The organism is Cellulomonas sp. GbtcB1, assembly GCF_019091725.1.
Lineage (GTDB): Bacteria > Actinomycetota > Actinomycetes > Actinomycetales > Cellulomonadaceae > Cellulomonas.
Genome location: NZ_JAGXJG010000020.1, coordinates 1 through 57,671 on the forward strand (window position 1 = coordinate 1; position 57,671 = coordinate 57,671).

The following is a 57,671-nucleotide window of genomic DNA, read 5'->3' on the forward strand; positions in this document are numbered from 1 at the left end:
TCGCCGGCCGCCGCTCCCCCGGCCGCCGTCCCGGCGCCGGCCCGCGCCCCGGACCTCGAGGTCGCCCCGCTGCCGGCCGCGCCGCGCCCGGGCGGGCCGCTGGTCGTCGTCCAGGGCGACCGCGCCCTCGACGTCGTCCCCGTGTCCGCCACGGCGGTCGTCGTGACGTTCGCCTCGGGCGCCTGCGCCGTGCTGCCCACCCTGCCGGGCCGGGTCACGCTGGCCACCGTCGAGCGCGGCTGCCTCGTCGACTGCGCGCTGCCGCGCGCCCCTGGTGCCGACGGCGGCCCGCCCCCGCCCGGGGTCGACGGCGCGGTCGCCCGCCGGGCGCTGGCCGCCGCGTGGTCCCGGTTCGGGCTGCGCCCGGACGACGAGGACGACGGGGACGACGGCCTCGACCGGGCCCCCGGGCGGGCTGGGCCCGACCCCGTGCCGGACCGGCCCGAGCGCCCCGCGGTCGCGATCGACACCGACCCGCTCGCCGCCCTCTACCGCGCCTGGGAGCTGCACGACCGCGGCCGGCGCGCGGCGATCGCGGACCTGGCGACCCCCGGTTCCCCCGGCGCGCGGCTGTTCGACGTCGTGCTGCTGGCCTCCGGCCCCGACCCGGGCCACGACGACGAGCCCGTGGACTGGTCCGACCTGCTGACCCCCGTCCCGCTGCTGTCCCGCGGCTGGCCGCTGCTCGCTGCCGCACCGCCCGCCGTGCGGGACCACGCCCTGTCGTTCCCGGCGCGGCTGCCGTCGCACTGGACCCTGTTCGCCGCCGAGAACGCCGCGCGCGTCGCGGAGGTCGCCGCCGCGGCCGCCGTACCGGCCCGACCCGAGGAGGAGCCATGAGGACGCTCGTGCTGGTGCACGGCAGGGCCCAGGAGCACAAGGACCCGCTGGCGGTGAAGCGCGAGTGGCTCGCCGCGCTCGACGAGGGCGCGCACCACGCCGGCCGCCCGCTCGACCTGCCCGACGAGCGGGTCCGGCTCCCCTACTACGGGCAGACGCTGTTCGACCTGGTCTCCGGGGACGCCGAGCACGCCGCGGAGGTCGTCGTCCGCGGTGCCGACGCCGGGCCGGACGCCGAGACGCTGTTCGTCCGCGAGGCGCTGCTGGAGATCGCGGAGCAGGCCGGCGTCGCCGAGGACGCCGCACGGGAGGCGGGCGCCGACGGCCCGGTCGAGCGCGGCCCGATGAACTGGCGCTGGGTCCGGGCGACGCTCACCGCGCTCGACCGGCTGCCCAACGTCAGCGCGTGGTCGATCGCGCTGGCCACCCGGGACGTCTACCAGTACCTGCACAACGTGCGGGTCCGGGACACCATCGAGGACGGGGTGCGCCAGGCGCTCGACGGCACCGACGGGGCGGTCGTCGTCTCGCACTCGCTGGGCACCGTCGTCGCGTACAACCTGCTGCGCCGGGAGGCGGCCACCCGCGGCTGGGACGTCCCGCTGCTCGTGAGCGTCGGCTCCCCGCTCGGCGTGACGAACATCAGCCGCACGCTGCGGCCCGTGTCCTGGCCCGCGCCCGTCGGGGCCTGGTTCAACGCCTACGACCCCGACGACCTCGTCGCCCTGCACCCGCTCACGGCGCCCTGGTTCCCGGTCGACGGCATCGACGACTACGGCAAGGTCGACAACCCGACGTCGAACCAGCACGGCATCTCGGGCTACCTGTCGGACGCCCGGGTCGCCGCGACGATCCTCGAGGCGCTTGAAGGATGAGGCGGCACGGAATGCGGTCGGCGGGGCGCCGGGCGCGGGCTAGCATCTCGCCCTTGTGAGCCGACTCGTCGAGACCGTCCTGCCCGCCCGGCTGGGCACCCCGTTCCGGTGGCTCATCGCGTCGTCCTGGACCAGCAACCTCGGCGACGGCATCGCCATGGCGGCGGGCCCGCTGCTGGTCGCGTCGCTCACCGACGACGCGCGCCTGGTGGCGCTCGGGGCGACCGTCCAGTGGCTGCCCCCGCTGCTGTTCGGGCTCCTCGCCGGGGCGCTGGCCGACCGGTGGGACCGCCGCCGGATCGTCCTCGTGGTCAACTGGGTGCGGGTGCTCGTGCTCGGGGTGCTGACCACGACCATCGGCACCGGCCACGCCTCCATCGTCCTGGTCCTGGCCGTGCTCTTCGCGCTGGGCACCGCCGAGGTGTTCGCCGACAACGCGGCGCAGACCTTCCTGCCGATGCTCGTGCGCCGCGACGACCTCGCGCTGGCGAACTCCCGGCTGCAGACCGGCTTCATCACGGTCAACAAGCTCGCGGGTCCGCCGCTCGGCGCCGCCCTGTTCGCGGCCGGCGCGGTCTGGCCGTTCGCCGGGCAGGCGCTCCTCGTGGCGGCCGCGGCCCTGCTCGTCGCGCGCATCGTCCTGCCCGCGGTCCCGCGCGACCCGGAGCGCCGCAGCCACCTCGGGCGGGACATCGCCGAGGGCTTCCGGTGGACGGTCCGGCACCCCGCGGTCCGCACGCTCGTGCTCACCATCTTCATCTTCAACATCACGTTCGGGGCGGCGTGGTCGGTGCTCGTCCTCTACGCCACGCGGCGGCTCGGGCTCGGCGAGATCGGGTTCGGCCTGCTGACCACCGTCAGCGCGGTCGGCGGGCTGGTCGGCGGCGTGATCTACGGCTGGATCACCCGGCGGGTCAGCCTCGGGAACCTCATGCGGATCGGGCTGATCGTCGAGACGCTGACCCACCTCGGGCTGGCGCTGACCCGGCAGGCCTGGGTGGCCATCGGGATCTTCTTCCTGTTCGGCGTGCACGAGCTCGTCTGGGGCACGACGTCGGTGAGCGTCCGGCAGCGCGCCGTTCCGCGGGCGCTGCAGGGCCGGGTGGGCAGCGTGTACACCGTCGGCGTGTTCGGCGGGCTCGTCGTCGGGTCGGCCGTCGGCGGCGTGCTCGCGGAGCACTGGGGTGTGACCGCGCCGTTCTGGTTCGCCTTCGCGGGGTCGGCGCTGTTCGTGGTGCTGATCTGGGGGCAGCTGCGGCACGTCGCGCACACCGACGACGCCCCGGAGCCGCTGCCGGAGGACGAGGCGCCGGCGCAGCGGACGGTCGACGCGCCGGAGCCCGAGGTGCGCGAGCGCTGACGCCCACCGACCCCGGACGCGGGGCGGCGACGCTCCCGCGAGTTCGGTGGTCCTCGCCGGGTTCGGTACTCAGGAGCACCGAACCCGGCGGGAGGCACCGAACTCGGGGGCGAGACCGCCCCGCGGGGCGCGAGCACGTTCACGCCCGCCGGACGACCGCGCCCTCCGGCGGCACCACGTGCCGGCGCGGCGCCCAGGAGCCGTCCGCGGACCGCTCCTCGTAGGCCCCGAACGCGATCGGCAGGCCGCGGGCGCGCGCCGGGTCGGGGCCGTCCATCGCCTGCAGGTGCACGTGCGGCTCTGTGGCGTTCCCGGAGCAGCCGCACGCGCCGACCGGCTCCCCCACCGCGACGACCTGCCCGGCCCGCACCCGCACCGACCTCGCGCGCAGGTGCGCCACCGCCACGCACGCGCCGTCGGCCCGCGTCACCACGACGTGGTTCCCGGCCACCGCCGCGATCCCGCGCCGCAGCCGCCCCGCCTGCCCGAGCGCGTACGGCAGCAGGGTCAGCGGCGAGCGGCGGCCGCCGTGGTCGGGCTCGCCGTCGTGCACGCGGACGACCGTCCCGCCGACCGGGGCCAGCACCGGCCGACCGAACCCGACGAACCGCTCCGGCGGCTCGACGGCCAGCACGGTGCGCCAGTCCACGACCCGCGCCGACCGTCCGTCGGCGTCCGTGCCGACCAGGTCGATCGCGTACCGCAGCGCGAGCAGGTCCGTCCCGTGGCTCGGCACCCGGCGCGCGGGACTGTTCTCGACCCGCCAGCACCCGTCGCCGGGCAGGTCGAGCAGCACCACGGGCCCCGCGCCGTCGCCGCTCACGCGCGCCACCCTCCCACGCCGCACCGCGCCCGCGCCGCCCGCCGTCGACCCCCTCCGGCCCTCGCCCGCCCCCGCTTCCCCCGCCCGCGCCCGCGCTTCCCCCGCCCGCGCCCGCGCTTCCCCCGCCGAGATAGGACCCCCCCCTGTCGAGATAGGACCGTGGGCGGTCCTATCTCGACGGCACGGTCCTATCTCGGCGGGAGGGCGAGAGGGCGAGAGGGCGGGAGGGCGGGAGGGCGAGAGGGCGGCGGGGCGGGAGGCCGAGGGCGCGTCAGGGCTCCCAGCCGGAGGCTGACGCGACCGTGGCCGCCAGTTCCTCGACCGTGCGGCCGTCCGTGGCCACCCGGGTGACCCACGGTCCGGCGGCGCGGTCGAGCAGCTCCGCCGCCGCCGCCGAGCGGTCGAGGTGCTCCCGGAGCGCCGACCCGATCTCCCGTGCCCCGAGCCGGGTGCGGATCGTGCGCGCGGACGCGGTGAGGAGCACCCCGGACACCCGCGCCCGGCCGCCGAGCGCCCGGGTGACCAGCTCGCGCTCGAGGACGCTCACCGTGTTCACGTACACCAGCCGCCGGTAGCCGGCCGCGGCGTACGTGCCCCACACCGCCCGGAGGTTCGCCTCGGTCAGCGCGGTGCCGTGCGGGTCGGACGCGGGCTTCGGATACGCGGCCGACAGGTTGTCGCCGTCGACCAGGCAGTGCGCGAGCCCGGACCGCTGCCAGCGCGCCGACAGCTCGAACGCGACCGACGACTTGCCCGAGCCGGACCGCCCGGCCACCAGCAGCACCTCCGGCTCCATGCCGCCCTCCCTCCGGCTCGCCGCGCCGCGTCAGCCGGCCGCGACGCCCGCGACCGGCTTGGTCCGCGACCGCCCGGCCGTGTCCTTGAGCACCACGTACTTGAGGTCCACGTGCGGCTCCAGCGCGCTGAACTTGTCGTTCGGCGCGCCGATCACCAGCTGGAACCCGAGCCCGCGCCATGCGCCGATCGCCCGGCCGGTGAACCGCGCGTCCGCCTTGATCAGCGCCTCGTCGAGGAACACCGGGGCGTACCGCGGGCGCGGGGCCCCGGCGTCGCCGAGCTGGTACCGCAGGGCCGCGCCGACGATGAACGCCACGAGCTCCTGCGACTCGCCGCCGGACTTCTCGCCGATGTGGTCGTACAGCGCGACGTGGTTCCCGTCGAGGTCGACCTTCTCCGCGCTCAGCCGCACGTGCCGGCGCACGTCGACCAGGTCGGCGAAGTCCGGGGACGTCCGGCGGATCCGGTCGATGACCTTCGCCATCCGGTGGTACCGGCGCTCGCGATCGGCGTCGGACGCCTCGGTGGCCAGCAGCTCCTGGAGGTCCTTCAGCTCCTTGCGGAACCGCGCGACGACCGTCGACTGCGTGTCCCGGGCGTCGATCCGCAGCCGGTGCCCGTCGTCGGCGAACGGCAGGTCCGCGAGGATGTCGTTGACCGGCTGGATGCGCTCCTTGATCTCCCGGACCGACCGGCTCAGGCCGTGGTGCAGGTCCGTGAGGTCGTTGCCGGACAGCCGCAGCAGGCTCTTGCGCCACTCGGCCTCGAGCTCGTGCAGCCCGGACGTCTCCAGCGCCCCGAGGATGCGCGCGAAGTCGGCGTACGAGGCGTCCGGGTCGGTGCCGAGGTTCGGGTCGGGCCAGCGTTCGACGAACGTCTCGAACGTCCGGCGCAGCGCCTCGCGCGCCGCGCCGATCGTCTGCTGCGCGGCGAGCAGGTCGGTGCGCAGGATCTCGTTCGCCCGCGCGACGGTGCTGTCGAACGCGGCGAGCGCGGCGGCGGGTGCCGGGCGCGACCCGCCCGGGCCACCCGCGCCGGTCGGCGTCCCGCCGAGCAGCGCGTCCAGGTACGCCCGCTGGTCCTCGCCGACCGTCACGCCCGCGTCCTGCGCCTCGTCCAGCGCGAGCTGCGCGGCGTCCACCTCGTCCGTGATGGTCGACCAGCGCCCGCCGAGGTCCTCCGCGGAGCCCTTGGTCCGGCCGACCTCCTCGGTCAGGTCGCGGATCGTCCTCTCGAGCTCGACCACGCGCTGCTGCAGCCGGGTGACCTCGGGATTGCCGGACGTGACGTCCTCGATCACCGTCGCCCAGCGGGCGCGCTCGGCCTCGACCGCGGCGACGTCCACCTGGTCCCAGCTCACCGCGTCGAGCTGCTCGTACGCGCGGAGCTCGACGTCGTGCGCGTCGAGGCGGTCCTCGGCGGCGCGCACCTGGCGCTCCGCGTCGTCCAGCCGGGCCTGCGCCGCCGCGATCTGCTCGTCCAGGTGCGCCAGGCGGCGGGTGTTGGTGAACCCCAGGACGTTGGCGCGGCCCTGGCCGCCGTGGGCGCCGCGGCGCCCCTCGGAGACCTGGCCCGAGCGGGTCAGCGCCTTGGGGTGCTGGGACAGCTCGCCCGGGGTGTCGACGCAGACGAACGCGAACCGGCTCGCGAGCTCGCTGCGCAGCCAGCCCGTGAACGGGCCGTTCCGGAAGTCGAGCCGCCCCGGGAGCGTCCGGGGGTCCAGCGCCACGTCCGACCGCAGGTCGGTCGGCACGCCCTCGAACCGGATGCGGCGCGCCGTCGGCACCGCGTCGATCGCGCGGCGGAAGGCCGTCACGTGCGCGGCGTCGATCAGCAGCAGCGTCGCGAACCCGCCGAGCGCCAGGTTGAACGCGTCCCGCCACGGCTCGTGCTCCGTGCGGACCTCGATCAGCTCGGCGACGAACGGCAGCTCCTCGGGCGTCAGCCCGGCGGCCTCGGCCAGCGCCGCCCGCGCCCGGTGCAGGTCGCCCGGGATGTTGTCCTGCCGGCGCGCCACGGCCTCCCGGTCGGAGCGCAGCACGGCCAGGTCGACCCCGGCGGCCTTCTTCTCCGACATCGCGGTGCCGAACTCCGCACGCGCCTCGGACTTCGCGTCGCCGTCGGCCTGGGCCTGCCGGCCGCGCGCCGCCAGCGCGTCGAACTCCTTCTCGCTCGACACCGTGGTGCCGAACGCGGTGCGCAGCACGTCGTCGAGCCGGCCGCGGGCACGGGTCACGCGCTCCAGGCGGTCTTCGGTCGCGACCAGCTCGCGCTGCGCGGTCGCCAGGCGGTCGCCGCCCGACGACCACAGGGTCTCCCGCACGCCCTCCAGCTCGGACCGCGCGGCGGCGATCCGGCCGGTGGTCTCCGCGGCGCGCTTCTCGGCATGCTGGTGCTCGCGGCCCAGCTCCTCCTCGACGGCGCGCAGCAGGCCCAGCCGGCGCTCGTGCCGCCACAGGGTCGCGGTCGACCGGTCGTCGTCGAGCGTGCCCACCCGGTCGATGACCCGCAGCCGCTCGGCGGCCTCGTCCAGCGCCTCGCGGTGCGCGCGGATCGGCTCCAGCGCCTTCACCTGCTGGCGGGCGGTGATCATCTGCTCGCGGGTGCCGGACAGCTTGTCGAACTGCTCGACCACCGCGTCGGCCGTCGCGAACGTGCTCGGCTCCTCGAGCACCATCGCCTTGTACAGGGCGTCGACGGTGGTGATCTGCTGGCCCGCCTGGATCCGGCCGAGCAGGGCGACCGCCTTCGCGCCGTCGCCGGTCGCGCCGATGCCGAGCGTCGAGTGCAGCCGCGCGGTGAACTCGCGGTCGGTGTCGAACGGCGTCAGGCCGGCGGCGGTGAGCACGGGACGCGGGAACCGGTCGGCCGCGGCGGCCTCCAGGTCGCGCAGGTCGAACGGTCCGTCCGCGGTCGCGCGCAGGGCGATGACGTCCTCGAGCGTGCGGGCGGCCGACGGCACGTACCAGGCGCGCACGCCGGTGAGCTCGCGCCCCGCCTGGTCGACCCAGGTCATCGCGATCGCCGACCAGGTGTCCCGGCCGTCGCCGCGGAGCACCCGCTGCTTCGTGCCGTCCGCGGCCCGCGTCTCGTCGAGCTTGCCGCGCGAGTACGACAGGATGTTCCGCTGGTCCTTGCCGCGCGGGCGGCCGACGACGCCGCCGTTCGACGCGCCGTTGAACGGCGTGGTGTGCGGCATGAGGAGCGCGATGTACGCGTCCATGAGCGTCGACTTGCCGGAGCCGGAGCCGCCGGACAGCAGCGTCGCGGTCGGGGCGAACCGGACCCGGTGGTGGCCGTCGTAGCCGCCCCAGTTGACGAGCTGCAGGTCGCGGGCGACCCACTGCTGGCCCGTCGACGCGGCCGGGATCAGGCCGAACAGGGTGTCGACCATCGTCATCGTGCGACCTCCTCGGAGGCGTCGTCGGCGGGGGTGGCGCCGGGCGGGTCGGCGGGGACGTCGTCGTCGGGGGCGGCGGGCGCGGCAGGCTCCGCGGGCTCCTCGGCGGCGGCCTCCTCGAGCGTCGGCCCGAGGTCGACCGGCTCCTCGGCGGGCTCGTCGCCCTCGGCGGTGCCGGCGTCGCCCGCGGGGGCGTCGTCGTCGGCCGTGGCCTCGTCGTCGTCGACCGGGGCCTCGGCGTCGGCAAGCACGCCGTCGGCGGGAACCGCGTCGTCGACCGGAGCCGCGTCCTCGGCCACCGCCCCGCTGGTCCGCACCTGCTCCCGCAGCCACGCGCTCAGCTCGGACAGCCGCTCGTTGCTCAGCACCACCTCGACCAGCGGCGTCACCCGGTAGCGCCCCTCGGACTCCTCCTCGACGACGCCCTCCTTGGCGAGCCGCAGCACCGCGGCGCGGATCTCCCGCTGGCGGGCGGCGACGTTCGTGTCGTCGGGGTCGAAGTACGTCAGCGCCGTCTGCTCGATCTCCTCGACGTCCACGCGGGCCGAGGTCTCCCCCGCGCCGCGCTCACGCTGGAACACCGTGCGCAGGTGCACGAGCACCAGCGTCTCGGCGCGGGTGTACGCCTCGTCGCGGAGCAGCACGGGCACGTCGAGCTCGTCGGAGCGCACCTGCCGCTTGTAGGCGATGCCGCGCTGGTGGTCGACGACGAGGTGCACGAACAGGTCGTGCAGGCGCGACTCGATCACCTGCTGGTTGTCGAGCAGGGTCCGCCACTGCTGGCGGTTCTTCTCCGCGAGCAGGAACCGGCGCTGCAGCAGCCGGACCAGGACGCGGCGGACGTCGGCGTCGAGCGTGCCGGAGTCGCCCGGGAACAGCTCGGCCGGGTCCTCCTCCATCGACACGGTGTCGATGAACGCCTCGACGTCGTCGGCGCCGGGGAAGGTCTCGGCCGTCGTGGTGTCAGTCATCGTCCTCGTCCTTCGTCATCGTCATCACGCCGCCGAACGCGAACCGCCGCCGGGTGCCGTCCGGGCGGACCGCGTCGACGTAGGCGACCTCGTCGGTCTCCGTCATGCCGCGCTGGTGGGCGATCTCCAGCAGGCCGAGCAGGTCGACCGGCCGCCGCAGCGGCTCCGGGGCCGCGTTGAACGCCGCCCCCACGTCGACGGTGCCCGCACCCTCGGCGAACGCCACCAGGTGCGACCCCAGGTCGGCGTAGTGCGGGCCGCCCCAGGCGAGCGCCTCCGCGGCCGACGCGTCGGAGTCGTCGTCGTCCCACGCGGTCAGCGGGCTCGGCGGCTCGGCCGGTCGCACGTCGCCCGCCGTCTGGCGCAGGTGCTCGACCTCGGCGACCGGGAGCCGGCGCAGCGGGTCGACCGCCTGGCCCCGGCGGGCGCCCGGGACCCACGCCTGCAGTCCGGTCATCACGTCGCGCAGCAGCTCGTCCACCTGCCGGTCGCGGAGCGGGTCGTGGTTGCGCACCTGCGCGGTGATGACGAACGACGCCTCGCGCTGCGCGGTGAACACCTGGTCGAGCCCCTGCTCGATCCGGCGGCCGATGTCCCGGAGCTCCGCGCGCTGCTGCGCGGGCAGCCGGCGGGTGAACCGGTGCCGCAGCACGGTCGACAGCTGGGTCGCGAGGTGGTCGAGCCGCTGCGGGTCGCCGATCAGCCGCAGGGCCCCGGCGAAGGCGCGACCCTCGGGCGTCGAGTCCATCACGTGCTCGCCGCGCTCCAGGTACTCGCGCAGGACCTCGCCGGTCGGCCGCTCGTCCTGGCGCAGCGCCTGCACGACGTCGCGCTGCATGACCTTGATCGACTCGGCGACCCGGGCGAAGTCGGCCGGCAGCTCCCGCACCAGGTGCAGGACGTTCTCGGCCTCCTCGAGCAGCGTCTCCTCGTCGGTCTGCTCGACCTCACCGGTCTTCTGGATCCGGTCGAGCTCGCCGCGGAGCCGGGTGATCTCGGCGTCCAGCCGGGCCATCCGCATCAGCGCGTCGGGGTCCGCGTCCTCGGCGAGCCGCTCGACCGCGTCGAGCAGCGTCCGCACCCGCGACTGCGACACCCGGGCCCGGGTCCCGCCCGCGCGGCCCGCGACCTCCAGAGCGCCCACGGCGTGCGCCGACAGGCTGTAGACCTCGACGTCGTCGTCCAGCACCTGCCGCGCGAGCCAGCCGGCGTCGGCCCACTGGCGGCACAGGTCGCGCGCGGAGCCGGTCGGCAGGTCGTCGCCGTGGCCGGCCGTGCGCAGCTGGTCGAGGGCGTCGCCGACCTCGGTGTGCGCGTCCGCGACCGGGACCTGGGGCCGCTCGGCGGTGAACACGAGCGAGAGCAGGGAGACGACGAGGGGGGCGTGCCGCTTGTGGAGCAGGTCCAGCATCGGGTTCTGGAAGGCCCGGACGGCGCCCAGGTACGCCCCTTCGGCACGAGTGATCATCGCCGGACAGCGTAGGTGACCGGCGGGGGTGGTCAGGACGCGGGACCGCGGACCGCGCGGCGCGCGCCCGGGAGGACCGCGAGCGCCAGCACCGCGGCGCCGACCAGCACCGCCACGGCGGCGGCCTGGCCCCCGCCCCCTGCGACGCCCCGGCCGACCGACGCGGCGCCGAGTGTCTCGGTCACGGCGGTGGCCACGGACTCGGCGATCACGACGGCCGCGGCCGCCTGCGGCACCGAGATCCCGTCCGCCTCCCGCGGCTCTTCGACCACCCGGTTGAGCGTCTCCAGGTAGACCAGGCCGATGCCGACGCCCGACGTGGCCCAGCCCGCGAGCGCCATCCCCACGCGGGGCGCGGCCGGGTCGGCGAGCACAGTCGCGGCCACCGCCAGCACGCCCACGGCCAGCAGGAGGCCGCCGGACGTGGACCGACGCACGTACCCGCCCGGGAGGGACGCGGGCCACCGGCTCACCCCGAGCCCGGCGACCGCCCAGCCGAGCGCGCTGGCGCCCAGCACCAGCACCACGTCGCGGGTCGTCCCGCCGAGCAGGTCGTGCACCACGACGGCCACGATCCCCGAGGCCCCGAAGTACGCCGCGCACACCAGCGCGAAGGTGGCCACGGCGGGGGGCCGGCCGGGCCGGGCGCGCAGGGTCCCGGGCGGGAGCAGCCGGCGCGCCGCCACCAGGGCCACCGCGGCGCCCCCGACCCCTGCCGCCACCGCCCACCCCGCGGGCAGCCCGCGCAGCCCGACGACGGACAGCAGCGCGACACCCGCGGCCAGGACCACCGCCGAGCCCAGCCCCAGGGGCTGCCGCTCCCCCTCGGGACGCATCCGCCCGGAGAGCTGTCGCGCCACGACCAGGCGGGCGACGACGAGCAGCGGGAGGTACAGCACGAGCGCCCACCGCCAGCTCAGCGCCGCGGTGACCCACCCGGCGTACAGCGGGCCGACGAGGGAGATCGCCACCCACATGACGTTGTAGCCCGCCAGCACCCCACGCCGCCACGCGGGCGGCAGCACCGTCACGATCGCGGCGAGCGACACCGTGGCGAGCGCGCCGCTCGCCAGCCCCGACGCCGCGCGCCCGAGGACGAACACGCCGATCGACGGTGCCAGCGCCGACGCCACGCCCCCCACCACGGCGAGCGTGGTGAGGTGCAGCAGCACCCGGTCCACCCGGAACCGCTGCAGCAGCGCCGGGCCGAGCGGCATCGTGAGGAACATCGCGACCTGGGCGCTGCCGACGATCACGCCGTAGTACTCGTGCGCGTCGAGGTCCTGGGCCACCACCGGGACGACCGTCGACAGCAGGACCGACTGGACGCCCGCGACGAGCTCCAGGGTCAGCAGGGCGCCGGCGAGCACCCCGTAGCGCACCCGGCGCGCGGGCGGGGCGGCGACCTCGGGCCGGCTCACGGGAGCGAACCTACCGAGCGGGCCGCGATCCCGGGACCGAAGTCGCCCACGCGGGCGCGCCGGTCCGCGCAGACTGGCTCGATGGGCAGCCAGCCGGACCTCGACGCGCACATCCGCCGCTACTACGGCGGGCGGTTCGACGAGTCGTCCCGGCTCACCACCCGGTCCGCCGCCGGCCTGGTCGAGCTCGCCCGCACCCGCCGGCTGCTCGCCGACCACCTGCCCTCGGGGGCCGAGGTGCTCGACGTCGGCGGCGGCACCGGCGTGCACGCGTCCTGGCTCGCCGGGCGCGGGCACCCGGTGACGCTGGTCGACCCGGTGCCGGAGCACGTCGCCGCCGCACGCGCGGCGGGCGGGTTCGCGGCCGAGCCCGGCGACGCCCGCACGCTGCGGTTCCCGGACCGGTCGTTCGACGCGGTGCTGCTGCTCGGTCCGCTGTACCACCTGCGGGACCGCGCGGACCGGCTCGCGGCGCTGGGCGAGGCCCGCCGCGTGCTGCGGCCCGGCGGGGTGCTGCTGGCGGGCGCGATCTCCCGGGTCGTCGCCGCAACGGACCTGGTGACGAGCGCCGGCTTCACCGACCTGCCCGGGACCGGCCTGCTGCGCCTGCTCGAGACGGGCGAGAGCCCGCTCGACCCGGCGGACGGCTTCCCCGCCGGGCACTTCCACACCGCCGCCGAGCTCGCCGGGGAGGTCGAGGACGCCGGGCTGCGCGACGTCGCGGTCGCGGGGGTCGAGGGGCCGGGGTCGTTCGCGCTGGAGCTGGTGCCGCCGGACGACCAGGTGGTCGCCGCGGCGGTCGTCCTCGCGGAGCGGGCGCAGGGGCACCCGGAGTCGGCGGACCTGTCGGGGCACCTGCTGGCGGTGGCGCGGCGCTGACGGCGGGGCGCCGCGACTGCCGAGGCTGCGCGTGCCGCCGGTGAGGTCGCCACACGCCGACGAGGTCGTCACGAACGACGGCCGACCTCACCGCCATGTGACGACCTCACGGGCGCCGGCGGCGCCCGGCGCGCTCAGGCCACCAGCGCCAGCCACTCCGCGAGCTCCCCGCCCACCGGCACGAGCGGCAGCCCCACCGCGCGGGCACCGATGCCGAACCTCGCTGCCACCGGCGCCGCCAGCACCGCCGTCCGGGACACCAGCCCCCGGGTCGAGACCAGCAGGTCGGCCTGGCCCCGGCGCTCCGGGTACAGCTGCGTCCCGGCGACGTACCGCGGGTCGAAGGCGGGGTCGAACGCCGGGGCGTCCGTCGAGCCGAGCACGTACGTCAGCTCCGCCAGCCGGCCGAGGGCACCCGGGCTGAACTTGGCGAACCGCTCCGCGTAGGCGTCGAGGAACCCGAAGTACGTGCCGCCCGAGCGCAGGGCGTAGCTCAGGTACACCGTCTCGCCACCCGCGGTCAGCCGGAGCACCGTCACGTCCCCGTCGCGGCGGAACCCGGCGACCACGTCGCGGAACCACCGGTACGCGACGGGGTCCAGGCCGAGCGCCGCACCGCCGCGCGCGGCGTCGCCCTTCCAGCCCGCCGCCTGGAACGCGGCGAACTCCGCGTCGACCGCCGGGTCGTCGCTCACGTCGTGCAGCTCGAGCGGCCCGCCGGCGTCCCGCGCCAGCCCGCGCACCCGGCGGCGCAGGTCCTTCCGCCGGCCCGCCCCCATGTGATCGGCGGCGAGCGGCGGGTCCACCAGCGGCGCATCGGCCGCGCACGGGACCCGCTCCGGGACCGCCGACCGCCGCGCGTACGCGCTCTCCGTCCGGCGCCGCTCGTGCACGAGCATCCCGCCGCGCGCCGCGACCTGGCGCAGCGCATCGGCGAGCGGCCCGTCGAGCGGGAAGTGCTGCAGCTGGACCAACCCCGGCAGCCCGACCTCCCGCAGGCCGCCGAGCAGCGCGCCGAGCGCCTCGACCTCCCGGCCCGCCCGGACGAGCGGGTGGTGCCGGTCCGAGTGGGTCGTCATGAACGTGCCGCCGGTGGTCACCGCGCGCAGCGGCACGCCGGGGGCCACGGTCGTCGTGGTCAGCGCGAGCAGCGCGAGCCACTCGTCGCCCTCCTCGACGACCAGCAGCCGGACGTCCGCGACGTCGCGGCCGCGGTGCCGCGCGGGCACGAGGAAGCGGGGGTCGAGGTAGACGTTGGGCTCGAGGGCGGCGTCGGCGAGGCGGCGCCAGGCGCGGGCGTCCGCGGCGGTCACCCGGGGCAGCGGGACGAGGCGGGCGTGCACGGTGTCCTCCGGTGCGTCGTTGCCGGTGGGGCATCGGTCGCGGCGAGGCTACTGTCCGGTTTGTACCGATTTCCGGCAGTCACAGGGTGAAGCCGAAACCGACCGCGCGGTCGCCCGAGGCGGTCACAGCAGGGCCGGGAGGGGCTGGCTCGGCGTCGACGCCCCGTCGCTGCAGGTCAGGTCGTCGACTTCGGCGGCGTCCGCGAGCCGCACTCCTCGGCAGCAGGTGCCCGGCGCCCCCTCGGTTCCCTCGAACCAGCGTCCCCCGGACGGCCCAGGGGCCGTGGCGCGGGCGTCCCGGCGGGCCGCGAACCGTCAGGCGTCCAGCAGCCGCGCGCCCGGCACCCGGCACGCCGCCACCGCACGGCCGTCCACCACGAGGGACGTCTCGACCCAACCCGCCGGCGTCAGCCCGGTGAACCCGTCCGGCCCCGCCGCCAGCGAGGCGGCCCCGGCACCGGGCCCCGCCGATCGGGGCTGCTCCGTGATCAGCGTGGGTTCCTCACCAGGGTCGCCCGCACGGGACACACGCGCCTCGACCCGCACGTCGCCGACCCCGAGGCTCCCGGTCCACGACCACGCGACGTCGAACCCCGGGCCCGAGGGTGCGAGGTCGCGCACCACCCACGCGCGACGTTCGGCGCTCTCGACGCCGGTGCGCTGGAGGGTCGCCGCGGCGCCGACGTCGGGGACACCGGCCGGCACCCGCACGTCGCACGCGACCGGGTCCCCCACCGTCGTCACCGAGCCGCTGGTCGCGGTCGGCACCGCGAACACCGCGCCCACCACGCACACCGCGACCGCCGCGGCGGTCACCGCGGCGGACGCGCGGGACGGCCGCGGCGGCACCGGGCACCACCCGGGCAGCCACCGAGGGCCTCGCGTCACCACCGCCACCGTGCCCAGTGCGGAGTCCGCGACGGTCCGGCGCAGCGGGTGCCAGAGCGGGCGGAGGTACCCGATCAGCAGGATGCTGTCGACGACGTTCACGAACGGCCGAGCGAGCGTCCGCAGGAACCCCGCCGGCCCGCCGGTGTCCGCACGCACCACCGCCACCCCCGCCACCCGCTTGCCGGGCGTGGCGCCCGTGTACGCCTGGAGCAGCAGGAGCACGAGCAGCGCGGCGCCGACGGCCGCGGCCGCCCACGGGGCCGGGTCGCCCACCCGGGGCGCTCCGGCGGTGAACCCCGAGGGCGGGTGCAGCGACACCGCAGGGGACCCACCGCCGTACCCGGCCCAGGTCACCGCCGCCAGGACCAGGTCGTCGAGCAGCACGGCTGCCGCCCGGCGCCACCAACCGGCCAGCGCGGGCGTCACCGGCGCCGGTCCGGGCATGGGCGGCACGGGCAGGACGACGGTCACGCGCTCGATCGTGGCACGCGGGTCGTGCCCGGCGCGGGCGTTTCCGGCGACCGGTCCGCCTCAGCCCTCGGTCCCCGCCCAGTGCGGGTTGGTCATCACGCCCAGCACGTTCCCGAACGGGTCCACGACCGCCGCCGTCCGGAAGCCCTCCCCGCGCGCCGTCGACGGCTCGTGGACGGTCGCCCCGTGCTCGACCAGGGCGGCCACCGCGGCGTCCACGTCCTCGACCGCCCAGTAGGTGTACTGCCCGCCCGGCGTGCGGTCCAGGGCACCCGGGGCGTACCGGGCGTCCACGATCCGCAGCTCGTCGCCGTCCCGGCCGAGGCGCCACTCGACGTAGCCGTCGCGGACGAAGTACGGCTCGACGCCGAGCAGTGCGGTGTACCACTCGCGGGCGGCCGCGAGATCCGCCGCCTGGAAGTTCGACGTCGCCAGTCCCTGGAGCATGGTCGGTCCCCCGTCGGTCGCGGGCCGGTCCGCCCGGCCTCAGGACCCAGCGTCACCGAGGAAGCGGTCGGATCCTGGCCGCTTCTCTCGCGGCCACCAGCCCGGCACGACGAAGGCCCCGATCCTGGCGGGGATCGAGGCCTTCGTCGTCGCTGTCTCAACGAGTGTCCGGAGGGGGACTTGAACCCCCACGCCCTATACGGGCACTAGCACCTCAAGCTAGCGCGTCTGCCATTCCGCCACCCGGACAGGGTGTACGCCTGACGTGTACGAGGAGCGCTTTTCCGCGCTTCCCGACCCCTCAGGTGCGGCAGAAAACATAGCACGGAGTGGCGGCCGAGCACGCATCCGCAGGTGGGGGCACACTGGCGAGGGCGTCCGGCGGAGCACCGCGGCGGACGCGTCGCACCAGCAGGGCGGGAGGTGGCGCACGCGATGGCGGACCAGAGCGGCGCGGACCGGTACGGCAGCGCGAAGGCCGGCGGACCGGCCGGATCCGCGTCACGACGGGTCGCCGGGCAGCGCCGACCGCCCACCGGGATCGCCCCGGACGACGGCGTCCCCCGCTGGCTGCGGACCTCCGCGGGGATCACCTGGCGGCTGCTCGTGCTGCTCGCCGGGATCGCGCTCGTGTTCTTCGCCACATCGCAGGTGCAGCTGCTGTTCGTCGCCGTGTTCATCGCGTTCGTGTTCACGGCGGTGCTGCGGCCGGTGGTCGACTTCTACACGCGGGTGATGCCCCGCGGGCTGGCGACGGCCCTGGGGCTGCTCACCGGGTTCCTCGTGCTCGCCGGCATGGTGTTCTACGTCGGCTACTCGGTCGCGAACCAGTGGCAGGCCCTGTCCCGGCAGTTCGGCGACGGCATCGACCAGATCGTCGACTTCCTGGAGAACGGGCCGCTGCCGTTCTCCATCAGCAACGACCAGATCGCCGAGTGGATCGACAACGGCCGGCAGTGGGTGCAGGAGCACGCCGGCGACCTCGCGGGCCAGGTGGCGGCGTCCGCCGGCTCGGTGGTCGAGGTGTTCACGGCGCTGGCCCTGGCGGTCTTCTGCGCCATCTTCTTCCTCGCCCGGGGCAGGGAGATGTGGACCTGGTTCGTCAACCAGCTGCCGTCGTCGGTGCGCGACTCGTGGAAGACCGCGGGCGGGGCCGGCTGGTACACGTTCTCCGGCTACACGCGCGGCACCGTCATCATCGCGGTCACCGACGGCCTGCTCGCGTTCATCCTGCTGTCGATCATCGGCGTCCCGCTGGCGGCCCCGCTGGCCGTGCTCGTCCTCATCGGGGCGTTCATCCCCCTGATCGGCGCGCCGGCGGCCATGGTGATCGCGATGATCGTGGCCCTGGCCGCGAACGGCCCGATCCAGGCGGCGGTCGTCGGCATCGGCATCGCGCTGATCGGCCAGTTCGAGGGGCACGTGCTGCAGCCGCTCGTCATGGGCAAGCAGGTGTCGCTGCACCCCGTCGTGGTGGCGCTGGCCGTCACCGGCGGCACGCTCACCGCGGGCATCCTCGGCGCGGTCATCGCCGTGCCGCTGGTGTCGGTGGTGTGGGCGATCTGGTCGCGGTTCCACCAGCCCGACCCCCCGATGGAGCCGGAGGAGGCGGGCGAGGAGGTCCGCCCGGTCGACGAGGACGGCGAGGGCGCCGAGGCCTAGTCCCGCGTGGACCTGTCGGCCGCCCGCACGGGCGCGTCGCCGAGCAGCTCCACCGCCGCGGCCAGTGCCGCCGTACCGGCGTCGTCCACCGGCCGCAGCGGCGCGGGCAGCTGACCGAGGTCGGTGCCGAGCACCCGGGCGAGCGCGTGCACCGCCCGCGGCCCGCCGAGCGAGACCACCAGCTCCGCGACCGGCGCCAGCCGCGCCATGTGCGCGCGCGCCTCGTCCGCCCGTCCCGCCGCGGCGGCGTCCGCGACCGCGGCGTACCAGGCGGGCAGCACGCTCGCGAGCCCCGAGTGCCAGGTCCGTGCGCCCGCGAGCAGACCCTCGACCCCGAGCACGTCCCCGCTGCAGCCGACCTCCACGGTGTCGGGGACCGCCGACCGGAGCGCCGCCACGCGCTCGCGCAGCTCGGCGACATCGCTCCCCCGGTCCTTCACCCCGCCCACGCCCGGCACCTGCGCGGCGTGGACCAGCGTCTCGACCGAGTACCGGAACGTCGTGCTCACCGGGTTGTGGTAGAGCCACACGGGCACCCGCGCCGCGTCCGCCACGTCCGCGACCAGGTCGAGGACCTCGTCGTCGGTGAGCGGCAGGTAGGCCAGAGTGGGCAGCAGCACCGCGGACGCGCCGGCGCGCTCGGCGACGATCGTGTGCACGATCACCTCGTCCGTCGTGAACGCGCCGACGCCGGCCACGACCGGCACGCGGCCAGCGGCGGCCTCGACCGCAGCCTCCACGACCAGCCGCCGCTCCCCCGCCGTCAGGTAGGGCCAGCCACCCGTGCTGCCGAGCACCGCGACGCCCGAGGCGCCGGCGTCGACGGCGTCGTCGACGAGGCGCTGCAGCGGGTCGACCACCACCTCGCCCTCGTGGCCGCGGGGCGTGGGCAGGTACGGGACGAGCGGGCCGAGGAGGGTCACGCGGGCAGTCTGGCACGCGGGGCGGGCGCGCGGGCTGCTCGCGGACGGCCCGGAAACTGCTCTCGCGCCGGGCTCCGTGCTCTCGCTACGGTCGTCAGGAACCGGTTTCCCGGACCCGACGAAGGAGTCGAGGATGGCGCGAGCAGGACGGACGATCGGCACGGCCCTGGTGGCCCTGGCGTTGGCGGTGCCGGCGGGGGCGGCCTGGGCGGCGGCCCCCGGCGACGGGTCCGGCGACCCCCCCGCGGGCGTGGACCCCGGGTGGCTGGCGCTCGCCCGGCAGACGCTCCCGGAGGGCGACGGGTGGGGCTCGACCGGGTCCGGCACCACCGGCGGGTCGGCGGCGGCGCCCGGGGACGTGCACGTGGTGCGGACCTGGGACGAGCTCCGAGCAGCTCTCGGGGGCACCTCGGCCCACCTGCGGGACGAGCCGACGATCGTGCTCGTCGAGGGCGAGATCCGGGCCTTCGGGTTCGACGACCCCGCGTCCGGCCTCCCGACCTGCGACGACTTCGCGGCGCAGGTGCAGGTCGAGGACGACGACCCTCGCCCGTTCTCGATGGCGGAGCACGTCGCGGCGTACGACCCGGAGGTGTGGGGGTGGCACGATCCCGCCGGGCCCCTCGAGGAGGCGCGGGCGCGCGCGGCCGCCGTGCAGACGGCCCAGGTCCGGCAGCGCGTCGGGTCGCACGTGACGGTCCTCGGCCTCGGCGACGACGCCCGGCTGGTGGGCGCGCACCTGCTCGTGCAGGGCGTGCGCGACGTCATCATCCGGAACCTGCACGTGTCCGACGCCTACGACTGCTTCCCCGAGTGGGACCCGGGCGACACCAGCGTGGGGAACTGGAACTCGCTCTACGACAACATCAGCGTGCACACCAGCGAGAACGTCTGGGTCGACCACGTGACGCTCGACGACGGCGACCACCCGCCGGCCTCGCTGCCGACCGTGCACGGGCGCCCGTTCGAGGTCCACGACGGGCTGCTGGACATCACGCACGAGTCCGACCTCGTCACCGTGTCGTACTCGGTGTTCCGCGACCACGACAAGACGAACCTCGTCGGGTCGGGTGACGGCCGCCAGGCGCTCGACGGCGGGAGGCTGCGGGTCAGCTGGCACCACAACCTGTGGGACGACGCGGGCCAGCGGCTCCCCCGGGTGCGGTTCGGCGACGTGGACGTCTACAACAACTACGTCCGCGTCGGGGCGGGCGGCGCCGCCCTGTTCGACTACGCCTGGGGCGTGGGCGTCGAGTCGAGCATCTGGGCCGAGCGGAACGCGTTCGACCTGCCCGAGGACGTGCCCGTGGCGTCGGTGGTCAAGCGGTGGGGCGGGACCCGGCTGCACGCCGAGCACACGCTCGTGAACGGCGTCGAGGTGGACGTGCTCGGTGCGTACAACGCGGCCGCCGCGGAGGCCGACCGCCTCGTCGCCGGTGCGCGCTGGGACCCGGTCGCGGCCGGGGTGCGGGGCGCCGTCGTGCACGAGGTGACCGAGGTGCGGGAGGTGGTGCTCGCGCAGGCCGGGGCCGGGGTGCTGGCGCCGGCGAGCGAAGGCCCGGACGTGCCGGACCCGGCGCCGAGCACGCCGGTGGTACCTCCGGGCGGCGGCTCGGGCAGCGGCTCGAGCGAGGGTGGCGCCGCGGACGGCGGCCCCGGCTCGGACGGGACCGGGGCGGGCGGCGGTGCGGGTGGCGTTTCGGCGACGACCGAGGGTGCACGCCGCGGCGGCCTCGCCGCGACCGGGGTCGGGGCCCTGGGCGTGCTCGCGGGCATCGGCGCGCTCGTCGGGGTCGGCGTCGGGCTCGTGCGGGCGCGGCGCTCGCTCCGGGGCTGACGACGAGCCGCCGGGCGCCGGCCCGGGCACCGCCTCGACGGCGGCCCCGGCCCGGGTGCGGGTCACTGGAAGTCCCGGGAGGTCGTCGCGATGCCCAGCGACAGCGGCGTCAGGTGCTCGGCGATGAGGTTGGTGGCCCCGTCCGCCCGCTCCAGCCGCCCGCGCACGACGAGCGCCCGGGACGTGCGGGCGACCTTCCGGAACCGCTGCCACAGCCCGGTGCTGCACACGATGTTGAGCAGCCCGGTCTCGTCCTCCAGCGACAGGAAGGTGACGCCCCCGGCGGTGCCGGGTCGCTGCCGGTGGGTGACGACCCCCGCGACGGCGACCCGGCGCCCGGCCTCGTGCCGGAACGCCTGCTCGACGCGCAGCACGCCCTGGGAGTCCAGGCCGTCGCGCACGTACTGGGTCGGGTACGAGTCGACGGTCACGCCGGTGGCCCAGACGTCGGCGACGGCGAGCTCGACCGGGCTCATCCCGGGCAGGGTCGGCGCCTGGACGCCCACCGAGACGCCGGGCAGCGTGTCCGGCCCCTCCTGCGCCAGCGCGCCCGCCGCCCACAGCGCCTCGCGCCGGGTGACGCCGAGCGACTCCAGGGCGCCGCCGGTGGCCAGCGCCTCGAGCTGCGCGGTGCTGAGCTCGACGCGCCGGACGAGGTCCCGCAGGTCGGCGAACGGACCGTGCGCGTCCCGCTCGGCGACGACCCGCTCGGCGACCTTCTCCCCCACGTTCCGCACCGAGGCGAGGCCCACGCGCACCGCGAGGGAGCGCTCGGGCTCGGCGGCCGCCCCCACGCCGCCCGACGCGGTCGTCGACGACGGCGCCTCCGACGGATCGCCTCGCGTCCCCGCCTCGTCCCCCGTCACGCCGGACCCGGCGCGCCACGACGCCGCGGTCCGCGCGGGACCACCACGCCCCGGCGCCGGGTCGAACGGCGGCGGCACCTCGGCGAACCCGGGCGCCCCGCCCGCCCGCAGCGGCGGCACCGGCGCGGTCCCGGACGGCCTCGGTGTCAGGCGCGGCTCCCCGCCCGCGGGCTCGGGCCGGACCCGCTCGACGACGGCCTGCACCCCGGAGCGCTGCACGTCGGGGCGGAGCACGCCGATGCCGTGCCGGCGGGCGTCCGCGACGAGCGACTGCGGCGAGTAGAACCCCATGGGCTGCGCGGCGAGCAGGCCGGCGTAGAAGGCGGCCGGGTGGTGCACCTTGAGCCAGGAGCTGGCGTAGACGAGGAACGCGAACGAGTAGGCGTGCGACTCCGGGAAGCCGAAGTCCGCGAACGCCTTGAGCTTCTCGTAGACCTCCTCGCGCACGGGCTCCGGGATGCCGTTGCGGGTCATGCCGTCCATGAGCCGGGCGCGCAGCGCCTCCATCTTCTCGATGCTGCGCTTGGAGCCCATCGCGCGCCGGAGCTGGTCGGCCTCAGCCGGTGTGAAGTCGGCGACGTCGATGGCCATCTGCATGAGCTGCTCCTGGAACAGCGGGACGCCGAGGGTGCGCTCCAGGGACTTCTCGAGCCGGGGGTGCGGGTAGGTGATCGGCTGCCGCCCCTGGTAGCGCTCGATGTACGGGTGCACCGACCCGCCCTGGATCGGGCCGGGGCGGATCAGGGCGACCTCGACGACGATCCCGTAGAAGCTGCGCGGCTGGAGGCGCGGCAGGGTGCCCATCTGGGCGCGCGACTCCACCTGGAACACCCCGACGGTGTCGGCGGCGCACAGCAGGTCGTAGACCAGCGGGTCCTCGTTGGGCAGCTGGTGCAGGTGGAGACGCGGGCCGCCGTGCTGCTCGACCTGGTCGAACGCCAGCCGCAGGGCGGTGAGCATGCCGAGGCCGAGCAGGTCGAACTTCACCAGTCCCGCGTCGGCGCAGTCGTCCTTGTCCCACTGCAGGACGGTGCGGCCCTCCATGCGCGCCCACTCCACGGGGCAGACCTCGATGACCGGGCGGTCGCACATCACCATGCCGCCGGAGTGGATGCCGAGGTGCCGCGGCAGGCGCAGGAACCGGTCGGCCAGGTCGATGACCTGCTCGGGGATCTCCTCGAGGTCGCTCGCGGGCGGCGGCCGGTGCGCGGGGACGACGTCGTGACGGTCGGCGGTCGGCTGGCCGGCCGGCCCGTCGGCGTCGTCGTGCCCGGCGGGGCGCCGGGGCGCGGGGGCCGGTGCGGCTCCGGGCTCGTGGTTCCAGCCCCAGACGACGCCGTCGGGGTCGCGCTGGGCGGCGGCGTACTGCGCGGCGCGCCGGTCCTCGCGGCTCACCGGGGAACCCGGGGTCGCCGCGGCGGGCGGGCCGACAGGGGGTGTCCCGACGTGGGGCGAGGGCGGCGTCGGCCGGGTCGACGGCGGGCTCGGCCGGGTCGACGTCGGCCGGTCGGCGACGTGCTGCGTCGGCGGGGTGGCCGACACGGCCGCCGCGCCCCGGTTCGCCCCCGACCACCAGGGGTGCCGCGGCGCCGGGCCGCGCAGCGTGCCCCAGCGCTCGATCGACTTGCTCCACGCGTCCTGCTGCCCGACGTCGTACCCGAGCGCGCGGGCGGCGTCCCGCACGGCGGACCGGGCGCGGTAGGAGATGACGTTGGCGACCTGCGCGGCGTGGGTGCGGCCGTGCTTGGCGTAGACGTACTGGATGACCTCCTCACGGCGGCCGGACTCGATGTCGACGTCGATGTCCGGCGGCCCGTCGCGCTCGGGCGCGAGGAACCGCTCGAACAGCAGGCCGTGCGCGACGGCGTCGACGGCGGTGACCTTGAGCGCGTAGCAGACCGCGGAGTTGGCGGCCGAGCCGCGGCCCTGGGCGAGGATGCCGTTGCGGTGGCAGAAGTCGACCAGGTCGTAGACGACCAGGAAGTAGCCGGGGAAGCCGAGGTCCTCGATGACGCGCAGCTCGTGCTCGAGCTGGGCGTAGGCGCCGGGCACCCGCTCGGCCCCGGGCGGGCCGTAGCACTCCAACGCACCGCGGCGGACGAGCTCGCGCAGCCAGGTCGCCTCGGTGTGGCCGGGCGGCACCGGGTACGGCGGCAGCTGCGGGGCGACGAGGTGCAGGTCGAACGCGCACTCGGCGCCGATCGCGGCGGCGGTGGCGACGGCCTGCGGGTGCCGCCGGTGGCGGCGCAGCATCTCGGCGGCGGACGCCAGGTGCGCGGTCGGCGCCCCGGGCAGCCAGCCGTCCAGATCCTCCATCGACGACCGCGCGCGGACGGCGGCCAGGGCCATCGCCAGGTCGGCGTCCCGCGGGGTCGCGTAGTGCACGTTCCCGGTGGCGACCAGCGGCAGCCGGGCGCCGGCGGCGAGCTGCGCGAGGGCGTCCGCGAGCTCGGAGTCGTACGGGCTGCCGCCCTGGGTGACCTCGACCGCGACGTTGTCCCGGCCGAACAGCGCGACCAGCCGGTCGAGCTCGCCGCGCGCCCGGTCGAGGCCCGCGGCGGTGACGCCAGGCTCGCGGCCGCCGTCGGTCAGCGCGTGCCGGACGGGTCCCTTGCGGCAGCCGGTGAGGACGAGCCAGCGGCCGGCGGCCTGCTCCGCCAGCTGCTCCAGCCGGTACTCCGCGGCCCCCTTGGTCCCGGTGGCGAGGTGCGCCTCCGCGATGGTGCGGGACAGCGCCCGGTAGCCCTCGGGCCCGCGGGCGAGCACGGGCAGGTGCAGCGCGCGCGGGTCGGGCACGCCGGTCGGCAGGTCGAGGACGTCGGGGCCGCCGACGCCGGGGACGGGCAGGTGCAGCTCGGCACCGAACACGGTGGGCAGGCCGACCTCCCGCGCCGCCTCGGAGAACCGGACGACGCCGTACAGGCCGTCGTGGTCGGTGAGCGCGAGCGCGCTGAGCCCGAGCCGGTGCGCCTCGGCGGCGAGCTCCTCGGGCTGGCTGGCGCCGTCGAGGAAGCTGAACGCCGAGTGCGCGTGCAGCTCCGCGTAGCGCGGGACGTCAGTCATAGACGGCCTCGCAGGTCCAGCCGTCGGGACGCCAGGCGAGCAGCAGGGCTCGACCGTCGCCGAGCGTGACCTGCAGGTGCATGCGCAGCCCCGCCTCGGTCGGCGACCACCACCGCTCCGCGAGCGGCCAGGGGCCGGCCCAGCCCGCGACGTCGTGGTCGACAGCGGGCCGGCGGTCGGTCGCGTGCGTGCGCACGCGCGCCGGGTCGCCGCTCATGGCGAACCGGCCGTCGAACCGCACCATCCGCCCCGTGCCGTCCAGCACGTCGACGGGCGCGGGCCGCACCGGCACGGTCGCGGGCGCCGGCGGGGGCAGGTGGCCGGGCCACGGCCGGTCGACCGGGCGGGGCGCGGCGGCCTGGGCACCCCAGGGCTGCAGGTGCACCTGGTCGCGGACGTCCCGGCCGCCCTGCAGGGCGGCGGTCAGCACGCCGTCGCCCCCGAGTAGCCCCTGCACGCGGTCGAGCGCCCGGTGCGCGCGCAGGTCGCCACCGGACGCGCCGCCCCACAGCCGCCCCTGCTCGGCGCCGGCGGGCGCGACGTCCTCGGCGGTGATGCCGAGCGCGACCAGGCCGATCGGCTCGGCGTGCTCGTCGGGCTCGCCGCCGTCCGGCCGGGAGCCGGCGCCGTGCTCGGCGGCCGCGGCGGTCAACCAGCCCTCGAGCTGCCAGCGGATGCGGTCGGTGATCCGCGCGGCGGACAGCCCGCCGAGGCCGCCCATGTCGGTGCGCCAGGCGCGGGTCAGCTCGGTGCCCTCGTCGGTGCGGGCGGTGATCCGCAGCCGCGCGCAGGTCACGGAGTGCTCGGTGAGCAGGGCGTGCAGCTCCTCCGCGAGCCGGCGGCCGGCGAACGTCGCGACGTCGACGCGGTGCGCGGGCGGGTCGAGCTCGGTGCCGACCTCCAGGTCGGTCTCCGGCCGGCGCCGGGCGGGCGGGCGCAGGTCCTCGCCGCGCACCAGGGTCCACGCCCAGGTACCCCAGGTGCCGAACCGCGCGTGCACGTCGCCGCCGTCGAGGGCGGCCAGGTCGCCGAGGCGGCGGAGCCCGAGCCGGCGCAGCAGGTCGACGAGCTCGACGACCGCGTGCCCGGCGTCGTCGGTCACGGCCGCGGGCGCGAGGTCGTCGACGGGGCGCGGCGCCAGGAACTCGCGCGAGGCGCCGGGCGGCACGACGGCGTCGGTGCGGGCGGCGAGGATCGCGGCGAGCAGGCCGTCGGCGGTGCCGACCTGGCACTCGTGCCCGGTCCGCTCGGCCACCACGGACACCAGGCGCTCGGCGAGCGTCTCCTCGGTGCCGTGGAACCGGGCCGCGCCGCCCGCGGGCAGCATGAGCAGGCCGGGCCGGGCGACCTCGATCCCGGCGACGACGGCCTCGGTCGCGACCGCCACCGGCTCGAACAGGCGGGCGTCCCGGTCGTCGTCGGCGGGCAGCAGCACGACCTCGGGGCAGACGCCCTGGGCCTGCCGGCGACGCATGCCGCGGCGCACCCCCTGGGCACGGGCGATCGCCGACACGGCGGTGAGCCGCGCGCCGTGCTGGACGGCGGCGGGCAGGTGCGGCGGGACCTCGGCGGCGCGCACGGCGGCGACGACCGGCCAGTCCGGCACCCAGACGACGGTGGTGCGGGTGCTGCTCATCCGACGAGCCTCAGGTCGGGCGCGAGCAGCGCGCCGTCGTCCACGACCGGCTGCGGCGTCGGCGGCTGCGGTGCGGCCGGCGGCGCGGCGGCGCGGTCGGCGGGCAGCCCGTACGGGTCGGTGCCCACCTCGAGCGGCAGCACCACGCGCAGGTCCTGGGCCCGCCCCGCGCTGCCCCGGCCGGTGCGGGTGATCTGCACCTCGTGCGCGCGGAGCCGGCCGTCGCCCTCGCCGACCCCGGTCCACCGACCGCCCTCGACGGTCAGCACGGTGCCCGCACCCGGCCAGGGCGCGGTGGCGAGCAGCACGGACCCGCGGTCCCGGGCACGCGCCATCAGCCGGCGGCGGTCGGCGTCGGCCAGGTGCGTGCCGGGGCCGACCACCACGACGTCGATGCCGTCGAGCAGGGCCGCGACGACGGTCGGCGCGTCCACGCCCGGCTGCGGGACCACGGCGAGCCGCTCCAGCGCCACCCCGGTCTGGGCGGCGGCGAGCAGGCCGAGGCTCGGCTGCCCCACGACGGCCGCCCACGCCTCCCGGGCGGTGCAGGCGGCGGCGACCATCGCGAGCACCAGCGAGGTGGAGCCGAGCACCGCCGTCGTGCTCCCGCGGCGCAGGCCGTCGGGCAGCAGCGGGGCGAGCGCGGGTGGCACCGCGAGCGGCGGACGGTCGGTGAGCAGCACAGGGCCGCGCGCGACGGCCGACCGGGGTGCCGGCTGCCGGTCGGGCAGGTCCGGGACGGCGACCGGACCCGCGGGCGCGGGCACCGGGGTGGGGTCCTCGACCGGCAGCACCGCGAGCGCCGTGGCGCCCCGCACGGGGGCGTCGACGGCGCGGGCGCCGGGACGGGTGCCGTCCGCCCGCGCCACGTCCGACCGAGGCCCGCGCACGTCGCCGCGCACGTCGGTCCGGGGTGCGACACTGCTCCCCGCGCCGGACTCGCTCGCGGAGGCAGCGCCCGCCCCCCGCGGCGCGAGGCTGCGGGCGCCGGTGCGCAGCTCGGCGCTGACCAGGGCGGCGCGAGCCCGGGCGATCCGCTCCTCCTGGTTCACCGCCGCACCTCCCCGTCACCTGCCGGCCGACCGCCGGGCACTCGTTCGAACACGTGTTCGATTGTGCCAGTAGACGCTGACACTCCGGCACGCGTCAATCCGGCGTCACCCGCCCTGGGGACCACGACCCGGCGCGTCTCCGGCGGGTCGCCGGGACCACCTGCGCGCGCCCGGGACCGGGGGCATGATGACGGGACAGGCACACCCGTCCGGGCGCCCCGGCGCGCCCACCAGGAGGAGGACCATGGCCGTCTCGCTGACCCGTCCCGTCGCCCCCGAGCCCTACGCCCTGCTGCCGTCCGTCCCGGACTTCGACCTCGCGAGCGCCGACGTCGCGCACGGCGAGCCGCTGCCCGCCACCTTCGCGGCCGACGGCGAGGACCTGTCCCCCGCGCTCGAGTGGTCGGGCTTTCCCGAGGGCACCCGCTCGTTCGTCGTGAGCTGCTTCGACCCGGACGCGCCGACCCCGGCCGGCTTCTGGCACTGGACGGTCGTGGACGTCCCCGTGAGCACCACGTCGCTCCCCCGCGGCGCCGGCTCCGCGGCGGGCGACCTGCTGCCCGAGGGCGCGTTCCAGGTCCGCAACGACGGGGGCTCCACCGGCTACACCGGCGCCGCGCCGCCGCCCGGGGACCGGCCGCACCGGTACGTGTTCGCGGTGCACGCACTCGACGTCGACCACCTCGACGTGACCCCGGACGCGACGCCGACGGCCGTGGCGTTCACGGCGCTGTTCCACACGATCGGCCGCGCGCTCCTGTCGCCCACGTACCAGCGCTGACCGGGGCGGGGCCGGCGTCCGCGAGCGCTGCCGGTCCCGTCGCGCCCGCACGCTGGCGCGGGCGCGACGCCGCTGCTAGGAACGTCGACGTGAGCTCACCGTTCCGCACACCGCTGTCCGCGACCATGATCGTGTCCGGTGCTGTGGTCGGCCTCACCTCGATCGCCCTCTGGACGTACAGCGCCGCGGTCACGGACGGCCTGCTCGACAGCGACCTCCGGCTCGTGGCCCTGGCCATGGGCGGCCTCGCGCTCGAGCTCGCCGGCATGGCGGTCCACGACCGCGGGCACCGGCAGCGCGGCGAGAGGCCGCACGCGCTGTGGGGCCTCGACGACCGCCACCGGCCCGACTGGCTCCCCCGCCGCAGGCGCTGACCCGCGCCCGCCTCAGCCCGCGTCGGCCCCCAGGTCCAGCACCATCCCGGTCGCCCCGGGCGCCACGTCCCGGAACCCGAGCGACTCGTAGAGCGCCCGTCCCGGCGGATCGGCCACGAGCGTGATGTACGCCCCGCGCGGCGCCCGCGCCCGGACGTCGTCGAGCAGCCGGGTCAGCACCCGCCGCCCGAGCCCCCGCCGCTGGTGCCCGGGGTCGGTCGCCATGTCCGCGACCAGGAAGTACCAGCCGCCGTCGCCGACGACCCGCCCCATCGCGACGACCCGGCCCTCCGCGGTGCGCGCGTGGCACCACGACCAGCTGCCCGCGAGCGCCCCGGCGCCCTGCTCGGCGTTCTTCGGCGTGAGCCCCGACTCCCGGCGCAGCCGCAGGTACTCGTCGAGCGGCGGGGCGGCCGGCACGAGCACGTACGGGTCGGCGGCGAACGGGTCGGCGGGCGCGGCGGCGTCGGTCACGCCCGCCATCCTGCCCGCCCGCTGCAGGGGTGCGCACCGGCCACACCGCCGCCAGGCCCAGGTCGCACCCAGCGCCCAGGGCCGACGCCCGGTCCCGTGCGTGGGCCGTCGGTCCCACTCACCCGCGCGGGTCCCGCACCACGATGCACCGGATCGCCAGGGTCGGCGCAGCACCGGGAGGACGTCGTGAGCAGCTCGGGATACGTGGCCGGGGCTCTCGCCCTGCTCGCGGTGGCCGTCGTCGCGGCGCTGCTGCTCAGCCGCGGCGGCGTCGTGGTGAAGAGCGGAGCCATGTCGGGGTGCGTGTCCCTCGTCCGGGGGGACGACCTGGCGCACCACCGCCCACCGGGTCGACGGGCACTGCCGCGTCGACACGTCCCTCGACGCCGGCCGGCTGGCGGCGCTCCGGGTCACCAGCACGAGCAGCAGCGGGCGGGTCGTGCTCCTCCTGAGCCAGGGGGGGGCACGACGCGGTCCGTGGACCTGAGCGGCGGGTTCGACGGTCCCGTCGACACGCACGGGTTCGAGCCCGGCACGCGCACCCGGCTGCGCGTGGACTTCCGCGACGCCCGGGACGTCCGGCTCGACGTCCGCTGGGGCTGAGAGCCCGGCCGTCGTCGAGCGACGCACCGGGACGCCCGACGGACCGCTCGGCGACCCGCTCGGTCCGTCGGTAGCCTGCGGCCATGACGCTCACGCTCGGATCCCTGACCTGGTCGCGCGCCGTGGACCGCCTGGACCTGCTCGCCGAGCCGACGGCCGCCGCGCTGTCGGGCTGGGCCGCCGTGGCGCCCGAGGTGGCCGACGCCGTGCAGGTGACCGAGATCGACCCGGAGCTCGCCGACACCGCCGCGATGACCGAGGCCTACGACCTGCCGCTCGTGGTCTCGGCGAACTGCGTGCTGGTGTCCGGCCGGCGCGCCGGCGACGAGCGGGTGGCCGCGGCTGTCGTCCGGGCGACGACACGGGCCGACGTGAACAACGCCGTCAAGCGGCTGCTCGACGTGCGCAAGGCGTCGTTCCTGCCGATGGACCGGGCCGTCGAGGAGTCCGGCATGGAGTACGGCGGCATCACGCCGATCGGCCTGCCGACGGGCTACCGGGTGCTGCTGGACGCAGGCGTCGCGGAGGCAGACCCGGACGCGGGCGGCACCGTGATCATCGGGTCGGGGCTGCGCCGGTCGAAGATCGCCCTGCCGGGGGCGCTGCTGGCGACCGCCCCGGGCGTCGAGGTGGTCGAGGGCCTCGCCCTGGCCTGAGGCACGCCCGGCGCCTCAGGGTCGCGCGTCGCCGCCGCCGACCCGCTCGCGCGCCTGGTCCCGGGACCACGACCACGACCAGGCGCCGTCGCCGGTGCCGTACCGGTCGTGGACGTACGCCAGGTGCCCGGCCAGAGCCAGCGAGAACGCCAGCACCGCGGCGGTGATCATCAGGCCGATCGTCGAGGCCGCGCCGAGCACGATCCCGGTGACCGCCATCCAGGACGCGCGAGCGCCCCGCCTGCGTGAGCGCTCGTAGCCCACGATGCCGAGCACGAGCGGCACGGGGCCGAGCGAGAGCAGGCCGGTGATGAACGCCGCGAGCGAGACCCCGTCGCCGTCCGGGTCGCGCGGCGGGGGCGGCGCCACCGGGCCCGGTGCAGGGGGTGTCGCACCGGGAGCCTGCTGCGGACCGTGGCCGTCGTCGGACATGGGGCGTCACCCTCCTCGGGAGCGGGCCGCGCGGGAGCACGGCGACCCTCTCGACGCTAGGGGCCCGGCGACACCACCCAGCCCGCGCGTCCACCTACGCAGCACGGGGCGCTCCACACTCGCCGCACCCCGCTGACCTGCACCGCAGGCCAGCCCGGGCAGGCCGAGCGCTCGCCGCGCGCGCCCCCGCCCCCGCGGCTAGCGTGACCAGCACGGGGACAGGCGCGCCACGCCGCCGCCCCCGAGCCTGTCCCTCGAGCAGCCGGGGGGCGAACCGCCGCGCCCGTCGCGCGGCACGCCCAGACCAGGGACCCCACATGCGCGCACCGTCGCCCCGTGGCCCGCTCAGCGAGCGGGTCCTGCACGCCCTCACCACCGGCGAGGCGGACCCCGCGCTCCCGGACGAGGCCGCCCGCGCGGCCGCGGCGTCGCCGGACCTGCTGACCGACGAGGACGTGCAGGTCACGCTCACGGCGCTGTACGAGCTGCACCACCAGGGCCTGGACGGCGTCGACGACCGGCTGGAGTGGGACCCGACCCTGCTGCGCGCCCGCGCCGCGCTCGAGGACGCGTTCGAGGCGCAGCTCCGCCGGGACGTCGTGGTGCCCGCGGACCTGGTGGCCGAGCTGGAGACGAACACGGAGCGCGAGGGCGTGGCGGCGGCCGTCGCCCGCGCGCTGTTCGACCTGACCGGCCGCGACGACGGCCCGAGCCTGTCCGCGTACGTCGCGCGCAAGGCGACCGACGACCAGCTGCGCGAGATGCTCGTCCAGCGGTCGGTCTACCAGCTCAAGGAGGCGGACCCGCACACGTGGGCCATCCCGCGGCTGCTCGGCGTGCCCAAGGCGGCACTGGTGGAGATCCAGGCCGACGAGTACGGCGGCGGACGCCCGGAGCGGATGCACGCGGCGCTGTTCGCCCGCACGATGCGCGGCCTCGGGCTGGACGACACCTACGGGCGGTACGTCGACGACGTCCCGGCGATTATCTACTCCGAGCATGTCTGAGTCAGAAGCTGTCAGAAGCGACACGCCGTATGTAGTGCCTGACACACGGTGCACGCTGCTGTCAGTAGCGTCGCTCTCGTGCAGGTCGCCAGCCACTACAGACTCGACGTCGCCGTCTTGCGCGACGGCTCGACACGCGTCGTTCTCGTCGGAGCGGATGACGTGGTCCACCAGTCGGCGACCGCCTGGCTGCGCTTCCTTCGCGACGTCAAGCGATCGCCGAACACGATCCAGAACTACGGGTCGCGACTCGCTTCGTACCTGAGCTGGACTGCGCTGACGAGCGACTGGCGGAGGGTCTCGCTCTCACACCTCGCGATGTGGAGGAAGGTGGTCGCGAGCACGCCCTACATGAAGACGAACGGTGTGCCCGCTCTGCGAAGCGACCGGACCGTGGACCTCTGGATGGCACCCCTTCGATCGTTCTACGAGTGGGCGGACGCGCAAGGGCTGATGCAGTCCGACGTCGCCAGCCGGATGACCGAGCTCAAGTACTTCGCGCCGGGCACGGCCGCGGGCGGCGAGCACGGCACCACACGGCGGGTGCTGGTCGACGAGCTTCGTCCATCACGCCCGCCGTCCGGACTCGACCCTGAGTGGATCGACGATCCCGGAGCCCGCGCCAAGCTCGAGCGCTTGGAGCTGCCGCCCCGGGATCGACTGCTGATCGACCTGATGTACTTCACCGGCATCCGCGCCGGAGAGGCGCTGTCGCTCTTCCGTGGTGACATGCATCTCGGGGGAGGTGGACCAGAGATGGGCTGCCGCCTCGCCGACCCGCACTTCCACGTGCGCATGGATAATCCGGTCGAGAACGGCGCGAGAGCCAAGGGCGGTGTTCGGGTGCTGTACGTCAGCGACGCGCTCGTCGACCGCTACGTCGAGTGGCTTATCGAGCGTGAACAGCTGCTCGGTGCGGTGGACGTCTCGCAGCACGTCTTCGTGAACGCGTACTCCCGCGGCTCATCGAAAGGCAAGGCGATGACGTACTCGGGCGTACGGAAGGTGGTCAAGGCGTGCGCCGCAGCCATCGACTTCGAGGTCACCGGGCCACACATGCTCCGCCACACGTTTGCGACTCGGCTCGTTCGAGGCATCGACTGCGTGCCACAAGATCTTGACGTTGTGCAGGAGCTGCTGGGGCACCGCAGCATTTCGTCGACTCGCATCTACACGCACGATCTTGAGCGGGCGAAGCGTGCCGCTCTCGCCTCGATCGCACCCCGCCAGGCGACCCTCGGAGTCCGGACGTGACCGCGCACCTTCAGTCGGTCGACGCGGTCGATACCCGGAGCCAGGACCTCGATTGGGTCGGCTTCCTGCGCTCTCGGGTATCACTCAACTGGAGGCCCGGAGAGTTCGACGGCGACACGCTTATCTACGTGCCCGACCCTACGCTTCCTCGGACCAGAATGGCCCGTTGTCGACGGCTTGGTTGCGACTCGCGTGTCCCGCGATCGGGTCTTTGCCGCACCTGTCGAACCGAGCGAGACAGCGCGATTGCGGGCGGCATGGCGCCGGACGAGTTCGACCGCACGCCGAGACCGAATCGAAGCAGGCGTACTCACGAAGGCTGTCTCGTGCCGAGTTGCCAGCGCAGTCACATGGCCCTTGGGCTCTGCCTCTCGCACGTGAACTCCTACCGGTCCCACCGTGCTCGCCTCCTCACGACGCGGCCCGGGTACACCGTCGCCGAGTGGATGGCAGAGGAACGCCATCGGCCGCTGCCGGCAGCGCCCAAGTGTGTGAGCGCCGCCTGCGACCTCGACCGCACCACTGGTGTGGGGATGTGCGTGGGACACACCGCCGGGTTCCAGCGCTGGTGCCGCGAGCAGTCGCTGGACCCGAAGGCGCCGCGTTCGGTGGTGGAGTGGCTCCAGCGGGCCGATGAACCGCTGCTTGATGAGCAGCCCCGTCGCACCTACTCGGAGGCTGCCGCTACACCATTCGCGCTGCTTCCGGAGCCCCTCAGGTGGGAGTTCCTGTACGCCGTTCAGGCGCGGGACCTCACCGGGCGAGCAGCGATGGTCCCGGCCGACCTTCGAGGCACATATGTCGCATTGCGTCGTTCTGGTTGGACCACAGCAGTCGGGCAGGAGGGCCTTGGGCGCGCACCTCGAGGCGACTCGACTCTCACCGGCCAAATCGTGGAGTGGCAGCGTCTCATCGACGACGCGCACCGCGAGTGGAGCGGGGTCGATGCTCGCGAGCCGCGCGTGATCTACCTGCGAGACCTGGACGTTCGCGTCGGCTACAAGCGGGTCGGCCCGAACGCGAAGATGGACTTGCGGGGCATCGAGCAGGACTGGATCGTCGAGGCGATCGGCCGCTGGGCCCGAGCCGCCCAGCGCGGCTTGAGCGCAATCATCAACATGGGACCGAGCTGGGACCTCGCCGGCGAGGTCCTGCGCGTGCGCGGAACGCCTGTTCGACATCTCGGGCGCGAGGACATGAACGCCATCGTGAAGGCGATCCGCGCGAAGTGGCCGAGAGCTGAAACGCAATCCAGAAGCATCGTCTCAATCACGAAACTGCTTGCGTTCGCGCGCGGCGAACCGTCATTGGCCGAGCCGTGGGCGCACATCCCCGCCGGTTTTTCGGTGGACCCGGCGACCCACCGCCCCGTGGGGGGCGGCACGCAATCTGCGCCCGACGCTGACGAGCCGTTCCGCTTCGTCCCGCAACCGATCATCGACTGGGTCATGGACCACCTCGACCTGCTCAACCGCCGCACGCCGTACGCCACGGCGGAAGCTCGCGCGATGATCTTCGTGCACGAGCGCTGCGGCAGGCGCACCGTCGAGACGATGCGGCTGCTTGACGACTGCATCAGCTACGACTCGGCAGGTGCTCCGTACCTGGAATGGCGGCGCGGGAAGCCTCCATACACGCAAGGAAAGCGTCTGCCGATCCACCAAGAGACGCACGACGTCATCCGCGATTGGCAGGCCATCAAGCGCGAGCACGGGATCGCGTCGAAGTGGCTATTTCCCTCGGTGGCCTACAACTCCGCGGACGAGCCGTATCACACAACCCATCTGCGAAACCGAGTCAAGGAGCTGATCGGCGAAATCATCACGCATGCACCCTACGACTCGGCGGTCGAGGGCGCAGACGGCAACCTGATCTACTTCGATCTGACTTCCATCGACGCGTACGCGTTCCGGCATGCCTTCGCCCAGAGGCTTGCGGACGCCACCGATGCCGACGGGCGGGCTACGACCCCGCCCGACGTCCTGCAGGACTACATGGGTCACGAGTCCTTCAACACCACGATGGCGTATTACGAGGTGACGGCCCGTCGCCGCAAGAAGGCGATGGACGCGATCAGCCCTCGACGCCTGAACCTCCGTGGCGAGGTGGTGCCGGTTGACCGTGAACGCGACGGCTTCACTCGGATCGCGGTCACGCACGGTCACTGCTCGGAGCCGCAGAACGTCGCCGCCGGCGGGCACGGCTGCATGCTCGAACACGCCTGCGAGTCTTGCCCGTTCTTCCTGGTCGACCCGATGGAACGTGAAGGCATGGTCGACCGTCGGCAGAACCTCCGGGTCAAACTTGAACGCGCGCGCGTAATCGCGTCACCCGAGCACATGCTCGCCCATTACCGGGCGAGGATCGCCGACGTCTCGACGATCATTGACGGGATCGACCAGTACGTAGACAACCTCCCGACGGGCGAGCGCGATGCCATGAAGCAGGCGATGGACTCGATCGCCGAAGTACGGCGACGCGCGACCGCACCGCGCTTCATCCACCTGCGTGACCTGCTGACCTTGGGAGCTGACCGTGGCGAATGACGCATCCATCGAGGCGTTGAAGCGCCACGCGGCCGCAACGTCGGACAAGAAGGCGCGCGCTGTGCTCCAGGCCATCGACAGCATGCTCGCAGCCGGTCTCCCGATCACGGTCGCGGGCGTCGCGCGAGCGGCGAGCGTCTCGCGGGAGTTCATTCACAGCCACCGACGACTCCATGAGGCCGTTACGGCTGGTGCGCGACGGGCAGATGCGGAAGCCGTTCACGCGCTCGCGCCTCATAGCAGCGCGGCGCAGCGGTCCGACCGCGCGGTTCTGACCAAGAAGATCGAGCAGCAACGTCAGGAGATCGCAGCCCTGCAAGAGAGCATCGCCGCGATGCGCGCCCGGCTACTCGGGGCTCAACTGGCCGCAGACGAGTACGTCAACCCCGAAGAGCATGCGGAACTGCGGATCACCAACGCCCGGCTCATGGACGAGAACACCTCGCTGGGACGCCAGTTGAAGGAACTTCGCCGCCTCAACGGCACTCTTGAGGATGAGCTCGCTGCTTCGCGGCTGGCCCACGCCCAGGACGTCGCGGAGATCGCTACGCGCAGCGGCGTGATCTCTCTCGACGGACGGAGGGACGGCCAACAGAGTCGTCACTGACACTTGCTGACACCTTGATCGGCGTAACGACGGGCCGTGTGCGCTCCGTGGGGTAGATAAGGTCCGTCACCCTCGCCTCGGTGAACATGATGAGCCTGTTCGGCCTGCACCGGCGGCTGCGCGGCTGCGTCGTCGGGCACCTCGCGGCGTTCGAGATGACCTCCTCGCAGCCCAACCGGCTGTACGGCAACGGATTCCGCCGGCACGGGTACGACGCGGACGTCACCTGGTACTTCGACGAGCACGTCGAGGCGGACGCGGTGCACGAGCAGATCGCCGGCCGCGACCTGGCCGGCGGCCTCGTCGAGCAGCAGCCGGCGCTCCGGGACGACGTGCTGTTCGGCGCGGCGGCGTGCCTGGCGGTCGACGGCCGGGTCGGGCGGCACCAGATCGAGCGCTGGACCGCGGGCGAGTCCTCGCTGCGCCGACCGCTGGCGGTGGGGAGCGCGGCGTGACCACGGACGGCCCCGCCCTGCCGGACGCGGAGTACGTCCTCCCGCTGCGCTGGACGGACGACCGCGACCTGCCCGACCTGGCCGCCTACCTGGACCGGCTCGTCGGCTGGCTGCCCGTGACGGTCGTCGACGGGTCGGACGACGGGCGGTTCGCGGCGCACGCCCGGGCGTTCCCGGCCGCGGTCAGGCACGTCCGGCCGGACCCGCACCCCGGCCGGAACGGCAAGGTGGCCGGGGTCGTGACCGGCCTGCGGCTGGCGCGCGCCGACCGCGTGGTGCTGGCCGACGACGACGTGCGGTACGACCTGCCCACGCTCGCGGCGGTGCTCGACCGGCTCGCCGACGCCGACGTGGTCCGCCCCCAGAACGTGTTCGACCCCCTCCCCTGGCACGCGCGCTGGGACACCGCCCGCAGCCTCGTCAACCGGGCGGCCGGCGGCGACTACCCCGGCACGATCGCGCTGCGCCGCCCCGCGCTGGGACCCGAGGGCTACGACGGCGACGTGCTGTTCGAGAACCTCGAGCTGCTGCGCACCGCCCGGGCCCGTGGCGGCGTCGTCCGCCGCGCCGACGACCTGTACGTCCCGCGGCGGCCGCCCACGACGGCGCACTTCCTCGGCCAGCGGCCGCGCCAGGCCTACGACAGCCTCGCCCAGCCGGGCCGGTACGCGGCCGAGCTGGCGGTGCTCCCGGCGGTCGTCCTGGCGGCGCGCCGGCACCCTCGGGTCCTGCTCGCCCTGGCCGGCGCGGCGTGCGCTCTCGCCGAGGTGGGCCGGCGGCGCGCCGGCGGAGCCGCGCGGTTCCCCGCGAGCGCCGACCTGCTCGCACCGGCGTGGCTCCTGGAGCGCGGCGTCTGCGCCTGGCTCGCGCTCGTCCTGCGCGCCACGGGGGGTGCGCCCTACGGCGGCTCCCGGCTGCCACGCGCCGCGACGCCGCTGCACGAGCTCCGCACCCGCGCGGGGTCGGGCCCCGGCCGCCACGCGGCACCCGCCGCCACCGACGGCCCGGCCCCCGGCCGTCCCGCCCCCGCACCACGACACGCCCTGGAGACCGCATGACCACCGACCCCGCCCCGGTCGTCCTCACCCCCTGCCCCGACGGACCGATCCTGGTGCGCGGCGACGTCGAGATCCGCGACGCCGCGGGCCGGGTCGTCCCCCGGCGGCGCGCGACCGTGGCGCTGTGCCGCTGCGGCGCCTCGGGGATCAAGCCGTTCTGCGACGGGTCGCACAAGGCGATCGGCTTCCGCACCGACGACGAGGTGCCGCGACCGCCCGAGCCGGTGCCGGCGCCCGGAGCCGACGCGACGCCGGCACGGGGCGCGTCGTGAGGATCTCCGTCCCCGCGCCGGGCGTCGCCCGCCTGGAGCACGCGTACGTCAGCTGCTACGTGATCGCCGACGACCGCGGAGCGACGCTCGTCGACGCGGGGCTCCCCCGGATGTGGCGGGCGCTGCCCCGGCTGCTGGCGGCCGTCGACCGGACGCCGGCGGACGTCCGCGCGGTGGTGCTCACCCACGCGCACTTCGACCACGTCGGCTTCGCCCGCCGGGCGATGCGCGAGCTGCACACCGACGTCTGGGTGCACCCGGCCGACGCGCGGCTCGCGGCGCACCCGTACCGGTACGCGCACGAGAACCCGCGCGCCGTCTACCCGATCCGGCACCCGCGGGCGGTGCCGATCCTGGGCGCGATGGTCGCGGCCGGGGCCGCCCGGGTGCGCGGCGTGACGGTCGTCCGGTCGCTCGTGCCCGGCACGCGGCTGAAGGTGCCCGGCCGGCCCGACGTCGTCGCCTGCCCGGGGCACACCGACGGGCACGTCGCGCTGCACCTGCCCGACCGCGGCGTGCTGCTGTCCGGCGACGCCCTCGTGACCCTCGACCCGTACACCGGCCGCACGGGGCCGCGGATCGTCGCCGGCGCGGCGACGGCCGCCAGCGCGCTCAACCTCGCCTCGCTGGACGCGCTCGCGGCCACCGGCGCGGACGTCGTGCTGCCGGGCCACGGCGAGCCGTGGACCGGCGGGGCCGCGGAGGCGGTGCGGCTCGCCCGCGCCGCCGGGCGGGCCTGACCGCGGACCCGGTGCGGACGCGAGGCATCCCGCCTACGGTCGAGGGCGTGACCTCGTCCTCCGCCGACCGCCCCGACCGCCCCGACCGCGACCGACCCGACGGCGACGCCGCGCGCCCGGCACGGCACGGCGTCCGCCGCGGCCGGCGCACCGGCGCGGTCCCCTCCCTCGGCCGGACCGCCGCACCCCGCGTCCGCGCGGCCGGGGTCCGCCCCGGCGCCCGCGAGGTCGACGCCGTCGTGGTCGGGGCCGGGCCCAACGGCCTCGCCGCCGCGGTCACCCTCGCCCGCGCGGGGCTGGAGGTCGTCGTCCTGGAGGCGCAGGACACCGTCGGCGGCGGCTCCCGGACGCTCGACCTCGGGCTCGCCCCCGGGGTGGTCCACGACATCTGCTCGGCCGTGCACCCCATGGCCTGGGCGTCGCCGTTCTTCCGGTCGCTCCGGCTCCACGAGCGCCTGGACCTGCTGACGCCGACCGCCTCGTTCGCGCAGCCCCTGGACGGCGGCCGGGCGGCGATCGCGTACCGCGACCTCGACCGCACCGCCGACGGGCTCGGCGCGGACGGCGCCGCCTGGCGGGCCACCTTCGGCCCGCTCGCCGACCAGTGGGAGGACGTCGTCGCGCTGGCGCTCGGCGACCACCGCCGCGTGCCCACGGGCGCGACGCCCCGGTCCGCGGCGACGGCGGCCCGGTTCGCGCTCGCGGTGCTGCGCAACGGCCAGTCGGTGGTGCCGTCCGCGCTGCGGACCGAGGAGGGCGCGGCGCTGCTCACGGGCGTCGCCGGCCACGCCATCACGCCGCTGCCGTCGCTCGCCGCGGCGGGCACGGCGGTGCTGCTCACGACCTTGGCGCACGCGGGGCACGGCTGGCCGGTGGTGCGCGGCGGCTCGCAGGCGATCGTGGACGCGCTGCTCGCGGACCTCGTGCGGCTCGGTGGCCGGGTCGTCACGGGCCACCCGGTCGCCCGGCGCGCCGACCTGCCGCCCGCCCGGACCTACCTGTTCGACACCGGGCCGCGGCTCGTGGCGCAGGTGTTCGGCGACGCCATGCCGCCGCACCTGGTCCGGGCGTACGCCGGGTTCCGGTACGGGAACGCCGCGGCCAAGGTCGACCTGGTCGTCGACGGGCCGATCCCGTGGGCGCACCCCGAGGTGCACCGCGCCGGCACCGTGCACCTCGGCGGGAACCGGGACCAGGTCGTCGCCGCCGAGCGCGCCGTCGGCCGCGGCCGGCACGCGGAGCAGCCGCTCACCCTGCTGTCCGACCCGGCGGCGCTCGACCACGGCCGGGTGTCCCGCGGCGTCCGGCCCGTGTGGGCGTACGCGCACGTGCCCGCCGGGTCCGACGTCGACCCGACCGAGACGGTGATCCGGCAGGTCGAGCGGTTCGCGCCGGGGTTCCGGGACACCGTCGTCGCCGCGCAGGGCATCCCCGCGGCGCGGCTCGCGGAGCACGACGCGAACCTGGTCGGCGGCGACATCTCCGGCGGGGCGATCTCGCTCGTCGGGATGTTCACCCGCCCGACGCCGCGGCTCGACCCCTTCGACAGCGGCGCCCCCGGCGTCTACCTGTGCTCGGCGTCGGCACCGCCCGGGCCGGGCGTGCACGGCCTTTCCGGCTGGTACGCGGCGCGACGCGCCCTGCGCCAGGTGTTCGGGCGGTCCGACGCCCCCTGACGCGCCGCCGCACCGGCCGGGCGTCAGCCGATGACGCCCGCCTCGGCCAGCCGGTCCGCGAGCGCCCGCCCGTCCGCCGCGTGCACGGTGACCACGGACGACCGCTCCAGCTCGTCGACCGCGCGCCGCGTGGCCGGCGTGGGGCCCGGCAGACCGTTCTGCGCCACCTGCTCGCCGACCGACAGCTCGCGCACCGCGATCGCCGCGACCCGGCCGGGGTTCTCGGCGGCGAACGTCTCGTAGACCTGCGGGTCGTGCTGCCCGTCGTCGCCGACCAGGATCCACCGCACGCCGGGGAGCTCCTCGGCGAGCCGGCGCAGCGTCGCGGCCTTGTGCTCGCGGCCCGACCGCATGAGCGCGGCGCCGGTCGGCCCGAGGTCGGTGAGCAGCAGCGACCCCTGCGGCAGCCCGACCCGGTGCAGGAACCGGGACAGGGCGCTCGCCGTGTTCCAGGCGCCGGTCGACAGGTAGAACACCGGGGCGTCGGGGTGGGTGGCGGTGAGCCGCCCGTACAGCTCGGGCATCCCGGGCACCGGCTTGCGGCGCGCCTCCGAGCGCACGAGGAAGTTCCAGGCGGCGAGGTGCGGGCGCGGGACCATCGTGACGAGCACCGTGTCGTCGATGTCGCTGACGATGCCGTGCGTGGCCGCCGGGTCGACGACCTGCACCGGTGCCGGGACGTCCCGGTCCTCGCCGACGGACAGGTAGAGCGTCTGCCAGCCCGGCTCGAGCGGCACGTCCAGCCACGCGTCGAGGTAGCCCCCGCGGTCGGTCCGCGCCACGAGCAGGTCGGGGCCGTCGCCGGGCTGTGCGCGCACGTGCACCTCCGCGTCCGGCAGCTCGGCCGACAGCAGGTTGCGCCAGCCACGCCGGGCGACGCTGCCGGGCGTGGGCGCGTCCGGGGCGGTGAGCAGGACCCGCGCGCGCACCCGGGACCGGTCGACGGTGCCGTACGACGGGTAGGCGACGACGCGCGGGGTGTACCCGCGGCGGGAGAGCAGGCGGACGACCACGGAGGTGACCCGGTCCTCGGTGCGGGCGGCGAGCGCGGCGAACGTCGGCATGCCGGTCAGTATCGCGGCGGCCGGGCGGGCCCGCGCGGCGACCGCCCGCCCCGCCGTCGGACCGCCCGCCGGCCGCTCGACGCCGTCACGTCGTCTCACGCCGCCGGGCGCGGGTGGCCCGCCGTCGCGGTCCGGGACTACCGTCGCCGGGACCCGGCGACCCGAGGAGCACCCCCGCGTGACCAGCACGACCCCGATCGACCGACCGACCGCCCCCGCCGGCTGGCTCGCCTGGGCGGCCGCCCGCGACGCCGAGCTCGCCGACCCGCTCGGCTGGCTCAGCCTCACCGCCCTGCACTGGCTGACCGCGACGCCCGCGGCCTACGGCGACCTCCCGGGCCGGTGGTGGGCCGACGCGGACGGCATCCACGTCGACCCCGCCGGCGGCGCGCCGGACGGGCCGGGCGCAGCCGGTGCCGCCGAGGCCCTCACGCTCGACGGCGGCCCGCTCACCGCCCCGGCCGTCGTGTGGACCTCCGACGGCGGCGCCGCGGGCGACCTGCGCGCGGGCGCGCGCCGCCTCGAGCCGGTGGGCCGCGGGCCCCTGAACCACGGCGTCCGGGTCCGCGACCCGCACGCCCGGGCGCTGGCGGGGTTCGCCGGCATCCCGCGGTTCGACCACGACCCGGCGTGGGTGCTGACCGCGTCGTTCGAGCCGGCCGCCGCGGGGACGGTCGAGGAGACCGGCTCCGTCGCCGGCCGGGTGCGGCACCGCCGGGACGTCGCCGGGCACGTCCGGTTCACGCACGACGGCGCCGAGCACGTGCTGCAGGTGGCCGGGGGCGGGCAGCCGGCGATCTGGTTCCGGGACGCGAGCAACGGGCGGGAGACCGCGGCGTTCCGGGTGCTCGCCGTCGACCCGCGCCCGGACGGCACCGTGGTGCTCGACCTCAACCGCGCCGAGAACGCCCCGTGCGCGTTCAGCGACCACGGCACCTGCCCGCTGCCGCCCGCGGGCAACACGCTCCCGTTCCCCGTCCGGGCCGGCGAGCGACGCCCGGCGGGCCGCTAGGCGCGCCGACGACCCGGTCCGCCAGCAGCGGGCCGGGTCGTCGGTCGGCAGGTCAGGGCGTCAGGCGACCAGGTGCCGGTCGAGCCGGCGGCCACCGCGCACGACGGTGCCCGGCACGACGGTGCCCGGCTCCACCCGCGACTCGGCCTCCACGACCGCGCGGGGCTCCAGGCGGGCGTCGGCGCCGATCTCGGCGCGCACGCCCACCGAGGCGCCGGCGCCGACGGTCGCGCCGCGGGCCAGGTGCACGTGCGACCCGACGGTCGCCGCCACCTCCACGCGGGCTCCGGGCTCCACCCAGCAGTGCTGCCCGATCCGGGCGCGCGCCTCCACGCGGGCGCCCGGGTCCACCCAGGCCGAGTCCGCGACGTACGCCGTGTCGTCCACGACGGCCCCCTTGGCGACGAGCCCGCCGCCGTTGCCGTGACGCTGGTAGCGCACGACCGTGCCGTCCTGCATCTCGAGGTCTTCGTATCGCTTCTTCATCCTGCCCTCCCCAACGCCCGACGCCCCCGGCTTGTTCCCGGCGGCACGAACACGCGCGTGACCTCCGACGACGCTCCGGGACGTGCGCCTGCCACCCGCCCGACCTGCGTTTACCCCCGCATGCATGTTTGCTTCGGTCTGACTTCCCCCGTTTTTGTTGACTTTCCTGTGTGTCCTCCGCCACAGTGGGCACTGCCGGGCACCGAGGCCCGACGCGGCGCCTCCCCGGGCCGCACGCCGTAGGACAGGACATCGCCGTCGTGTACCCGCCCGAGCGCCACACGCTGATCCTCACGACCGCCCGCGCCGCGGGCCGGGTCGAGGTGCAGCAGCTCGCCGCCGACATGGACGTGACGCCGGAGACCGTGCGCCGCGACCTCACGGCGCTCGAGCGCATGGGCCTGGTGCGCCGCGTGCACGGCGGAGCGGTCCCGGTCGAGCGGCTCGGCTACGAGCCCGCCCTCGCCCAGCGCGAGCACGAGCTCGGCGCCGAGAAGGACCGGATCGCGAAGGCGGCCCTCGACGAGCTGCCCGAGGGCGGGTCCGTCATCCTCGACGCCGGCTCCACGACGGTGCGGCTGGCGGAGATGCTGCCCGCGGACCGGGAGCTGACCGTCGTCACGCACGCGCTGCCGGTCGCCACCGCGCTGGCCGCGCTCCCCCTCGTCACGCTGCACCTCGTCGGCGGCACCGTCCGGCCCCGCACGCTCGCGGCCGTCGGCTCCTGGGCCGAGCGGGCCCTCGCCGACGTCCGGGTCGACGTGGCGTTCCTCGGCACCAACGGGCTGAGCGTCGAGGCCGGGCTGTCCACGCCCGACCTCGCCGAGGCCACCGTGAAGCGCGCGCTCGTGGCCGCCGCGGCCCGCACCGTCGTGCTCGCGGACCACACCAAGGTCGGCCGCACCGAGCTCGCCGTGGTGGCGCCGCTCGGCCGGGTCGACGCCGTCGTCACCGACAGCGGCGTCGCCCCGGAGCTGGCCGACGAGATCGAGTCCGCCGGCCCGCGCGTCGTGCGGGCCTGAGCCACAAGGAGAGAGATGAAGGTCTTCCGCTTCTACGCCCCCGGCGACGTGCGCCTGGAGGAGGCGCCCGAGCCGACGCCCCAGGAGGGCGAGGTCAAGATCCGCGTGCGCGCGACGTCGATGTGCGGCACCGACGTGAAGATCTCGACCTCCGGCCACCTGCGCATCCGCCCGCCGCGCGTCATGGGGCACGAGATCGCCGGCGAGGTCGTGGAGGTCGGCGCCGGGGTCGAGGGCTGGGCTCCGGGCGACCGGGTCCAGGTCATCGCCGCGATCCCGTGCGGCGAGTGCGAGTTCTGCCGCGCCGGTGCCATGACCATCTGCCCGAACCAGGTGTCGATGGGGTACGACTTCGACGGCGGGTTCGCGCCGTACATGATCGTGCCGCGCGAGGTGCTGAAGGTCGACGGCCTCAACCGGATCCCCGAGAACGTCTCGTTCGCCGAGGCGAGCGTCGCGGAGCCGTTCGCCTGCGCGATCAACGCCCAGGAGATCATCGACGTGCACAAGGGCGACACCGTGGTCGTCGTCGGCTCCGGGCCGATCGGCTGCCTGCACGTCCGGCTCGCCCGGGCCCGCGGGGCCGAGAAGGTGATCCTGGTCGAGCTCAGCCGCGAACGCCTCGACCTCGCCGCCGCCGTCGTGCACCCGGACGTCGCGATCTGCGCCGCCGAGGTCGACCCGGTCGAGGCCGTCAAGGAGGCCACGGACGGCCGCGGGCCGTCGGTGGTCATCACCGCGGCCGCGTCGGGCGTGGCGCAGGAGCAGGCGCTGCAGATGCTCGCCCCGCAGGGCCGGCTCAGCCTGTTCGGCGGCCTGCCCAAGGACAGGCCGACGATCACCTTCGACTCCAACCTCGTGCACTACCGCGAGCTGGCGGTCTTCGGGGCGAACGGGTCCAGCCCCGAGCACAACCGCCAGGCGCTGGCGCACATCGCCGACGGGAGCGTCCCCGTCGCCGACCTCATCACCCACCGGCTGCCGCTGGACCAGGTCGCCGAGGGCATCGACGTCGTCCGTACGGGCGCGGGCATCAAGGTCACCATCGAGCCGTGACGACCCGCCGCGAGGCAGGCGTCACCCACCACGAAGGAGCAGGTCAATGAGGATCCTCTCCGCGCCGGGCCGCAGCGCCCGGCCGACCCCCCGCGACGGGGAGGTGTGAACCCCGTGTCCACCGCAGCCGCCACCACCGCCCCGACCCCGTCGCGGGGCAAGCAGGCCCAGGTCCGCGTCCAGCGGTTCGGGGCGTTCCTGAGCGCCATGATCATGCCGAACCTCCCGGCGTTCCTCGCCTGGGGCCTGATCACGTCGCTGTTCATCGCCGTCGGCTGGCTGCCGAACGGCATCCTCGGCGGGTTCGGCAACGCCGACGACCCGGGCAGCTGGCAGGGCGCCGCCACGCAGCTGGCGCTCGCCGACGACGGCACGACCTTCCAGCAGTACGTGGGCATGGTCGGTCCGATGGTGACCTACCTGCTGCCGATCCTGATCGCGAACGCCGGCGGCCGGATCGTCTACAAGGAGCGCGGCGGCGTCGTCGCCTCGATCGTGGCGGTCGGCATGATCACCGGCTCCACCGTGCCGATGTTCCTCGGCGCGATGATCGTGGGCCCGCTGTCCGCGTGGGTGCTGAAGAAGGTCGACGCGATCTGGGCCGGGAAGATCAAGCCCGGCTTCGAGATGCTCGTCGACATGTTCACCGCGGGCATCCTCGGCGCCGCGATGGCCGTCGGGGCGTTCTTCGGGTTCGCGCCGATCATCACCGGCGTGTCCGACGCGCTCGGCAACGTCGTGTCCTGGATGGCCGACAACCACCTCCTGCCGCTCATGGCCGTGGTGGTCGAGCCCGCGAAGGTGCTGTTCCTCAACAACGCCATCGGCAACGGCGTCCTGGTGCCGCTCGGCGCCCAGGAGGTCGTGGAGCAGGGCAAGTCGCTGCTGTTCCTGGTGGAGTCCAACCCCGGGCCCGGCCTGGGCATCCTGATGGCCTACACGTTCTTCGGCATCGGGGCGGCGCGGTCGTCGGCCCCGGGCGCGGCGGTCGTGCAGTTCATCGGCGGCATCCACGAGGTGTACTTCCCGTTCGTGCTGATGAAGCCGACGCTGATCATCGCGGCCATCCTCGGCGGCGCCACCGGCATCGCGACCAACGTGGTGTTCGGCAGCGGCCTGCGCGGCCCGGCGGCACCGGGGTCGATCATCGCGGTGTACGCCGCGACACCACGCGACTCGTTCGTCGGGGTGACGCTCTCGGTGGTGCTGGCCTTCGTGGTCACGTTCCTCGTGGCGGCGGTCATCCTGCGGGCCTCCCGGAAGCGGGACCTCGCGGCGGGCGGCGGCGACCTCGCCGCGGCGATCGCCCAGACCGAGGCCAACAAGGGCAAGTCGTCGACGGCGCTCGACGCCATGGCGGCGCGGCAGGGCGGCACGCTGCCGACCGAGGCGGGCGCCGCGGCCGACGGCACCCCGGTCGCGCCGGTGCGGTCGATCGTCTTCGCGTGCGACGCCGGCATGGGGTCGTCCGCGATGGGCGCGAGCATCCTGCGCGACAAGCTCAAGAAGGCGGGCCGCGGGGACATCACCGTGGTCAACAAGGCAGTCGCGAACCTGGAGGACGACGTCGACCTGGTCATCACCCAGCGCGAGCTGACCGACCGGGCCCGGAGGCACGCGCCCAGCGCGCGGCACGTGTCGGTCGACAACTTCCTGTCCAGCCCCGTGTACGACGACGTCGTGCGCGAGGCCCGGGCCGAGGCGGAGTCCGAGACGGCGGAGAGGAGCACGTCATGACGGAGCTGCTGAGCGCGGACCTCATCGTCCCCGCGGGGAGCGCCGAGTCCAAGGAGGAGGCCATCCGGGAGGCCGGGGCGCTGCTGGTCGGCTCCGGCGCGGTGGACCCCGGCTACGTGGACGCGATGCTCGAGCGCGAGCAGACCATCTCCACGTACATGGGCAGCTACCTCGCCATCCCGCACGGCACCAACGAGGCGAAGGGCGCGATCCACCGGTCCGCGGTCTGCCTGGTGCGGTACGAGGAGCCGGTGGACTGGGACGGCAACCCCGTGCGGGTGGTCGTGGGCATCGCGGGCGTCGGCGACGAGCACCTGTCGCTGCTGTCCCGGATCGCCCTGGTGTTCAGCGACGGCGAGCGCGTGCAGCGCGTGCTCGACGCCACCACCCGCGAGCAGCTGACGGCCGTCCTCGCGGAGGTCGAGCCGGCCTGACCGCCGAGCCCAGCGCGCCCGGGGCACCCTGCCCGCCCCGGGCGCGCTGTCGCGCACCGACCGCGCGACGCCGCGCCGAGCGAGCAACCGACACGTCGAGCGAGCAGTCCGCGGGTACTCGCTCGACGTGTCGGTTGCTCCGTCGGCGGGCGGGCAGCCGCAGCCGACGCCGGGCGGCGGGCGCTGTCGGGGGCGTGTGGCACGATCGGGCGCGTGCCCGCCGTCCCGTCCCCCGCGCCGTCCGCGGGCGGGGCCGGCGAGCCCGCCGGCGACTGGCGCGCGGTGCTCGACGGGCTGCTCGCCTGGGGCGAGGCCGCCCCCGCCCCGCGCTCCCGCCGCGCCGCGCTCCAGGTCGAGCTGCGCGAGCTCACCCCCCGCACCCGCGAGCGCTGGAACGGCCCGGTGTCCCGCACCGCGGTCGCCCGCCGCCCCGGCGAGGCGCAGGACCCCGGCACCGCCGGCTACCGCCTCGGCGTCCGCCCGGTGACCCGCACCGACCGCGGCTGGACCCGCGGCAGCGTCACCTGGGCGAACATCCCGCACCTGCGCGCCCGGCTGGACCTCGACGCCGAGCAGCACCGCTGGTTCTGCCAGGTCGGCGCCCTGCACCGCGCCGCCGAGCCGCCCGTCCCCGGGCAAGACGCGGCGTGGGTGTACCTCGACGAGTTCGTGAACCCCGTCCTGTGGGACCTGCTCGACCAGGCGCGGGACCTCGGCATCCCGCTCGTGGGCTCCGGCGCGGGCGCCGAGGTGCGCCGTGGGGGCGCGGCCCGGCTGGGCCTGGACGTCGCCCGCGGCCCCGGTGGCCTGCGGGTCGCGGCGCACCTCACCGTCGACGGCGAGCCGTTCCCGGTCGAGCACGCGCACGCGATCGGCGACCACGGCGTGTACGTCGTCGACCCGGCCCACCCGCGCCGCGTGCTGCTGGCCCCGGCCGCCGAGCCGCTCGGCCCGCAGCAGCTCGCCCTGCTCGGCGACGCCGCGGGCGGCCGCACCGTCGCGGACGCCCTGCGCGCGGGCGTCGTGGTGCCGGAGGACCAGGCCGGTCCGTTCCTGCGCGAGCAGCTGCCCGCCCTGCGGGCCGGCCTCGACGTCGCGAGCGCGGACGGCTCGGTCGTCGTCCCGCCCCCGGCCCCGCCGACGCTCGTGCTCACGGTCCGGCACCTGCCCGGGCGGGTCGTCGACCTGGCGTGGCGGTGGGACGGGCACGCCCGCTCGGGCCCGGCGCCGGACCCCCGGTCTCTCGTGCCGGACGACCTCGTGCCCGGCGGCTGGCCGGACGCCGGCCGCCACAGCCCCGACGGCCCCGACCCCGCCGACGGGCGGCCGCCGCTCCCCCCGCCCGCGACCCTCCGCGACGCCGACGCCGCCGACTACGTCACCGCGGCGCTCCCCCGCGTCGCCACCCTCCCCGGCGTCCGCGTCGACACGGTCGGCACGGCCCCCGACTACCGGGTCCTGCACGACGCCCCGGTGCTCACCGTCACCGCGCAGCCCAGCGAGCGGACCGACTGGTTCGACCTCGGCGTCTCGGTCACGATCGACGGCCGCACGGTGCCGTTCGGCCCCCTGTTCGCGGCGCTGGCGAAGGGCCGCCGGCGGCTGCGCCTGGTCGACCACACCTACCTGTCCCTGGACCACCCCGCGCTCGAGCCGCTGGCCGCCCTCGTCGCGGAGGCGCGCGAGCTCGCCGAGTGGGAGACCGGCCTGCGGGTCAGCCGGCACCAGACCAGCCTGTGGGCCGACCTCGCGGAGCTCGCGGACGAGGCCGAGCCGCCGGACGCCTGGCGCGGGCTGCTCGCCGAGGCCGCCGGTGACGCGCCCGAGCCCGTACCTGCCCCCGCCGGGCTGCGCGCGGAGCTGCGGCCGTACCAGGCCGAGGGCTTCGCCTGGCTGGCGTTCCTGTGGCGGCACCGGCTCGGCGGGATCCTGGCCGACGACATGGGCCTGGGCAAGACGCTGCAGACCCTGGCGCTGCTCCAGCACGTGGTCGAGCAGCGCGGCCCCCACGACGACGCGCGCCCGTTCCTCGTCGTCGCCCCGACCTCGGTCACCCCGAACTGGGTGGCGGAGGCCGCCCGGTTCACGCCCGGGCTGACGGTGCGGCGCGTCGAGGCGACCCAGGCGACGGGACCGGCGCCGCTCGCCGAGGTCGCGGCCGGCGCCGACGTCGTCGTCACCTCCTACGCCCTGCTCCGGCTGGACGCCGAGGCGTACCGCGCCGTCGGCTGGGCCGGGCTGGTGCTGGACGAGGCGCAGCAGGTCAAGAACCCCGCGTCCCGGGTGCACCGCGCGGCGAAGGACCTGGGCGCGCCGTTCGCCGTCGCCCTCACCGGCACGCCCGTCGAGAACTCGCTCACCGAGCTGCACGCCCTGCTCGACCTCGTGGCACCCGGGCTGCTGCCGCCCGCCGCGACGTTCGCGCTGCAGTACGTCCGCCCGATCGAGGACGCGCACGCCGGCATCGCGACCGGGCCGGGCGCGGGCGACCTGCCCGAGTCCGCGGCGCGGCTGCGCGCCGGCCGGCTCGAGCGGCTGCGCCGGCGGATCCGCCCGTTCCTGCTGCGTCGCACCAAGGACCTGGTGGCCGCCGACCTCCCGGAGAAGCAGGAGCAGACCCTCACGGTCGCCCTGGACCCCGCGCACCGGGACGTCTACGACCGGTACCTGCAGCGCGAGCGGCAGAAGGTGCTCGGCCTCATCGACGACCTGGACCGGCAGCGGTTCATCGTCTACCGGTCGCTGACCCTGCTGCGGATGCTCGCGCTGGACGCCTCGCTGATCGACCCGGCGCTGGCGGGCACCCCGTCCGCCAAGCTCGACGCGCTGCTGGAGCAGCTGGACGACGTCGTCGCCGAGGGGCACCGCGCGCTGGTGTTCAGCCAGTTCACGTCCTACCTGTCGCGCGCGGCGGACCGCCTCGACGCCGCCGGCGTGCCGTACGTGTACCTGGACGGGTCCACGACCCGGCGCGGCGAGGTGGTCGACGAGTTCCGCACCGGCGACGCGCCCGTGTTCCTGCTCAGCCTCAAGGCGGGCGGCACCGGGCTCAACCTGACCGAGGCCGACTACGTCTTCCTGCTCGACCCGTGGTGGAACCCGGCTGCCGAGCAGCAGGCGGTCGACCGCGCGCACCGCATCGGGCAGGACCGGCCGGTGATGGTCTACCGGCTGATCGCCGAGGACACGATCGAGGAGAAGGTCGTCGCGCTGCAGGCCCGCAAGGCCGCGCTCGTCGACTCGGTCCTGGACGACGGCGACCTGTTCTCGACGGCGCTGACCGCCGACGACCTGCGCGACCTCCTGGGCTGATCAGGCCGACGAGGGCGTCCGGCCGCCGCCGTCCGCGGCCACCAGCCCGAGGTAGTGCGCGAGCGCGTGGTCGACCTGTGCCATCGCATCGCGACCCAGGTAGTCGACCGGGTCGGCCGAGAGGTAGTCGACGTCGACCGTCCGGATCTGGTCGACGAGCACCCGGGTGGCGCGGCCGAGCACCTCGACCTCGGGTCGGGACAGGGCCGGCTGCGCGGCGGTCGACGTGGGCGCCACCGTGGCGACCGACCAGCTCAGGTCCGTCGGCGACAGGATCACGGCGTACCGGCGCCCGCCCTGCTCGTGCCCGCGCGGTGCGCCCAGGTCGACGCGGTGCACCGCCCCCCGGATCACCAGGCGTCCGGCTCGTCGGCGAGGACCTCGTCCCGCAGCCGGTCGGCGTCCCGGCGCATCTGCTCCAGCCAGCGCTCGTGGTCGAGGAGGCGCAGAGCGCGCCGGATGGTGTCCGTCGTGCTCTCACCCGCCGCGGCCGCGGCAGCGAGGATCCGCTCGTCCTCGGGACTCGGCCGGAATCCGATCGTGCGGGTCGCCATGCCCGACAGCCTACGCGGGTGTTGCACAGGTGTTCAACACGTTCCCCGCGCCGGGTCGCGGGCCCTGTGGTGGAGTGACCCCGTGCTCCACCGATCCGACGACCCCTGGCACGTCCGGCAGTCCCGCCTGGACCTGCACCACCCCGCGGCCGCCGCCTCCGTGCTGACGCTGTCGAACGGCTACCTCGGCGTGCGCGCCGTGCCCGAGCGCCCCGGCCACGGCCTGGGACCCGGCACCCTGCTCGCGACCGTCTACGAGGAGGTGCCGCACACCTACGCCGAGCGGGCGTACGCGTACCCCGCCGTCGACGAGGTGCTCGTGCCCGTCGTCGACGCCTGGGCGCTCGGCTGGTCCGTCGACGGCGACCCGCTCGACGCGGCTCCGGCCGACGCCACCCCCGCCCCCGCGTCCCACGACGACCGCGTTCTCGACCTCCGCCGCGGCGTCCTCGACCGCGAGCAGCGGCGGACCGCCCCGTCGACCGGCGCCGCGGTCGCGCTCAGCACGCGCCGGCTGGTGTCGCTGACCCGCCGCGGCGTCGTCGCGACGCGGTGGCGGGTGCGCGCCGAGGCCGACGTGACGCTGACCGCCCACCCCGTCCCGGGCTGCGACCACGCGGGCGCACCGCCCGCCCACGAGCCCGGCGTCCGCACGCTGACCTGCCGCCACGACCCGGAGGGCTCCGCGGTGCACCAGCGGGCGGAGCGGTCCGGCCGGGAGGTCGTGGTGCGCACCGCGCACGAGGTCACCCCGGACGAGGGGGTCGACGTCCGCTGGTCGACCGACGACCCGCACGGCGCCGTGCTCACGGTCGAGCTGCGCGCGGGGCAGGCCGTCGAGGTCGTCGTGATCGCCGCGTACGCGGGCGGGACGGACGCCGAGGCGCTGCACACGCAGGCCGACGCCGAGCTGCGCGCCGCGCGCGCGGCCGGCTGGTCCGGGCTGCGGCACGAGCAGGAGACCGAGCTCGCGGGCGTCTGGGCGCGCGGCGACGTGCTGGTCGAGGGCGACGACGAGCTGCAGCAGGCGGTCCGGTACGCGCTGCTCCAGGTCGTGCAGGCCTCCGCCCAGGCGGACGGCGCCGGGATCCGCGCGAAGGGCCTCGCCGGGACGGGCTACCACGGGCACACGTTCTGGGACTCGGAGTGCTTCGTGCTCCCGGTCCTCGACCACGTCCTGCCCCGCGCGGCGGCCGACCACCTGCGCTGGCGGCACGCCACCCTGCCGCAGGCCCGCGCCCGGGCCGTCGAGCTCGGACTCCCGGGCGTGACCTTCCCGTGGCGGACGATCAGCGGGCGGGAGTGCTCCGGGTACTGGCCCGCCGGCACCGCGGCCTTCCACGTGAACGCGGGCGTCGGCATCGCCGCGGCCCGGCACGTCGCCGCGACCGGCGACGCCGTGTTCGACCGGGACGTCGCCGTCGACCTGCTCGTGCCCACCGCGCGGCTGTGGGCGGGCCGCGGCCACCACACGCCCGAGGGGTTCCGGATCGACGGGGTCACCGGCCCCGACGAGTACACCGCGGTCGTCGACAACAACACGTACACGAACCTCGTGGCACGGGAGAACCTGCGGGCCGCCGCGGACGCCTGCGAGCGGCACCCCGACGTCGCCGCGCGCCTCGGGGTCACCGCCACCGAGCGCGCCGAGTGGCGCCGGGCCGCCGACCGCATGATGGTGCCGTACTCGGAGGAGCTGGGCGTCACCGAGCAGCACGAGGGCTTCACGCGGCACGCGCCGTGGGACTTCACCGCGCCGGAGAACACCCGGTACCCGCTGCAGGAGCACCACCCGTTCGTCGAGATCTACCGCCGCCAGGTCACCAAGCAGGCGGACCTGGTCCTCGCGCTGCACGTGGCCGCCGACGACATCCCCGTCGAGCAGAAGCGGCGCGACTTCGCCTACTACGAGGCGATCACGGTCCGGGACTCGTCGCTGTCCGCGCCGGCCCAGGCGGTCGTCGCGGCGGAGGTCGGCCACCCCGACCTCGCGTACGCGTACGCCCGGGAGTGCGCGCTCATCGACCTGTCCGACCTGCGCGCGTCGAGCGCGGAGGGCCTGCACGTCGCGGCGCTGGCGGGCGCCTGGACGGCGCTGGTCGTCGGGCTCGGCGGGCTGCGGCAGGTCGGCGACGCCGTGCACCTGACGCCGCGGCTCCCCCGCCGGCTCACCCGGGTCGCGTTCACCGTGCTCCAGGCCGGGGCCCGGGTCGAGGTCGACGTGCGGCAGGACCTCGTCGCCTACCGGCTGCTCTCCGGCGAGGAGGCGCGCCTGACCCACCACGGCGACCCGGTGCACCTGACGACGGCGACCCCGGAGCAGGAGCGCCCGCAGCCCCCCGTCGAGCACCACCCGAGCCCGCCGCAGCCGCCGCACCGGCATCCGGTGTTCGACGAGACCTGACCGTCGAGGTCGCCGGTTCCGCCCACGGGCCCGGCGTGTCGCGCCGCGTGTCGGGACGCAACCGCCGACCTCGGCACCCGATGCGCCCGACGCGCCCGCTCAGCGCAGGTACGCCGCCGCGGCCGCCCGGACCGCCTCGCCCGTGCGCTCGAGCGCCGCGGTCCGCACGGTCCACTGCTGCCAGTGCAGCGTGACGTCGACGTGCCGGCCGGGGTCGAGGTCGACCAGCGTCCCGTCCGCCTCCCCCGCGCGGGCGTCCGCGTCGGGCAGCATCCCCCACCCGAGGCCGAGCCGGACCGCGAGCGTGAAGTCCGCCGACGCGGGCACGTGGTGCCGCGGGGGCAGCGCCGGATCCGCGCCGCGCCCGCGCAGGTACCGGTCCTGCAGGTCGTCCTTCCGGTCGAACACGACCAGCGGGGCGGCGGCGAGCGCGGCCGGCGTCGGACCGTCCGGCAGCAGCGCGGCGGCCCGGTGCGCCGCGACCATCGGCCGGTACCGGAGCACCCCGAGCCGGTGCGACGTGCAGCCCTGCACCGGCCGCGCGGCCGTCGTGATCGCCGCGACCACCGCGCCCTCGCGGAGCAGGTCGGCGGAGTGGTCCTGGTCCTCGCGGTGCAGGTCGAAGACGATCTCGTCCGCGAGCGGGGCCAGCGCCGGCAGCACCCAGGTGCCGAGCGAGTCCGAGTTGACCGCGATGGGCAGCACCGGCCGCCCCGACGTCGCCCCGGCGGTCACCGCCGCGTGGGCCTCGTCCGCCAGCGCGACCACCTGGCGCGCGAGCCGGAGGTACACCTCGCCGGCCGCGGTCACGCCGGCGGGCCGCGCGCGCCGCACGAGCACCTGCCCGACCGCGGTCTCGAGCGCCCGGATGCGCTGGCTCACCGCGGACTGCGTGAGGTGCAGCGCGACCGCGGCGTTCTCGAACGACCCCTCGTCGACGACGGCGAGCAGGGCGCGGAGCTGCGGGAGGTCGACCTCGGCCATGCGGGGACCCTACCGAGCGCGGGGCACCCCTGGTGACCGTCGCGGCACCTCCTCTTCATAAGCAACGGTGATGCGTCATCGCCAGCAGTCGTTGGACTGATGTCGGCCGTCGGCCCTAACGTCGGCGCGTGCCCGCCTCCCTCGCCGCCGCCCTGACCGGGCTCGCCTTCGGCCTGTCGCTCATCGTCGCCATCGGCGCGCAGAACGCCTTCGTGCTGCGCACCGGCCTGCGCCGCACCCACGTGCTGCCCGTCGTCGCCGTGTGCGCGCTGTCGGACGCCGCGCTGATCGCGGCCGGGGTCGGCGGGCTCGGGACGCTGGTCGACCGGCACCCGGTGGTGCTGACCGTGGCGCGGCTGGCCGGCGCGGCGTTCCTGCTCGGCTACGCCGTCGTCGCGGCGCGCCGGGCCCTGCGGCCGGGCGCCGCGCTGACCGCCGAGGACGGCGACGCCGCCGCGCCGGCCCGGGCGTGGCCCGTCGTCGCGACCTGCCTCGCGCTCACGTGGCTGAACCCGCACGTGTACCTGGACACGGTCGTGCTGCTCGGCTCGGTGGCCGGGACGCACGGCGCGGACCGGTGGTGGTTCGGCGGCGGGGCGGTGCTCGGCAGCCTGCTGTGGTTCGCGGGGCTCGGGTACGGGGCGCGGCTGCTGCGGCCGCTGTTCGCGCGGCCCGGGGCGTGGCGCGTGCTCGACGGGGTGATCGCGCTGGTGATGCTGGCGATCGCGGCGAGCCTGCTGCTGGGGCTGTGAGGCGCGCGGCCCGCGCTCAGGCCCCGACGGTCGCCGCGGCCCGGCGCCGGCGCACGAGCGCCGTCACGCCGTAGATGCCCACCACGACCGCGACCAGGCCCGCCGTCGACAGCAGCTGCCCCCGCGCCGACCCGTCCGCGAGCATCAGCACCACGAGCCCGGCCAGCGCGGCGAGCGTCGCCCAGGTCAGCCACGGGTAGCCCCACATCCGCAGCGGCAGCCGCTCGCCCCGGTCACGGGCCTCCGCCTCGAGCCGCGGCCGCAGCCGCAGCTGCGCCACCGCGACCAGCACCCAGACGACCAGCAGCGCCGCGCCGACCGCGTTGAGCAGGATGCCGAGCAGCGTGTCCGGCAGCGCCCAGTTCAGCGCGACCGCCACCACGCCGAACGCCACCGACACCAGCACCGCGACCCAGGGCACGTCGCGCCCGGACACCCGGCGCAGCACCGCGGGCCCGTCGCCGCGCCCGGCGAGCGAGTACGCCATGCGGGACGTCGCGTACACGTTCGCGTTGAACGCCGACAGCAGCGCGATGACGACCACCGCCTCCATCAGCCGCGCGGCGCCGGGCAGCCCGGCCACGTCGAGGACCGCGACGAACGGCCCCTCCTGGAGCACGGGTGCGTCCCACGGCAGGACCAGCACCATGATCGCGACCGAGCCCACGTAGAACAGCAGGATCCGCCACACGATGGTCCGGGTCGCGCGGCCGACCGCGCGCTGCGGGTCACGCGCCTCGGCGGCGGCGATCGTGACGATCTCGATGCCGCCGAACGCGAACACCACGACCAGCAGCCCCGCCGCCACCCCGCCCACGCCCTCCGGCGCGAAGCCGCCGTGGCCGAGCAGGTTCGTGGTGCCGACCGGGTCGGTGCCGGGCAGCAGGCCCAGCACGAGCAGCACGCCGAGCACCAGGAACACCACGATCGCCGCGACCTTGATCAGCGCGAACCAGAACTCGAGCTCGCCGAACTTGCGGACCCCCGCGAGGTTGGCGCCCGCGAACACGGCGACCACGACGAGCGCGACCACCCACTGCGGCACGCCCGGCAGCCAGCCGGTGACGATCCGGGAGACGCCCGTGACCTCGGCACCGAGCACCATGATCAGCGTGAACCAGTAGACCCAGCCGAGCGTGAACCCGGCCCACCGGCCGAGCGCGCGCTCCGCGTACACGGAGAACGAGCCGCTGGCAGGGAGGGCGGTGGCCATCTCCGCCAGCATCCGCATGACGAGGACGACCAGCACCCCGGCGATCGCGTAGGACACCAGCACCGCCGGGCCGGCCGTGGCGATGCCGACGCCGCTGCCGAGGAACAGGCCGGCGCCGATCGCGGAGCCCAGCCCCATCATCGTGAGGTGCCGGGTGCGCAGCCCGTGGCCGAGGTGGCCGCCGGCGGGCTGCTCGGGGCCCGCCGGCGCGGCGGCGGGGGCGACGGTGGACGGGGCGGGCGTGGCGCGGGGCATGCGACTTCCTGGTGCGGGGGGGCGGCCGCGGTGGTCGCGGCCGCCGACCACCGTAGCGGCCCCGCGCGGGCCCTACTTCCCGGGGCGCTCCCGCGAGCGCCGCCACCGGCCGAGCCGCTCGTCGAACCGCCGGTCGACCCGCCGGTCGACCTGCCGGGAGAGCTGGCGGGACACCTGCTCGTCGATCTGGGCGCGCAGCTGCCGGCGTTCAGCGCGGAGGAACGCGGTGTGCTCGGCGTGCAGGGACCGGGACGTCGAGACGACCATGCCGATCATCACGACGCTGAACGGCAGCGCGATGAGGATCGCGGCCGTCTGGAGCGCGGTCAGCCCGCCGGCGAGCAGCAGCGCGATCGCGAGCACGCCGCCCAGCGCCGCCCAGACGACGCGGAGCGGGGTCCGGGGGTGCGGGTCGCCGCCGGCCGCGAGCATCGAGACGACGAGGGCGCCCGAGTCCGCGGACGTGATGAAGAACAGCGCGACCAGGATGATCGCGCCGATCGACAGCACCGCGCCGCCCGGCAGCCCGGCGAGCAGGTCGAACAGCGCGTTCTCCGGGACGACCTCGCCGTCCGGGCCGACCAGGCCGCCCTGCCCGAACAGCTCCCGGTGCAGCGCGGACCCGCCGAGCACCGAGAACCACAGGAAGCAGACGATGGTCGGGACGAGCAGCACGCCGCCGACGAACTGCCGGACGGTCCGGCCACGGGAGATCCGGGCGATGAACACGCCCACGAACGGGGACCAGGAGATCCACCAGCCCCAGTAGAACGTCGTCCAGGACGCCTGCCACGCCTCGCCCTCGGCCCCGGCGTACGCCGAGACGTTGAACATCAGCGGGACCACCTGCGCGAGGTACGTCCCGATCGACTGCACGAACTCGCGCAGCAGGAACAGCGTCGGGCCGAGCACCAGCACGAGCACGAGCAGCACGCCCGCCATCGAGACGTTGATGTTCGACAGCCACTTGAGCCCCTTGTCGAGGCCCGACACCACCGACAGCGTGGCGACCGCGGTGATCACGACGATGAGGACGACCTGGAGCGTCGTCGAGCTCGTCGCGATCCCCGTGTGCTCGAGGCCGGCGGTGATCTGCAGCACGCCGAGGCCGAGCGAGGTCGCGACCCCGAACACGGTGCCCACGACGGCGGTGACGTCGACCGCGTCGCCGAGCCGGCCGCGCACCCGGTCGCCCAGCAGCGGCTCCAGCGCCCAGCGGATCGACACCGGGCGGCCCTTGCGGTGCACCGTGTACGCGATCGACAGGCCGACGACCACGTAGATCGCCCAGGCGCTCAGGCCCCAGTGCAGGTAGGTCTGGGACATCGCCTGCTGCGCGAGCTGCTCGGGCGTCCCGGTCACCCCGGGCTTCGGGTCGGCGTAGTGGCTCAGCGGCTCGGCGACGCCCCAGAACACCAGGCCGAT

General features: G+C 75.8%; 47 protein-coding genes, 1 tRNA gene and 2 pseudogenes (1 of these 50 running past the window's edge). 27 read left to right on the forward strand and 23 right to left on the reverse strand.

Annotated elements, in window-relative coordinates; genetic code table 11:
• From KVT14_RS09210 to KVT14_RS09220, 3 genes are all read left to right on the forward strand, one after another.
• On the forward strand, positions 1-840 hold an 840-nt coding region (locus KVT14_RS09210; RefSeq protein WP_217615387.1), incomplete at its 5' end, for a hypothetical protein.
• Entirely contained in the window at positions 837-1,715 is an 879-nt protein-coding gene (locus KVT14_RS09215; protein WP_217615388.1) for a hypothetical protein, read from the forward strand. The genes KVT14_RS09210 and KVT14_RS09215, both read left to right, overlap by 4 nt.
• Positions 1,716-1,770: 55 nt before the next feature.
• Complete coding sequence (locus tag KVT14_RS09220) at positions 1,771-3,075, forward strand: MFS transporter (protein WP_217615389.1); 1,305 nt, start codon at positions 1,771-1,773, stop codon at positions 3,073-3,075.
• Between the two features lie 139 nt (positions 3,076-3,214).
• Here KVT14_RS09220 and KVT14_RS09225 read toward each other — a convergent pair whose 3' ends face one another.
• The 6 genes and pseudogenes from KVT14_RS09225 to KVT14_RS09250 form a co-directional block, all read right to left on the reverse strand.
• A complete protein-coding gene (locus KVT14_RS09225; RefSeq protein ID WP_308160989.1) occupies positions 3,215-3,898 on the reverse strand; it encodes a M23 family metallopeptidase in 684 nt (227 codons plus the stop codon).
• 271 nt (positions 3,899-4,169) lie between these two features.
• The gene (locus KVT14_RS09230) at positions 4,170-4,694 is read right to left on the reverse strand and encodes an adenylyl-sulfate kinase (RefSeq protein ID WP_217615390.1); all 525 of its coding nucleotides are present in this window, start codon (positions 4,692-4,694) and stop codon (positions 4,170-4,172) included.
• A 30-nt stretch (positions 4,695-4,724) separates the two neighbouring features.
• Positions 4,725-8,096, reverse strand: a complete 3,372-nt coding sequence (locus KVT14_RS09235) for an ATP-binding protein (protein WP_217615391.1) — start codon at positions 8,094-8,096, stop codon at positions 4,725-4,727.
• A 317-nt stretch (positions 8,097-8,413) separates the two neighbouring features.
• Positions 8,414-8,995 (reverse strand): annotated as a pseudogene (locus tag KVT14_RS22345) (DUF4194 domain-containing protein); the annotation flags it as partial.
• Between the two features lie 64 nt (positions 8,996-9,059).
• A complete protein-coding gene (locus KVT14_RS09245; protein ID WP_217615393.1) occupies positions 9,060-10,535 on the reverse strand; it encodes a DUF3375 domain-containing protein in 1,476 nt (491 codons plus the stop codon).
• A gap of 32 nt (positions 10,536-10,567) precedes the next feature.
• The gene (locus tag KVT14_RS09250; protein ID WP_217615394.1) at positions 10,568-11,956 is read right to left on the reverse strand and encodes an MFS transporter; all 1,389 of its coding nucleotides are present in this window, start codon (positions 11,954-11,956) and stop codon (positions 10,568-10,570) included.
• A gap of 81 nt (positions 11,957-12,037) precedes the next feature.
• Between KVT14_RS09250 and KVT14_RS09255 the strand changes: the two genes are divergently transcribed.
• Positions 12,038-12,835, forward strand: coding sequence for a bifunctional 2-polyprenyl-6-hydroxyphenol methylase/3-demethylubiquinol 3-O-methyltransferase UbiG (locus tag KVT14_RS09255; RefSeq protein ID WP_217615395.1), 798 nt, complete (start codon positions 12,038-12,040; stop codon positions 12,833-12,835).
• Between the two features lie 134 nt (positions 12,836-12,969).
• Here KVT14_RS09255 and KVT14_RS22350 read toward each other — a convergent pair whose 3' ends face one another.
• The 4 genes from KVT14_RS22350 to KVT14_RS09275 all read right to left on the reverse strand — a co-directional run bounded on the left by KVT14_RS22350 (position 12,970) and on the right by KVT14_RS09275 (position 16,236).
• A complete protein-coding gene (locus tag KVT14_RS22350) occupies positions 12,970-14,178 on the reverse strand; it encodes a GNAT family N-acetyltransferase (protein ID WP_217615396.1) in 1,209 nt (402 codons plus the stop codon).
• 315 nt (positions 14,179-14,493) lie between these two features.
• Positions 14,494-15,540 carry an RDD family protein gene (locus tag KVT14_RS09265; protein WP_217615397.1) on the reverse strand — a complete coding sequence of 349 codons (1,047 nt, stop codon included), beginning with the start codon at positions 15,538-15,540 and terminating at the stop codon, positions 14,494-14,496.
• A 60-nt stretch (positions 15,541-15,600) separates the two neighbouring features.
• Entirely contained in the window at positions 15,601-15,987 is a 387-nt protein-coding gene (locus KVT14_RS09270; RefSeq protein ID WP_217615398.1) for a VOC family protein, read from the reverse strand.
• Between the two features lie 165 nt (positions 15,988-16,152).
• Positions 16,153-16,236, reverse strand: a tRNA-Leu gene (locus tag KVT14_RS09275).
• Between the two features lie 186 nt (positions 16,237-16,422).
• Between KVT14_RS09275 and KVT14_RS09280 the strand changes: the two genes are divergently transcribed.
• A complete protein-coding gene (locus tag KVT14_RS09280; protein ID WP_217615399.1) occupies positions 16,423-17,649 on the forward strand; it encodes an AI-2E family transporter in 1,227 nt (408 codons plus the stop codon).
• Here KVT14_RS09280 and KVT14_RS09285 read toward each other — a convergent pair.
• Positions 17,646-18,572 (reverse strand): dihydrodipicolinate synthase family protein, encoded by a 927-nt coding sequence (locus KVT14_RS09285; RefSeq protein WP_217615400.1) that lies wholly within the window; start codon positions 18,570-18,572, stop codon positions 17,646-17,648. The genes KVT14_RS09280 and KVT14_RS09285 overlap by 4 nt on opposite strands.
• Before the next feature lie 133 nt (positions 18,573-18,705).
• Between KVT14_RS09285 and KVT14_RS09290 the strand changes: the two genes are divergently transcribed.
• Positions 18,706-20,409, forward strand: coding sequence for a polysaccharide lyase family 1 protein (locus tag KVT14_RS09290; protein ID WP_217615401.1), 1,704 nt, complete (start codon positions 18,706-18,708; stop codon positions 20,407-20,409).
• A 62-nt stretch (positions 20,410-20,471) separates the two neighbouring features.
• On the opposite strand, the gene KVT14_RS09295 is transcribed toward KVT14_RS09290, so the two are convergent.
• The 3 genes from KVT14_RS09295 to KVT14_RS09305 are packed head-to-tail and all read right to left on the reverse strand — an operon-like array spanning position 20,472 to position 27,026.
• Complete coding sequence (locus KVT14_RS09295) at positions 20,472-24,338, reverse strand: PHP domain-containing protein (RefSeq protein ID WP_217615402.1); 3,867 nt, start codon at positions 24,336-24,338, stop codon at positions 20,472-20,474.
• Positions 24,331-25,974: a DNA polymerase Y family protein gene (locus KVT14_RS09300; protein ID WP_217615403.1), complete on the reverse strand. Its 1,644-nt coding sequence runs from the start codon at positions 25,972-25,974 to the stop codon at positions 24,331-24,333. Before KVT14_RS09300 ends, KVT14_RS09295 begins: the two co-directional genes overlap by 8 nt.
• Positions 25,971-27,026 carry a hypothetical protein gene (locus tag KVT14_RS09305; RefSeq protein WP_217615404.1) on the reverse strand — a complete coding sequence of 352 codons (1,056 nt, stop codon included), beginning with the start codon at positions 27,024-27,026 and terminating at the stop codon, positions 25,971-25,973. Before KVT14_RS09305 ends, KVT14_RS09300 begins: the two co-directional genes overlap by 4 nt.
• Positions 27,027-27,270: 244 nt before the next feature.
• Between KVT14_RS09305 and KVT14_RS09310 the strand changes: the two genes are divergently transcribed.
• Positions 27,271-27,807 (forward strand): YbhB/YbcL family Raf kinase inhibitor-like protein, encoded by a 537-nt coding sequence (locus tag KVT14_RS09310; RefSeq protein ID WP_217615405.1) that lies wholly within the window; start codon positions 27,271-27,273, stop codon positions 27,805-27,807.
• A gap of 89 nt (positions 27,808-27,896) precedes the next feature.
• Positions 27,897-28,181, forward strand: coding sequence for a hypothetical protein (locus tag KVT14_RS09315; RefSeq protein WP_217615406.1), 285 nt, complete (start codon positions 27,897-27,899; stop codon positions 28,179-28,181).
• A gap of 12 nt (positions 28,182-28,193) precedes the next feature.
• Here the strand turns inward: KVT14_RS09315 and KVT14_RS09320 are convergent, their stop codons facing one another.
• A complete protein-coding gene (locus KVT14_RS09320; RefSeq protein WP_217615407.1) occupies positions 28,194-28,664 on the reverse strand; it encodes a GNAT family N-acetyltransferase in 471 nt (156 codons plus the stop codon).
• Positions 28,665-29,132: 468 nt separating this feature from the next.
• On the opposite strand from KVT14_RS09320, the gene KVT14_RS22960 reads away from it, so the two are divergent.
• Both KVT14_RS22960 and KVT14_RS09325 read left to right on the forward strand, forming a co-directional pair.
• Complete coding sequence (locus KVT14_RS22960; protein WP_256447991.1) at positions 29,133-29,258, forward strand: hypothetical protein; 126 nt, start codon at positions 29,133-29,135, stop codon at positions 29,256-29,258.
• A gap of 83 nt (positions 29,259-29,341) precedes the next feature.
• Positions 29,342-29,914 carry a YbaK/EbsC family protein gene (locus KVT14_RS09325; RefSeq protein WP_217615408.1) on the forward strand — a complete coding sequence of 191 codons (573 nt, stop codon included), beginning with the start codon at positions 29,342-29,344 and terminating at the stop codon, positions 29,912-29,914.
• A gap of 15 nt (positions 29,915-29,929) precedes the next feature.
• Here KVT14_RS09325 and KVT14_RS09330 read toward each other — a convergent pair whose 3' ends face one another.
• A complete protein-coding gene (locus KVT14_RS09330) occupies positions 29,930-30,346 on the reverse strand; it encodes a DUF4190 domain-containing protein (RefSeq protein WP_217615409.1) in 417 nt (138 codons plus the stop codon).
• Positions 30,347-30,663: 317 nt separating this feature from the next.
• On the opposite strand from KVT14_RS09330, the gene KVT14_RS09335 reads away from it, so the two are divergent.
• From KVT14_RS09335 to KVT14_RS09375, 9 genes and pseudogenes are all read left to right on the forward strand, one after another.
• Positions 30,664-31,353 (forward strand): iron-containing redox enzyme family protein, encoded by a 690-nt coding sequence (locus KVT14_RS09335; protein ID WP_217615410.1) that lies wholly within the window; start codon positions 30,664-30,666, stop codon positions 31,351-31,353.
• A gap of 78 nt (positions 31,354-31,431) precedes the next feature.
• On the forward strand, positions 31,432-32,607 hold the full coding sequence (locus KVT14_RS09340; RefSeq protein WP_217615411.1) for a tyrosine-type recombinase/integrase: 1,176 nt from the start codon (positions 31,432-31,434) through the stop codon (positions 32,605-32,607).
• A gap of 539 nt (positions 32,608-33,146) precedes the next feature.
• Positions 33,147-35,153, forward strand: a complete 2,007-nt coding sequence (locus KVT14_RS23435) for a tyrosine-type recombinase/integrase (protein WP_217615412.1) — start codon at positions 33,147-33,149, stop codon at positions 35,151-35,153.
• On the forward strand, positions 35,143-35,760 hold the full coding sequence (locus KVT14_RS09350) for a DUF6262 family protein (RefSeq protein ID WP_217615413.1): 618 nt from the start codon (positions 35,143-35,145) through the stop codon (positions 35,758-35,760). Before KVT14_RS23435 ends, KVT14_RS09350 begins: the two co-directional genes overlap by 11 nt.
• 56 nt (positions 35,761-35,816) lie before the next feature.
• A pseudogene (locus KVT14_RS09355) lies at positions 35,817-36,215 on the forward strand (iron-containing redox enzyme family protein); the annotation flags it as partial.
• Positions 36,212-37,273, forward strand: a complete 1,062-nt coding sequence (locus KVT14_RS09360) for a glycosyltransferase family 2 protein (RefSeq protein ID WP_217615414.1) — start codon at positions 36,212-36,214, stop codon at positions 37,271-37,273. The pseudogene KVT14_RS09355 and the gene KVT14_RS09360, both read left to right, overlap by 4 nt.
• Positions 37,270-37,545, forward strand: coding sequence for a CDGSH iron-sulfur domain-containing protein (locus KVT14_RS09365; protein ID WP_217615415.1), 276 nt, complete (start codon positions 37,270-37,272; stop codon positions 37,543-37,545). The genes KVT14_RS09360 and KVT14_RS09365 overlap by 4 nt, the downstream gene beginning before the upstream one ends.
• A complete protein-coding gene (locus KVT14_RS09370) occupies positions 37,542-38,285 on the forward strand; it encodes an MBL fold metallo-hydrolase (protein ID WP_217615416.1) in 744 nt (247 codons plus the stop codon). Before KVT14_RS09365 ends, KVT14_RS09370 begins: the two co-directional genes overlap by 4 nt.
• A 47-nt stretch (positions 38,286-38,332) precedes the next feature.
• Positions 38,333-39,961: an FAD-dependent oxidoreductase gene (locus tag KVT14_RS09375; protein WP_308160990.1), complete on the forward strand. Its 1,629-nt coding sequence runs from the start codon at positions 38,333-38,335 to the stop codon at positions 39,959-39,961.
• 23 nt (positions 39,962-39,984) lie between these two features.
• Here KVT14_RS09375 and KVT14_RS09380 read toward each other — a convergent pair whose 3' ends face one another.
• Complete coding sequence (locus tag KVT14_RS09380; RefSeq protein ID WP_217615417.1) at positions 39,985-41,025, reverse strand: App1 family protein; 1,041 nt, start codon at positions 41,023-41,025, stop codon at positions 39,985-39,987.
• Between the two features lie 178 nt (positions 41,026-41,203).
• Here KVT14_RS09380 and KVT14_RS09385 point away from each other — a divergent pair, with 178 nt between their 5' ends.
• Positions 41,204-42,037, forward strand: a complete 834-nt coding sequence (locus KVT14_RS09385) for a DUF1684 domain-containing protein (protein ID WP_217615418.1) — start codon at positions 41,204-41,206, stop codon at positions 42,035-42,037.
• Between the two features lie 60 nt (positions 42,038-42,097).
• Here the strand turns inward: KVT14_RS09385 and KVT14_RS09390 are convergent, their stop codons facing one another.
• Complete coding sequence (locus KVT14_RS09390; RefSeq protein WP_217615419.1) at positions 42,098-42,523, reverse strand: transferase; 426 nt, start codon at positions 42,521-42,523, stop codon at positions 42,098-42,100.
• 260 nt (positions 42,524-42,783) lie between these two features.
• On the opposite strand from KVT14_RS09390, the gene KVT14_RS09395 reads away from it, so the two are divergent.
• The 5 genes from KVT14_RS09395 to KVT14_RS23440 all read left to right on the forward strand — a co-directional run bounded on the left by KVT14_RS09395 (position 42,784) and on the right by KVT14_RS23440 (position 50,084).
• The gene (locus KVT14_RS09395; protein WP_147797233.1) at positions 42,784-43,545 is read left to right on the forward strand and encodes a DeoR/GlpR family DNA-binding transcription regulator; all 762 of its coding nucleotides are present in this window, start codon (positions 42,784-42,786) and stop codon (positions 43,543-43,545) included.
• Positions 43,546-43,560: 15 nt separating this feature from the next.
• A complete protein-coding gene (locus KVT14_RS09400) occupies positions 43,561-44,601 on the forward strand; it encodes a zinc-dependent dehydrogenase (RefSeq protein WP_217615420.1) in 1,041 nt (346 codons plus the stop codon).
• A 207-nt stretch (positions 44,602-44,808) separates the two neighbouring features.
• Complete coding sequence (locus KVT14_RS09405; protein WP_217615438.1) at positions 44,809-46,338, forward strand: PTS mannitol transporter subunit IICB; 1,530 nt, start codon at positions 44,809-44,811, stop codon at positions 46,336-46,338.
• Positions 46,335-46,772 carry a PTS sugar transporter subunit IIA gene (locus KVT14_RS09410; RefSeq protein WP_217615421.1) on the forward strand — a complete coding sequence of 146 codons (438 nt, stop codon included), beginning with the start codon at positions 46,335-46,337 and terminating at the stop codon, positions 46,770-46,772. Before KVT14_RS09405 ends, KVT14_RS09410 begins: the two co-directional genes overlap by 4 nt.
• Before the next feature lie 213 nt (positions 46,773-46,985).
• Positions 46,986-50,084, forward strand: coding sequence for a DEAD/DEAH box helicase (locus KVT14_RS23440; RefSeq protein WP_217615422.1), 3,099 nt, complete (start codon positions 46,986-46,988; stop codon positions 50,082-50,084).
• On the opposite strand, the gene KVT14_RS09420 is transcribed toward KVT14_RS23440, so the two are convergent.
• Both KVT14_RS09420 and KVT14_RS09425 read right to left on the reverse strand, forming a co-directional pair.
• Positions 50,085-50,438 (reverse strand): type II toxin-antitoxin system PemK/MazF family toxin, encoded by a 354-nt coding sequence (locus tag KVT14_RS09420; RefSeq protein WP_308160991.1) that lies wholly within the window; start codon positions 50,436-50,438, stop codon positions 50,085-50,087.
• Positions 50,435-50,638 carry a hypothetical protein gene (locus KVT14_RS09425; protein ID WP_217615423.1) on the reverse strand — a complete coding sequence of 68 codons (204 nt, stop codon included), beginning with the start codon at positions 50,636-50,638 and terminating at the stop codon, positions 50,435-50,437. Before KVT14_RS09425 ends, KVT14_RS09420 begins: the two co-directional genes overlap by 4 nt.
• An 82-nt stretch (positions 50,639-50,720) precedes the next feature.
• On the opposite strand from KVT14_RS09425, the gene KVT14_RS09430 reads away from it, so the two are divergent.
• On the forward strand, positions 50,721-53,042 hold the full coding sequence (locus tag KVT14_RS09430; protein WP_217615424.1) for a glycoside hydrolase family 65 protein: 2,322 nt from the start codon (positions 50,721-50,723) through the stop codon (positions 53,040-53,042).
• 99 nt (positions 53,043-53,141) lie between these two features.
• Here KVT14_RS09430 and KVT14_RS09435 read toward each other — a convergent pair whose 3' ends face one another.
• Complete coding sequence (locus KVT14_RS09435) at positions 53,142-54,026, reverse strand: ArgP/LysG family DNA-binding transcriptional regulator (RefSeq protein ID WP_217615425.1); 885 nt, start codon at positions 54,024-54,026, stop codon at positions 53,142-53,144.
• Positions 54,027-54,154: 128 nt separating this feature from the next.
• On the opposite strand from KVT14_RS09435, the gene KVT14_RS09440 reads away from it, so the two are divergent.
• Positions 54,155-54,778 carry a LysE/ArgO family amino acid transporter gene (locus KVT14_RS09440; protein ID WP_217615426.1) on the forward strand — a complete coding sequence of 208 codons (624 nt, stop codon included), beginning with the start codon at positions 54,155-54,157 and terminating at the stop codon, positions 54,776-54,778.
• 16 nt (positions 54,779-54,794) lie between these two features.
• Here KVT14_RS09440 and KVT14_RS09445 read toward each other — a convergent pair whose 3' ends face one another.
• The gene (locus tag KVT14_RS09445; protein ID WP_217615427.1) at positions 54,795-56,246 is read right to left on the reverse strand and encodes an amino acid permease; all 1,452 of its coding nucleotides are present in this window, start codon (positions 56,244-56,246) and stop codon (positions 54,795-54,797) included.
• A 72-nt stretch (positions 56,247-56,318) separates the two neighbouring features.
• Positions 56,319-57,671, reverse strand: the 3' portion of a protein-coding gene (locus KVT14_RS09450; protein WP_217615428.1) for a BCCT family transporter. 357 nt of this gene lie beyond the right edge of the window; the window shows 1,353 of its 1,710 coding nt (coding positions 358-1,710); the start codon falls outside the window, past its right edge — the gene reads right to left on this strand; the stop codon is at positions 56,319-56,321.

What these genes read in the sequence shown, in the direction of transcription:
- KVT14_RS09405 (WP_217615438.1), top strand. Translation starts at nt 44,809, where the DNA reads ATGATCATGCCGAACCTCCCGGCGTTCCTCGCCTGGGGCCTGATCACG.
- KVT14_RS09365 (WP_217615415.1), top strand. Translation starts at nt 37,270, where the DNA reads ATGACCACCGACCCCGCCCCGGTCGTCCTCACCCCCTGCCCCGACGGA.
- KVT14_RS09325 (WP_217615408.1), top strand. Translation starts at nt 29,342, where the DNA reads ATGACGCTCACGCTCGGATCCCTGACCTGGTCGCGCGCCGTGGACCGC.
- KVT14_RS09320 (WP_217615407.1), bottom strand. Translation starts at nt 28,664, where the DNA reads ATGGCGGGCGTGACCGACGCCGCCGCGCCCGCCGACCCGTTCGCCGCC.
- KVT14_RS09255 (WP_217615395.1), top strand. Translation starts at nt 12,038, where the DNA reads ATGGGCAGCCAGCCGGACCTCGACGCGCACATCCGCCGCTACTACGGC.
- KVT14_RS09335 (WP_217615410.1), top strand. Translation starts at nt 30,664, where the DNA reads ATGCGCGCACCGTCGCCCCGTGGCCCGCTCAGCGAGCGGGTCCTGCAC.
- KVT14_RS09230 (WP_217615390.1), bottom strand. Translation starts at nt 4,694, where the DNA reads ATGGAGCCGGAGGTGCTGCTGGTGGCCGGGCGGTCCGGCTCGGGCAAG.
- KVT14_RS09380 (WP_217615417.1), bottom strand. Translation starts at nt 41,025, where the DNA reads ATGCCGACGTTCGCCGCGCTCGCCGCCCGCACCGAGGACCGGGTCACC.
- KVT14_RS09235 (WP_217615391.1), bottom strand. Translation starts at nt 8,096, where the DNA reads ATGACGATGGTCGACACCCTGTTCGGCCTGATCCCGGCCGCGTCGACG.
- KVT14_RS09390 (WP_217615419.1), bottom strand. Translation starts at nt 42,523, where the DNA reads ATGAAGAAGCGATACGAAGACCTCGAGATGCAGGACGGCACGGTCGTG.
- KVT14_RS09425 (WP_217615423.1), bottom strand. Translation starts at nt 50,638, where the DNA reads ATGGCGACCCGCACGATCGGATTCCGGCCGAGTCCCGAGGACGAGCGG.
- KVT14_RS09435 (WP_217615425.1), bottom strand. Translation starts at nt 54,026, where the DNA reads ATGGCCGAGGTCGACCTCCCGCAGCTCCGCGCCCTGCTCGCCGTCGTC.
- KVT14_RS09400 (WP_217615420.1), top strand. Translation starts at nt 43,561, where the DNA reads ATGAAGGTCTTCCGCTTCTACGCCCCCGGCGACGTGCGCCTGGAGGAG.
- KVT14_RS09280 (WP_217615399.1), top strand. Translation starts at nt 16,423, where the DNA reads ATGGCGGACCAGAGCGGCGCGGACCGGTACGGCAGCGCGAAGGCCGGC.
- KVT14_RS09290 (WP_217615401.1), top strand. Translation starts at nt 18,706, where the DNA reads ATGGCGCGAGCAGGACGGACGATCGGCACGGCCCTGGTGGCCCTGGCG.
- KVT14_RS09270 (WP_217615398.1), bottom strand. Translation starts at nt 15,987, where the DNA reads ATGCTCCAGGGACTGGCGACGTCGAACTTCCAGGCGGCGGATCTCGCG.
- KVT14_RS09330 (WP_217615409.1), bottom strand. Translation starts at nt 30,346, where the DNA reads ATGTCCGACGACGGCCACGGTCCGCAGCAGGCTCCCGGTGCGACACCC.
- KVT14_RS09295 (WP_217615402.1), bottom strand. Translation starts at nt 24,338, where the DNA reads ATGACTGACGTCCCGCGCTACGCGGAGCTGCACGCGCACTCGGCGTTC.
- KVT14_RS09300 (WP_217615403.1), bottom strand. Translation starts at nt 25,974, where the DNA reads ATGAGCAGCACCCGCACCACCGTCGTCTGGGTGCCGGACTGGCCGGTC.
- KVT14_RS09445 (WP_217615427.1), bottom strand. Translation starts at nt 56,246, where the DNA reads ATGCCCCGCGCCACGCCCGCCCCGTCCACCGTCGCCCCCGCCGCCGCG.
- KVT14_RS09245 (WP_217615393.1), bottom strand. Translation starts at nt 10,535, where the DNA reads ATGATCACTCGTGCCGAAGGGGCGTACCTGGGCGCCGTCCGGGCCTTC.
- KVT14_RS09410 (WP_217615421.1), top strand. Translation starts at nt 46,335, where the DNA reads ATGACGGAGCTGCTGAGCGCGGACCTCATCGTCCCCGCGGGGAGCGCC.
- KVT14_RS09310 (WP_217615405.1), top strand. Translation starts at nt 27,271, where the DNA reads ATGGCCGTCTCGCTGACCCGTCCCGTCGCCCCCGAGCCCTACGCCCTG.
- KVT14_RS09215 (WP_217615388.1), top strand. Translation starts at nt 837, where the DNA reads ATGAGGACGCTCGTGCTGGTGCACGGCAGGGCCCAGGAGCACAAGGAC.